55 protein-coding genes are annotated in these 56,658 nt (G+C 63.9%); 17 read left to right on the top strand and 38 right to left on the bottom strand.

Annotation, left to right across the window (positions count from 1 at the left end):
• Positions 1 to 202 precede the first annotated feature (202 nt).
• Together QCE73_RS07120 and QCE73_RS07115 are read left to right on the top strand one after the other, a co-directional pair.
• Positions 203 to 514 carry a zf-TFIIB domain-containing protein gene (locus tag QCE73_RS07120; protein ID WP_309880405.1) on the top strand — a complete coding sequence of 104 codons (312 nt, stop codon included), beginning with the start codon at positions 203 to 205 and terminating at the stop codon, positions 512 to 514.
• A gap of 68 nt (positions 515 to 582) precedes the next feature.
• Positions 583 to 1,089, top strand: a complete 507-nt coding sequence (locus QCE73_RS07115; protein ID WP_309880404.1) for a CBS domain-containing protein — start codon at positions 583 to 585, stop codon at positions 1,087 to 1,089.
• Between the two features lie 20 nt (positions 1,090 to 1,109).
• On the opposite strand, the gene QCE73_RS07110 is transcribed toward QCE73_RS07115, so the two are convergent.
• On the bottom strand, positions 1,110 to 2,495 hold the full coding sequence (locus QCE73_RS07110) for a glycosyltransferase family 9 protein (RefSeq protein WP_309880403.1): 1,386 nt from the start codon (positions 2,493 to 2,495) through the stop codon (positions 1,110 to 1,112).
• Positions 2,496 to 3,028: 533 nt separating this feature from the next.
• On the opposite strand from QCE73_RS07110, the gene QCE73_RS07105 reads away from it, so the two are divergent.
• Positions 3,029 to 3,421 (top strand): hypothetical protein, encoded by a 393-nt coding sequence (locus QCE73_RS07105; RefSeq protein ID WP_309880402.1) that lies wholly within the window; start codon positions 3,029 to 3,031, stop codon positions 3,419 to 3,421.
• A gap of 256 nt (positions 3,422 to 3,677) precedes the next feature.
• On the opposite strand, the gene QCE73_RS07100 is transcribed toward QCE73_RS07105, so the two are convergent.
• From QCE73_RS07100 to QCE73_RS07090, 3 genes are all read right to left on the bottom strand, one after another.
• Positions 3,678 to 4,982 (bottom strand): RNA polymerase sigma factor, encoded by a 1,305-nt coding sequence (locus tag QCE73_RS07100; RefSeq protein WP_309880400.1) that lies wholly within the window; start codon positions 4,980 to 4,982, stop codon positions 3,678 to 3,680.
• Positions 4,979 to 5,377, bottom strand: coding sequence for a VOC family protein (locus QCE73_RS07095; RefSeq protein ID WP_035498619.1), 399 nt, complete (start codon positions 5,375 to 5,377; stop codon positions 4,979 to 4,981). The genes QCE73_RS07100 and QCE73_RS07095 overlap by 4 nt, the downstream gene beginning before the upstream one ends.
• Positions 5,378 to 5,455: 78 nt before the next feature.
• Complete coding sequence (locus tag QCE73_RS07090) at positions 5,456 to 5,809, bottom strand: YciI family protein (RefSeq protein WP_035498620.1); 354 nt, start codon at positions 5,807 to 5,809, stop codon at positions 5,456 to 5,458.
• A gap of 335 nt (positions 5,810 to 6,144) precedes the next feature.
• Between QCE73_RS07090 and QCE73_RS07085 the strand changes: the two genes are divergently transcribed.
• Entirely contained in the window at positions 6,145 to 6,543 is a 399-nt protein-coding gene (locus QCE73_RS07085) for a DUF2917 domain-containing protein (RefSeq protein WP_035498623.1), read from the top strand.
• Positions 6,544 to 6,555: 12 nt separating this feature from the next.
• Here QCE73_RS07085 and QCE73_RS07080 read toward each other — a convergent pair whose 3' ends face one another.
• Positions 6,556 to 8,331 carry a tannase/feruloyl esterase family alpha/beta hydrolase gene (locus QCE73_RS07080; protein ID WP_309880397.1) on the bottom strand — a complete coding sequence of 592 codons (1,776 nt, stop codon included), beginning with the start codon at positions 8,329 to 8,331 and terminating at the stop codon, positions 6,556 to 6,558.
• Positions 8,332 to 8,459: 128 nt separating this feature from the next.
• Positions 8,460 to 9,320: a LysR family transcriptional regulator gene (locus QCE73_RS07075; RefSeq protein ID WP_035498626.1), complete on the bottom strand. Its 861-nt coding sequence runs from the start codon at positions 9,318 to 9,320 to the stop codon at positions 8,460 to 8,462.
• A 152-nt stretch (positions 9,321 to 9,472) separates the two neighbouring features.
• Here QCE73_RS07075 and QCE73_RS07070 point away from each other — a divergent pair, with 152 nt between their 5' ends.
• Together QCE73_RS07070 and QCE73_RS07065 are read left to right on the top strand one after the other, a co-directional pair.
• On the top strand, positions 9,473 to 10,858 hold the full coding sequence (locus QCE73_RS07070) for a DHA2 family efflux MFS transporter permease subunit (protein WP_309880394.1): 1,386 nt from the start codon (positions 9,473 to 9,475) through the stop codon (positions 10,856 to 10,858).
• 54 nt (positions 10,859 to 10,912) lie between these two features.
• Positions 10,913 to 11,908 (top strand): aldo/keto reductase, encoded by a 996-nt coding sequence (locus QCE73_RS07065; RefSeq protein WP_309880392.1) that lies wholly within the window; start codon positions 10,913 to 10,915, stop codon positions 11,906 to 11,908.
• 5 nt (positions 11,909 to 11,913) lie between these two features.
• On the opposite strand, the gene rarD is transcribed toward QCE73_RS07065, so the two are convergent.
• Entirely contained in the window at positions 11,914 to 12,789 is an 876-nt protein-coding gene (rarD, locus tag QCE73_RS07060) for an EamA family transporter RarD (RefSeq protein WP_309880390.1), read from the bottom strand.
• Positions 12,790 to 13,070: 281 nt separating this feature from the next.
• Here rarD and QCE73_RS07055 point away from each other — a divergent pair, with 281 nt between their 5' ends.
• A complete protein-coding gene (locus tag QCE73_RS07055; protein ID WP_035498629.1) occupies positions 13,071 to 14,126 on the top strand; it encodes an AI-2E family transporter in 1,056 nt (351 codons plus the stop codon).
• A gap of 47 nt (positions 14,127 to 14,173) precedes the next feature.
• On the opposite strand, the gene QCE73_RS07050 is transcribed toward QCE73_RS07055, so the two are convergent.
• The 11 genes from QCE73_RS07050 to QCE73_RS07000 form a co-directional block, all read right to left on the bottom strand.
• Positions 14,174 to 15,838 (bottom strand): SpoVR family protein, encoded by a 1,665-nt coding sequence (locus QCE73_RS07050; RefSeq protein ID WP_035498631.1) that lies wholly within the window; start codon positions 15,836 to 15,838, stop codon positions 14,174 to 14,176.
• The gene (locus QCE73_RS07045; protein WP_035498634.1) at positions 15,835 to 17,100 is read right to left on the bottom strand and encodes a YeaH/YhbH family protein; all 1,266 of its coding nucleotides are present in this window, start codon (positions 17,098 to 17,100) and stop codon (positions 15,835 to 15,837) included. Before QCE73_RS07045 ends, QCE73_RS07050 begins: the two co-directional genes overlap by 4 nt.
• A 217-nt stretch (positions 17,101 to 17,317) precedes the next feature.
• A complete protein-coding gene (locus QCE73_RS07040; RefSeq protein WP_035498636.1) occupies positions 17,318 to 19,240 on the bottom strand; it encodes a PrkA family serine protein kinase in 1,923 nt (640 codons plus the stop codon).
• A gap of 375 nt (positions 19,241 to 19,615) precedes the next feature.
• Positions 19,616 to 20,377 carry a hydratase gene (locus tag QCE73_RS07035; protein ID WP_309880385.1) on the bottom strand — a complete coding sequence of 254 codons (762 nt, stop codon included), beginning with the start codon at positions 20,375 to 20,377 and terminating at the stop codon, positions 19,616 to 19,618.
• Between the two features lie 129 nt (positions 20,378 to 20,506).
• Positions 20,507 to 22,225: a methyl-accepting chemotaxis protein gene (locus QCE73_RS07030; protein WP_309880383.1), complete on the bottom strand. Its 1,719-nt coding sequence runs from the start codon at positions 22,223 to 22,225 to the stop codon at positions 20,507 to 20,509.
• Between the two features lie 177 nt (positions 22,226 to 22,402).
• Entirely contained in the window at positions 22,403 to 23,353 is a 951-nt protein-coding gene (rbsK, locus tag QCE73_RS07025) for a ribokinase (protein WP_309880381.1), read from the bottom strand.
• 26 nt (positions 23,354 to 23,379) lie between these two features.
• Entirely contained in the window at positions 23,380 to 24,402 is a 1,023-nt protein-coding gene (locus tag QCE73_RS07020; protein ID WP_035498640.1) for a LacI family DNA-binding transcriptional regulator, read from the bottom strand.
• Between the two features lie 172 nt (positions 24,403 to 24,574).
• The gene (locus tag QCE73_RS07015; RefSeq protein ID WP_187604746.1) at positions 24,575 to 25,564 is read right to left on the bottom strand and encodes an ABC transporter permease; all 990 of its coding nucleotides are present in this window, start codon (positions 25,562 to 25,564) and stop codon (positions 24,575 to 24,577) included.
• Positions 25,565 to 27,154, bottom strand: coding sequence for a sugar ABC transporter ATP-binding protein (locus QCE73_RS07010; RefSeq protein ID WP_309880378.1), 1,590 nt, complete (start codon positions 27,152 to 27,154; stop codon positions 25,565 to 25,567).
• A gap of 190 nt (positions 27,155 to 27,344) precedes the next feature.
• Positions 27,345 to 28,307, bottom strand: a complete 963-nt coding sequence (locus QCE73_RS07005; RefSeq protein ID WP_035498643.1) for a sugar ABC transporter substrate-binding protein — start codon at positions 28,305 to 28,307, stop codon at positions 27,345 to 27,347.
• A gap of 325 nt (positions 28,308 to 28,632) precedes the next feature.
• The gene (locus QCE73_RS07000; protein ID WP_187604749.1) at positions 28,633 to 28,914 is read right to left on the bottom strand and encodes a hypothetical protein; all 282 of its coding nucleotides are present in this window, start codon (positions 28,912 to 28,914) and stop codon (positions 28,633 to 28,635) included.
• 232 nt (positions 28,915 to 29,146) lie between these two features.
• Between QCE73_RS07000 and QCE73_RS06995 the strand changes: the two genes are divergently transcribed.
• The 3 genes from QCE73_RS06995 to QCE73_RS06985 all read left to right on the top strand — a co-directional run bounded on the left by QCE73_RS06995 (position 29,147) and on the right by QCE73_RS06985 (position 31,122).
• The gene (locus QCE73_RS06995) at positions 29,147 to 29,443 is read left to right on the top strand and encodes a PsiF family protein (protein ID WP_035498646.1); all 297 of its coding nucleotides are present in this window, start codon (positions 29,147 to 29,149) and stop codon (positions 29,441 to 29,443) included.
• Positions 29,444 to 29,665: 222 nt separating this feature from the next.
• The gene (locus QCE73_RS06990; protein ID WP_309880373.1) at positions 29,666 to 30,133 is read left to right on the top strand and encodes a hypothetical protein; all 468 of its coding nucleotides are present in this window, start codon (positions 29,666 to 29,668) and stop codon (positions 30,131 to 30,133) included.
• 398 nt (positions 30,134 to 30,531) lie between these two features.
• On the top strand, positions 30,532 to 31,122 hold the full coding sequence (locus tag QCE73_RS06985; protein WP_035498938.1) for a YSC84-related protein: 591 nt from the start codon (positions 30,532 to 30,534) through the stop codon (positions 31,120 to 31,122).
• A 97-nt stretch (positions 31,123 to 31,219) separates the two neighbouring features.
• Here the strand turns inward: QCE73_RS06985 and QCE73_RS06980 are convergent, their stop codons facing one another.
• The 9 genes from QCE73_RS06980 to mltG form a co-directional block, all read right to left on the bottom strand.
• Positions 31,220 to 32,290, bottom strand: a complete 1,071-nt coding sequence (locus tag QCE73_RS06980) for a glycosyltransferase family 4 protein (protein WP_035498939.1) — start codon at positions 32,288 to 32,290, stop codon at positions 31,220 to 31,222.
• A gap of 269 nt (positions 32,291 to 32,559) precedes the next feature.
• Positions 32,560 to 33,945, bottom strand: a complete 1,386-nt coding sequence (gene otsA / locus QCE73_RS06975) for an alpha,alpha-trehalose-phosphate synthase (UDP-forming) (protein WP_035498648.1) — start codon at positions 33,943 to 33,945, stop codon at positions 32,560 to 32,562.
• 90 nt (positions 33,946 to 34,035) lie between these two features.
• Positions 34,036 to 35,259: a mechanosensitive ion channel family protein gene (locus QCE73_RS06970; RefSeq protein ID WP_035498940.1), complete on the bottom strand. Its 1,224-nt coding sequence runs from the start codon at positions 35,257 to 35,259 to the stop codon at positions 34,036 to 34,038.
• A gap of 135 nt (positions 35,260 to 35,394) precedes the next feature.
• Complete coding sequence (locus tag QCE73_RS06965; protein WP_008349679.1) at positions 35,395 to 35,751, bottom strand: Rap1a/Tai family immunity protein; 357 nt, start codon at positions 35,749 to 35,751, stop codon at positions 35,395 to 35,397.
• A 106-nt stretch (positions 35,752 to 35,857) separates the two neighbouring features.
• On the bottom strand, positions 35,858 to 36,637 hold the full coding sequence (locus QCE73_RS06960) for an ankyrin repeat domain-containing protein (RefSeq protein WP_309880369.1): 780 nt from the start codon (positions 36,635 to 36,637) through the stop codon (positions 35,858 to 35,860).
• 54 nt (positions 36,638 to 36,691) lie between these two features.
• Positions 36,692 to 37,477, bottom strand: a complete 786-nt coding sequence (locus tag QCE73_RS06955) for a TatD family hydrolase (protein WP_309880368.1) — start codon at positions 37,475 to 37,477, stop codon at positions 36,692 to 36,694.
• Positions 37,478 to 37,538: 61 nt separating this feature from the next.
• Positions 37,539 to 38,579 carry a DNA polymerase III subunit delta' gene (locus QCE73_RS06950; RefSeq protein WP_309880367.1) on the bottom strand — a complete coding sequence of 347 codons (1,041 nt, stop codon included), beginning with the start codon at positions 38,577 to 38,579 and terminating at the stop codon, positions 37,539 to 37,541.
• A 20-nt stretch (positions 38,580 to 38,599) separates the two neighbouring features.
• Positions 38,600 to 39,220, bottom strand: coding sequence for a dTMP kinase (tmk, locus tag QCE73_RS06945; RefSeq protein ID WP_035498653.1), 621 nt, complete (start codon positions 39,218 to 39,220; stop codon positions 38,600 to 38,602).
• Positions 39,221 to 40,231 (bottom strand): endolytic transglycosylase MltG, encoded by a 1,011-nt coding sequence (gene mltG, locus QCE73_RS06940; protein WP_035498654.1) that lies wholly within the window; start codon positions 40,229 to 40,231, stop codon positions 39,221 to 39,223.
• Positions 40,232 to 40,335: 104 nt separating this feature from the next.
• On the opposite strand from mltG, the gene QCE73_RS06935 reads away from it, so the two are divergent.
• Entirely contained in the window at positions 40,336 to 41,334 is a 999-nt protein-coding gene (locus QCE73_RS06935; RefSeq protein ID WP_309880364.1) for a folate-binding protein, read from the top strand.
• A gap of 12 nt (positions 41,335 to 41,346) precedes the next feature.
• Positions 41,347 to 42,165, top strand: a complete 819-nt coding sequence (locus QCE73_RS06930; protein ID WP_309880363.1) for an NRDE family protein — start codon at positions 41,347 to 41,349, stop codon at positions 42,163 to 42,165.
• Here QCE73_RS06930 and QCE73_RS06925 read toward each other — a convergent pair whose 3' ends face one another.
• From QCE73_RS06925 to QCE73_RS06880, 10 genes are all read right to left on the bottom strand, one after another.
• Positions 42,166 to 42,342 (bottom strand): hypothetical protein, encoded by a 177-nt coding sequence (locus QCE73_RS06925; RefSeq protein WP_309880362.1) that lies wholly within the window; start codon positions 42,340 to 42,342, stop codon positions 42,166 to 42,168.
• A 207-nt stretch (positions 42,343 to 42,549) separates the two neighbouring features.
• A complete protein-coding gene (locus QCE73_RS06920) occupies positions 42,550 to 43,509 on the bottom strand; it encodes an alpha/beta hydrolase (RefSeq protein WP_309881931.1) in 960 nt (319 codons plus the stop codon).
• Positions 43,510 to 43,557: 48 nt separating this feature from the next.
• A complete protein-coding gene (locus QCE73_RS06915; RefSeq protein WP_309880360.1) occupies positions 43,558 to 44,418 on the bottom strand; it encodes an SDR family oxidoreductase in 861 nt (286 codons plus the stop codon).
• Between the two features lie 16 nt (positions 44,419 to 44,434).
• Positions 44,435 to 45,439: an NADP-dependent oxidoreductase gene (locus QCE73_RS06910; protein WP_309880358.1), complete on the bottom strand. Its 1,005-nt coding sequence runs from the start codon at positions 45,437 to 45,439 to the stop codon at positions 44,435 to 44,437.
• Positions 45,440 to 45,467: 28 nt separating this feature from the next.
• Positions 45,468 to 45,953, bottom strand: a complete 486-nt coding sequence (locus tag QCE73_RS06905) for a PaaI family thioesterase (RefSeq protein WP_035498666.1) — start codon at positions 45,951 to 45,953, stop codon at positions 45,468 to 45,470.
• On the bottom strand, positions 45,950 to 46,252 hold the full coding sequence (locus tag QCE73_RS06900) for a Dabb family protein (RefSeq protein WP_035498667.1): 303 nt from the start codon (positions 46,250 to 46,252) through the stop codon (positions 45,950 to 45,952). Before QCE73_RS06900 ends, QCE73_RS06905 begins: the two co-directional genes overlap by 4 nt.
• A 70-nt stretch (positions 46,253 to 46,322) precedes the next feature.
• On the bottom strand, positions 46,323 to 47,501 hold the full coding sequence (locus tag QCE73_RS06895; protein ID WP_309880355.1) for an acetyl-CoA C-acyltransferase: 1,179 nt from the start codon (positions 47,499 to 47,501) through the stop codon (positions 46,323 to 46,325).
• Between the two features lie 15 nt (positions 47,502 to 47,516).
• Positions 47,517 to 48,143 carry a bifunctional nicotinamidase/pyrazinamidase gene (gene pncA / locus QCE73_RS06890; RefSeq protein WP_309881930.1) on the bottom strand — a complete coding sequence of 209 codons (627 nt, stop codon included), beginning with the start codon at positions 48,141 to 48,143 and terminating at the stop codon, positions 47,517 to 47,519.
• 1 nt (position 48,144) lies between these two features.
• On the bottom strand, positions 48,145 to 50,229 hold the full coding sequence (locus QCE73_RS06885) for a 3-hydroxyacyl-CoA dehydrogenase NAD-binding domain-containing protein (RefSeq protein ID WP_309880353.1): 2,085 nt from the start codon (positions 50,227 to 50,229) through the stop codon (positions 48,145 to 48,147).
• Positions 50,230 to 50,399: 170 nt separating this feature from the next.
• Positions 50,400 to 52,058 carry a 3-(methylthio)propionyl-CoA ligase gene (locus tag QCE73_RS06880; RefSeq protein ID WP_309880351.1) on the bottom strand — a complete coding sequence of 553 codons (1,659 nt, stop codon included), beginning with the start codon at positions 52,056 to 52,058 and terminating at the stop codon, positions 50,400 to 50,402.
• A gap of 172 nt (positions 52,059 to 52,230) precedes the next feature.
• Here QCE73_RS06880 and QCE73_RS06875 point away from each other — a divergent pair, with 172 nt between their 5' ends.
• The 5 genes from QCE73_RS06875 to QCE73_RS06855 all read left to right on the top strand — a co-directional run bounded on the left by QCE73_RS06875 (position 52,231) and on the right by QCE73_RS06855 (position 56,061).
• Positions 52,231 to 53,757, top strand: coding sequence for a protein adenylyltransferase SelO family protein (locus QCE73_RS06875; RefSeq protein WP_309880349.1), 1,527 nt, complete (start codon positions 52,231 to 52,233; stop codon positions 53,755 to 53,757).
• Between the two features lie 49 nt (positions 53,758 to 53,806).
• Positions 53,807 to 54,223, top strand: a complete 417-nt coding sequence (msrB, locus tag QCE73_RS06870; protein ID WP_035498674.1) for a peptide-methionine (R)-S-oxide reductase MsrB — start codon at positions 53,807 to 53,809, stop codon at positions 54,221 to 54,223.
• A 127-nt stretch (positions 54,224 to 54,350) separates the two neighbouring features.
• Entirely contained in the window at positions 54,351 to 54,887 is a 537-nt protein-coding gene (locus tag QCE73_RS06865; RefSeq protein WP_035498675.1) for a septation protein A, read from the top strand.
• Positions 54,884 to 55,198, top strand: coding sequence for a BolA family transcriptional regulator (locus QCE73_RS06860; RefSeq protein ID WP_187604777.1), 315 nt, complete (start codon positions 54,884 to 54,886; stop codon positions 55,196 to 55,198). The genes QCE73_RS06865 and QCE73_RS06860 overlap by 4 nt, the downstream gene beginning before the upstream one ends.
• An 80-nt stretch (positions 55,199 to 55,278) precedes the next feature.
• The gene (locus tag QCE73_RS06855; RefSeq protein WP_238215667.1) at positions 55,279 to 56,061 is read left to right on the top strand and encodes a peptidylprolyl isomerase; all 783 of its coding nucleotides are present in this window, start codon (positions 55,279 to 55,281) and stop codon (positions 56,059 to 56,061) included.
• 90 nt (positions 56,062 to 56,151) lie between these two features.
• Here QCE73_RS06855 and QCE73_RS06850 read toward each other — a convergent pair.
• The coding region (locus QCE73_RS06850; protein ID WP_309880346.1) for a phosphoribosylformylglycinamidine synthase subunit PurQ at positions 56,152 to 56,658 on the bottom strand (507 nt) is incomplete at its 5' end.

Below are 56,658 nucleotides of genomic sequence, written 5' to 3'. Positions count from 1 at the left end.
TTGAGATGGATCGCAAGTGTGTGTCGCCGCATCCCGCCTGAGCGTTCGCCTCGCTGCCGCGCAAACGCTCGTTCGTTTTTACGCACATATGCCGCCGCTTACTTCGGTTTTTCCGAACCGAAGCGCTCAAAATCTCGCATTTTTCGATCGACATCCTTCCGTTAGATTGTCTCTCATTGAAAGCAATCAGAAAGGAATCGACATGAAATGCCCCGTGTGTCCCGACACAGAACTGCTGATGACCGTGCGCGAGGGCATCGAGATCGACTATTGCCCGCGATGCCGCGGCGTGTGGCTCGATCGCGGCGAGCTCGATCAGATCATCCGGCGCGCGTCGCAGGTGTCGCTTGCCGAAGCGCAGGCGGGCGGGCGCGACGAGTGGCACGAGCGCGGCCACGATCGCGAGCACCGCACGCATCGCCACGACGGCTACCACTACGGCGATCAGCGCGGCAAGCGCGAACACGCGCGTCGCAAGAAATCGTTTCTCGGCGATCTCTTCGATTTCGATTGAAGGTGAAACGGGCGGGCGCATTGGCAAGCTTTTCAAACGCGACGGACAACAGCAACGGAGAACGGCAAATGGCAACGGTCAAGCAAGTGCTGAAGGCGAAAAGCGACGCGACGATTCACACCATCGACGCGGAAGCGAGCGTGTACGAAGCGGTCGCGCTGATGTCGAGGGCGGAAGTGGGCGCGCTCGTCGTCGTGGTGGGAGACGCGGTATGCGGCATCGTCACCGAGCGCGACTATGCGCGCAAGGTGATCCTGCAGGACAAGGTCTCACGCATGACCACGGTATGCGAAATCATGACCGCGCCCGTGCTGGCCGTGAGCCTCAGAACGAGCGCCGACGAATGCATGACCCTGATGACGCAGCAGCGCATCCGTCATCTGCCGGTGATCGAGGGCGGAAGGCTCGTCGGCATGATTTCGATCGGCGATATGGTGCGGCATCTGATCGAAGAACAGCAGTTCGCCATCGATCAACTGGAAAGTTACGTGCGCGGCCCGGGCCACGACATGCCGACTTGCGCGCTCACGCGGCGCAGCGCGATTCCGCAGACGCTCGCGGCGCGCTTTGCGTAGAGCCTCTGAGTGTCTGATCTTCAGGGCATGTCCGAGGCGAGATGCTGTTGCAGCTTGCGCACGACATCGCCCCAATCGCCGAGTCGGCGGGCGCGTACGAGCTGCATCGTCGGGTACCACGGCGTGCGATGCGGATCGCGCTCGTAGCGCCATTCGGCCACCCGATTGAGGAACAGATAGCAGCGCTTGCCGAGCGCACCCGCGATGTGCGACAAGCCGCCGTCGTTGCCGATGAACGCGTCGAGCCTGTCGATGATGGCGACGCTCTGCGCGAGGTTCATGTCGGGCAGCGTCGTGAAGCGTGCGGAATCGTTCGCGCGAGGATCGTTCAGCCAGCGCTTGCGCTCGAAGCCGCGCTGCATGATGACCCAGTGGATGTCGTTCGTGCCGTCGAAGAGTGGCGCGAGGTCGGGCAGGGCGAGGCTGCGGTTGGCGAAATTGTTCGCCGATTCGCACGAGGACCAGAAGATGCCGACGCAGCGTCGTCCGCCCGCGCGCCGGCGAATGTCATCGACGAAGGTATCGGCGATATCGTCATCGAGAGACTCGATGTAGCGCGTCGAGGACGCGTAGCCGAGTACCGGAAAGAGCGCGGTGAAGAGGGCGAAAGGATCGGTCCACTGCATGCCGTCGGGGGCGACGATGAAGCCCGCGGCGCGCATGGCATCGGCGTCTCTTTGCCGTTCGGCTGCGGGCATCGCGAAGCGATAGACGCGATCGGAGCCGTCGGCGTACGCGATCTGCACGCCCAGCGCCTGAAGCGCCCCGGCGTAGCGCACCCAGTTGACCTGATCTCCGTGGCCCGATGCGATCGATGTCAGCGTCATATGCGCGGGAAACACGCGTCCTCCGCACCAATAGTGCTCGATGTCGACATCCGGAAACTGCACGCGCCGCGCCTCCCGCGACGACCAGTAGCGGTGCATCAGTTCCACGCCGCCGGCGATGCCGTTCAGGCGCATCGCGCTGCGCCCCTGATGATGGCCGAGCACGTATGCCGAATGTTCGTCGATGCCTTCCGCGTCCAACTGGAGGACGCGCTCGTCTTCGCCGAGATAGTGCCAGCCGTAGACGCGCCACAAGAAGGCGCCGATCGGCGGTGTGGAAGCCTTGCGCGCGAAGTACTCGATCATGCCGAGCGCGACTTCCTTCAGGCCGAGGTGGGCGCATACATCGCTCAGACAATGGATCTGATATCCGAACAGGTCCGCTTCGCGTGTGAGCCAGCAGCAGATTTCCAGCGCCTCTTTGAATTGTCCGCCGCGCGCATGCGTGACCGCTCGCCAATGCCAGTATTCGGAGATGTGCTGATCCTCCGCGGCGCGTTCGTCGAGAAAACGGAAGCATTCGTCGATCTCGCCGGCGTAGAGTTTGGCGGAAAGCTGCGCGTCGTATTGGTCGAGCATGAGAGAGGTGTCGATTCACGGATGCCGGATTATTGCGCGCTCGAATGTGAGGACGCGTCGAGACCGTGCTGTTCTCGCAAAAATTTCATAATATCGATCAATGTTTTAATAAATCGACAATTTTCGAAATTATCGCGGCGAGATTGATTCGATTATAGGCGTCGGGAAAGGGCGTTTGGCTCGCAATGAATCGGTCGCGCTCACGGCGATGTGCCGCGGCGGACGATCGTGGCTTTGGCGTTTATCGACATCTCAGACTATCGTCAAGAAGAAGCGAAGAAAGACGCGCATTCGTTCCGAAAAGCAGTGACGTCAGATATTCTCGTATCCTAAATATATTGAGAGCGGGCGGGACAAATCTTGGAATGTCGAATATCGATCGGGTTCACTGAGTGCACCTTGTATTCCCGCAACGCGGCTCGGACTGTCAGCGACATCGAAGGGCGTCGCGCGATCGAAAATGCTTCATCGAATGACCTTTTCAGGCGGGACCAAGGCTGGCCGGTATCCATCTTTCCCCGTTGAGGCTTCACTTGACCAACATTCGCAAAACGCTTGAATCGTTCGATTTCTTTCACGATTGGCACGTAGACGCCATCGCGCTGCACAGCGACGAAGATGCGGACTGTCCTGACACGCTTATTCTGAAGCTGCGGCTCGTCAATCGTCGCGTGATCGTCACGTTCCACGGCATGACGCGTTTGGGTATCGATGGCGGTGGCACCGTCAACATCGTGCTGTCGCTTGAACCTGTGAAACCTGATACCGAGACAGAACGGCTGGCCGCGAAAATGTTCAAAAACTCGCTGAAGGGCGCACGGGTTGCCGACAATGCAGTCATCCTGTATCCGACTGCTGGTTTCGCGATCGCAGTGGAATTCGACACGCTCACTGTCGAACCCGACCGCGTGCTATCGCGAGAATGATTTTGTCTTTTAGTTGCGGGAGGTTTTGTGACGCTCCACACCGTTTGGCGATGGCGCGCCGATCAGTCCCGTGCTTGCCGCGAAACCTCGCCGCCGTGGAAACTCGCAGCGGTCAGCTTGCCACCGGTTAAAACCCGACATCTGTAAATAGCCAGAACACGACATTAGGATACGGCCGCTACAAGCAGGAAAATTGATAATTTATCTTATGTTAAATCAGCAACGCGAGCGAACCAATCCTCCAACCACCCACCCATTACCCCATCTCACCAGCCCGCTCCAACAAAAACTCCCGCTCCCGCGCATTCTTCGTCAGCGCCGCCGCGCGCTCGAACTCCACGCGCGCCTCATCCATACGCCCAAGCTTCGCCAGCAAATCCGCGCGCACACTCGGCAGCCAGTGATAGTTCTTCAAAGCAGCCGTCCCGGAAAGCGCATCGACGATCGGCAGCGCCGCATCCGGCCCATACGCCATGCTCACCGCGACCGCGCGATTCAGTTCGACCACCGGCGTCGGCGCTGTCTGCATCAGCGCATCGTAGAGCGCGACGATCATCGGCCAGTCGGTGTCCGCGGCGGTCGGCGCGCGCGCGTGGCACGCAGCCAGCGCCGCCTGCAGCGCATAGACGCCGCGCGCACCGCCCAGCGCTTCCGAGCGTTTCAGCGCCGCGAGCCCGCGCCGGATCAGAAGCGGATCCCAGCGGCTGCGATCCTGATCCGGCAAGAGCACCGGCCGACCTTCGCGATCGACACGCGCCTTCGTTCGCGACGCCTGAATCTCCATCAGCGCGACGAGCCCGTGGACCTCGCTCTCATCCGGTGTCAGTTCGGCGAGGATGCGCCCGAGCCTCAGCGCGTCTTCGCACAGTCCCGGACGCATCCAGTCGTCGCCGGCGGTCGCCGAATAGCCTTCGTTGAAAATCAGATAGATGACCTGGAGCACCGAGCCGAGCCGCGCGACGCGCGCGTCGGCCTTGGGCACCTCGAACGGCACGCGGGCCGCCGATAACGTGCGCTTCGCCCGCACGATGCGCTGCGCGATCGTCGGCTCCGGCAAGAGAAACGCGCGCGCGATCTCGTCGGTCGTGAGTCCGCCGATCAGGCGCAGCGTCAGCGCGGCGCGCGCATCGACGGACAATACCGGATGACACGCCGTGAAAATGAGCCGCAGCAGATCGTCGCCGATGTCGTTTTCGCGCGCGGCGTCGAGCGCATCGACGAAATCGGGGGTGATGTGCGCTTCCTGCGCATCGAGATCGCGTCCGTACTCCTCGTGCTTGCGCGCGTGCAGCGCATGCTGCCGCAGACGGTCGAGCGCCTTGTTCTTCGCTGTCGTCATGAGCCACGCTCCCGGCTTTTCGGGCACGCCCACGCCCGGTTGGCTCCAGTGCTCCAGCGCGGCGACGAACGCGTCCTGCGCCAGTTCCTCGGCGAGCGCGACATCGCGCACCACGCGCGCCACGCTCGCAATCACCTTCGCGGACTCGATGCGCCACACCGCGTCGATCGCGCGCCGGGCCGCATCGTCCGCCGCGCCTTGCTCGTTCCCGCGCCCGCTCACGCCGCTTCCGGATTCATGTGCACGAGTTCCCAGATATGGCCGTCGAGATCCTCGAAGCCGTGGCCGTACATGAAGCCGTGATCCTGCGGCTCGCGCGGCGCGCGTCCGCCCGCCGCGACCGCCTTCGCGACCAGTTCATCGACTTCCGCCCTGCTCTCGCACGACAGGCACACGAGCGCCTCGGTGCTCGCGTGGGCGTCGGCGATCGGCTTCTCCGTGAAGGTCTGGAAGAATCTTTCGACGAGCAGCATCGCGTAGATGTTTTCGCCGATGACGAGGCACGCGGCGTCGTCGTTCGTGAATGCCGGGTCGAAATTCAGGCCCAGTTCCTTGAAGAAGGTCATCGAGCGCTTGAGATCGCGAACCGGAAGGTTCACGAAGATCTGCTTGTGCATGGCGGAGGTCTCCAGGGTTCGAATCGTTACGCGAGATATATGCACGACGATCGGCGCGCATGAAAATCGACACGAACCTCACGCATAGCAAGGTCCGACCTTGCGGACTTCGATGGTGCACCACTTCGCCGCGGGGCATTCGGCAGCGATCGCCACGGCTTGCGCGTGTGTTTCGCAATCGATCAGGAAAAAGCCGCCGATCATTTCCTTGGCTTCGGCGAACGGTCCGTCGATAACACGCGTATCGCCCTGGGCGCTCGTCACGCGCGCCGCATCCTTCATCGACGTCAGCGATTCCACCGCGCGCAGCACCCCGCGCGTCTTCAGCGTATCGGCGAATTCCGCCATCTGCCGGTACGCCTCACGCCCCTCTTCCTCCGTGCGCTGGCCGCGCTGTTCGACCGGTTCCATCACGAGTAGCAGATAAGCCACGACGAGCCTCCGAAAGGTTTTTGATGGCGTTCAAGTTAAACCGTCGCGGGCGCGTCGGCAAGGGTCTGTCGGACAGCGTCCTTGCATCGAGCGCTTATCTCGATATTGACAAGCCCCATTGCGCCACACGATACTGCGACACATGCACGCATCTCTCATTGTCTCCATCGCCGCGATTAAAAACCGAGTGAACGCCATCCGTGGCGGGTCATCGGGACAGCGTGTGCGCTAGCGAGACAGCAAGCAAACAGATTCCGAAGGCCCCGCCGCAAGACGGGGCCTTCTTGTTTTTGCGTGCAAGGTTCCGTCTTCGGCTCACATCATGGAGAGCAGAGATGGAAGAGGTATCGCAGGTTTTCGCGGGTCATGGCGTCGGCCACGGCGCGGCATCGGGGCGCCTCGCTGCATCGGGCGCGCGCGTCGTGGTCCATATCGAAGTGCATCCGCATCAGATGGTGTCGTGGCGCCTCACGCGCGATGCCGAGCTGCGCATCGCCGGCGCATCCGCGTGTTCGCTCTGGCTCACGCGTCATCGCGATCCGTACGACTACTGGATGAAGCCCGGCGATGTCGTGCGCCTGTCGCGCGGCGAGCGCGTATGGCTCACGTCGGAGAGCGATCAGGCGATCGAAGTATCGCTCACGTCGTATCGCGTGGCTGCGCGCGGGTTCGTATCGCGCTGGCTCGCGAAGTGCTGGCCGCGCATCGCGGATCGGCACATGAACGCGCTTTGACGACGCAAGCGCTCAAGGCTCCACGCAGCGAAAGTTCGCGGCGACGTTGATGCTGCCCTTGCCGAGATAACGCGGATAGTCCGGATAACGGCAGATCGGTCGCGTGCGTCCGTTGGTGGCGGGTGCGATATCGCTGCCGACGAGCGTGTCCGGCGCGACGCCGCGGCTTACCCATTCGTCGAGCGCGCCGAGTTCGTCCCACGCGGGAATGAACACGCCGTTGCCGTGCTGAAACCCCGGCACCATGTAGAGCCGCATGAACGATTCGACGGTGTCCTGTCCGTAGCGATCGATGAGCCCGCGATAGAACGCGATCGTCTGGTTCGGGCTGATGACTTCGTCGGCGAGGCCGTGCATCGCGATGAGCTTGCCGCCGTGGGGGGGGGACCCGGCGGCCTCCCGGGGGGAAGCGCCCCCCGGGGGCGCCGCCGGCCCGCCGGCCCGCCCGCACCCGCCCCGGCGGGGGCGGTCCCCCGGCCGGCGCGGGCGGCCGGGCGCGAGCCCGGGGGCCCCGCGCGGCCCCCCCCCCCCGACGGTGTACGCGAGCGTCACGAGGCGCTGCCTGAAGCGGCCGGGATTGTCGAGATCGAAGGTGAGCCCGCTGAAGCCGAGATCGCGCGTGACGAAGTGACGAACATATGCGTCGCCTTGCGCGAAGAGATAGCCGTTCGCGGCGAACGTCGGCGGAGTCAGTAGCGTCGGCGAGTCGCCGAGCCCGAGCGTTCCGGAGAAATCGACGCCCTGAAACACGTTGTAGCCCGGATAGGTATCGACGCCGTACGCGAGCGGATACGGCAGCGTGACGCCGTCGCGCAGCGTCTCGAGCGTATCGATCTGCGCATCGGAGAGACAACTGTCGCGCAAGGAAGGACGTTGCCCGTTCGCGCAGCGCAGCGACGCGATGATCTGCGGCTCCAGCTTCCTGCACGCCTCCACGTTGCCGACGATGCCGTCCGCCGCGCCGTCGAGCCGGTCGCATTCGTGCACGACGGTCTCGAACACGCGCCGCTGCTGCGCGACGCCGACGAAACCGCCAGGCTTCGCATACGACGCCTGCCCGACTTTCACGCCCATCAGACGCACGCCCGAGAAGTTGATCGCGGGCGCGTTGGCGATCACGCCGTCGTAGTCGTTCGGAAAGCGCTCGATCACGGTGAAACCTTCGCGCCCGCCCGTCGAGCCGCCCGCGAAGTAGGTTTTCTCGGGCGTGCGCCCGTAGCCCATCTGAATCAGCGCGAGCGCGACGTCGCGGGTTTTCTTGAGATGCCCGAAGCCGAAATTGACGATGGCTTCGTCGTTCCCCGCGAAGTCGGCGCGGCCCGCATTGCCGACATGGCCCGAATCCGAGCCGAAGGTCGCGTAACCGCGTGCGAGCGGCGTCGAGTCGGGCGCGAAAGGCATCGGTTCGGTGCCGGAGACGATCGTGCCGTTGTAGCCGCCGCCGCCCATCTGCAACGCGCGGCCGTTCCAGCGGCTCGGCAGATTCACTTCGAAGCGGATGTCGGGCGTCGAGTCCTGCAGCGCCTTGATGAAGCCGGTGATGCGGCAGTACTCGCCGTTGCGGTTGCCGGGCGCGGCAGCCTTGACGACCCACGCGGAGACGATCGTCGCGCCGCGCGTCGGCAGGCCGATGATCGATGCAGGCACGTTCTTGCCTTCGAGGTCGTCGCAGTGCTTCGCCACGTACGAGGCCGCGTGGGCGTCCGAAAAAGCCGCGAGCGCGATCACCGCGACGAACGCACGGAATCGGAATACATCGGAGAAAAGTGAGAGGAAGAGGCGAAACACGTCTTGGAAGTGGCTACTTCAATCGCCGCACAATATATAAGAACCGATTTACGATAGCCATTCGGGTCTGCCGGTCGTTGCAGCGGTACAACCGGCGTCCCTGCCCTCGCCCGCGCTCGCTTTCGGTTTCATTCGCCGTCCCATTCGCCGCGCAGGTCGCTGTTTTCGAGAAGCTGTAGCAAGGTTTCGGCCGGACGGCTCAGATGTTTCGCGCCGAACGCGATGAACTCCACTTCGGGTAATTCCGGCAACTCCGCGCGATTCACAGGCGGAGCCAGTCCGCGTGCCGCGAGAAAATGCGAGCGCACGGTCAGGCCGAGTCCGCCACGCGCCGCGGCGATGCAGCCCGCGTGACTACTGCTCGTGCAGACCATCTGCCAGCTTGCACCGGTCTGCGCGAGCGAATCCAGCACGACGCCGCGCGTGACGCTCGGTTCGGAAACGAGGATGAGCGGCAGCGGCTCGCTCGTATCGACGATGGTGCCCGGCTTCGCCAGCCATTCGAGCCGTCCGGAGAAAAGCCGCATGCCGCGCGCATCGCCGAAACGCCGCTTGCCGACCGCGAGATCGATCTCGCCCGCATCGACCATCTGATAAAGCCGCCCCGTCATGCCGATCGTGATTTCCAGTTCGACGTCCGGATGCGTATCGCGAAACGCCGCCAGCACGCTCGGCAGCGGCCCGAGCGCGATATCGTCCGATGAGCCGAGCCGCACGCGTCCGCGCAACCGAGGCGAGCTGAATTGCGATTGCGCGTGCGCCATCGCTTCGAGGATCACGCGGGCGTGGACGAGCATCGCTTCGCCGTCGGCGGTGAGCGCGAGCGAATGCGTGTCGCGCACGAACAGGCGCCGGCCGACGCTCTCCTCCAGACGCCGGATATGCTCGGAGACGCTGGATTGCCGCAGGCCCAGTTGCCGCCCGGCATCGGTGAAACTGTGCGACGCGGCCACGGTCGCGAACGTGTTTAGCCACACTGGATTGAGCATGCGTCATTGTGATCGGATAACGCGATGACAGTCAATGCGGTTAGCGGTCTTCCCGATGACGCCGCAAGTCATTAACATTTCACATATCGCGCGATGGGCTTGTTTTCAAAAGGCTTTCTTCGTCGCGCGGCGACCGCAACCCCGCTTCCCACATGACCAAAAGTTCTTCGCACACGGCACTGCTCTCGATCGTCGCCGTGGGCTTTTTCATGCAGGCGCTCGACACGACCATCGTGAACACGGCGCTGCCTTCCATCGCGCGCAGCCTCGGCGCGGCGCCGCTCGCGATGCAGTCGATCGTCGTCGCCTACACGCTCACGATGGCGCTCCTCACGCCCGCCTCCGGCTGGCTCGCCGACCGCTTCGGCACGCGCCGCGTCTATCTCGTCGCGATCTCGCTTTTCGTCATCGGCTCGCTTGCCTGCGCGGGCGCGCATTCGTTGAATCAGCTCGTGCTCGCGCGCGTGCTGCAAGGCGTCGGCGGTTCGATGCTGCTGCCGATCGGACGTCTCGCCGTGCTGCGCGCCGTCTCGGGCGAAGCCTACGTGTCCGCGCTCGCGATGATTTCTGTCGCCGGCCAGGTCGGCCCGATTCTCGGCCCGACGCTCGGCGGCTGGTTCGTCGAGTCGTTTACGTGGCACTGGATCTTTCTCATCAACGTGCCGATCGGCGCGGTCGGGCTCTACGCGGTGCAGCGCTTCCTGCCGAACGACACGCTGCATGATGCGCCGCCCTTCGACTTCATAGGCTGCGGACTGCTGTCGATGTGCATGGTGTCGTTTTCGCTCGCGCTGGATAGTCCCGTGGAGACACATCGCGGCGCGGTCTCGGCGGCGCTCTTCGCGCTCGCGGCGGTGTCGGCCTTCGCGTATGTGCCTTACGCGCGGCACAAGCGCAATCCGATCTTTCATCTCGCGCTTTTTCACGAGCCGAACTTCAGCGTCGGGCTGATCGGCAATCTTCTGTGCCGCATCGGGTCGAGCGCGGTGCCCTTCCTGCTGCCGCTTCTGATGCAGCTCGAACTCGGCTACAGCCCGCTGCATTCGGGCCTGATGATGCTGCCGATCGCCATCGCCGGAACGGTCAGCAAGCGCTGGATCGCGCAGCTCGTGAAGCATTACGGCTACGACATGTTCCTGCTCGTGAACACGGCGCTCGTGGGCGCGTCGATCGTCGCGTTCGCGCTGTTTTCGCCGACCTTGCCGCTCGCCGTCGAAATCGCGATTCTCGTCGTGTTCGGCGCGTGCAACTCGATGCAGTTCGCCGCGATGAACAGCGTCACGCTGAAAGGCTTGTCGAGCAAGGACGCGGGCAGTGGCAACAGCCTGTTCTCGATGGTGCAGATGCTCGCGATCGGCCTGGGCGTGTCGATCGGCGGCTCGCTCGTGCAGTTGTTCCAGGGACCGTTCTCGACCGCGGCCGGCTTCAAGCTGAGCTTCGTGTGCATGGGCGTGGTCACGCTGCTGTCGGGCGTCGTGTTTCGCTATCTCGATTCCGCGCCGCAGGGCGCCGCACCCGCCCGCGCCGGCACGTCCTGATCGTTGCGGCTATTCTGTCGGTCCGATCGACTCGTTCTCTTATGGAGCGCAACCGTGCAATACCGCAAATTCGGCAATACCGGTCTCACCGTTTCGCGTCTCACGCTCGGCACGATGACGTTCGGCCTGCAGACCGAGGAAGACGTGTCGCGCAGCATCATGGACCGCGCGGCGGACGCGGGCGTCAATTTCATCGACACGGCGAACGTCTATCCGCTCGGCAGCGGACACGATCTCGCGGGCCGCACCGAGGAGATCGTCGGCCGCTGGCTGAAGGGCCGTCGCGACAACTTCATTCTCGCGACCAAGGCCGCGCATGAAATGGGGCCGCTCGCGTGGCACAAGGGTTTTTCGCGCAAGCATCTGCTCGATGCGATCGACGCGTCGCTCAAGCGGCTCGACACGGATTATGTCGACCTGTACCAGCTTCATACCGACGATCACGACACGCCGCTCGACGAGATGCTCGAAGCGCTCGACACCATCGTGCGGCAAGGCAAGGCGCGCTATATCGGCGTATCGAATTTTCTGGCGTACCGGCTCGCGCGCGCGCTCGGCCGCTCGGACGTGTTGCGCGCGGCGCGCTTCGTTTCCGTGCAGCCGCGCTATAACCTGCTGTTCCGCCAGATCGAGCGCGAATTGCTGCCGCTCGCGACCGAGGAGAATCTCGCCATGATTCCGTACAACCCGCTCGCGGGCGGATTGCTGACGGGCAAGCACAGCTTCAGTGCAGGCCCGAGCGAAGGCCGTTTCACCGGCGCGGTCGGCAAGGCGGGCGCGACGTACACCGAGCGTTACTGGCACGAGCGCGAGTTTCATACGATCGAGCGGATCAACGAGATCGTCGCGCCGACGGGACGTTCGCTCGCGAGTACGGCGCTCGCGTGGGTGCTGGCGAATCCGGCGGTGACTTCGGCGATCATCGGCGCGAGCCGGCCCGATCAACTGAACGAGACGCTCGCCGCTGTCGATCAGCCCATCGATCCGGAAGTCAAAGCGAAGCTCGACGAAGCGACGGTCGAATATCGTTTCGGCGACGCGTTGCGCTGATCTTTTCAGACGCGGGCCGCGCGCGCGCGATAAACGCCTTCGAGCGAGTAAATCGCGAGCGCGGCCCAGATCGCGCCATAGCCGAGCAGCTGATCGTGCCCGAAGAATTCCTGATAGATCACGACGCCGATCAGCAATTGCAGCGTCGGCGTGATGTACTGGATGAGCCCGAGCATCGATAGCGGAATGCGCCGCGCGCCCGCCGCGAACAACAAGAGCGGCACCGCGGTCACCGGCCCGGCCGCCGCGAGCAGCAGTTTCACGCCGGGCGACGCGTGCGCGAAGCCGCTGCCGCCGTGCGAGCTCAGGAAGAAGAGATAGAGCAGCGCGACGGGACACAGCAGCATCGTTTCGAGCGTGAGCCCTTCGAGCGCGCCGAGCGACGCGGTCTTGCGCAGGAGCCCGTAGCCGCCGAACGTCAGCGCGAGCGCTAAGCTGATCCACGGCGGCGCGCCGTTCACCCACGTCAGCCACAGCACGCCGAGCGCGGCGATCGTCACCGCGATCCATTGCACCGGCCGCAGCCGCTCGTGCAGGAACGCCATCCCGAACAGCACGTTGACGAGCGGATTGATGAAGTAGCCGAGGCTCGCCTCGACGATACGGCCATCGTTCACCGCCCAGATATAGATGCCCCAGTTCGCCGACAGCAGCACCGCGCTCGCGGCGAAGCGCGCAAGCAGGCGCCGGTCGCTCAAAACGAGGCCGAGCCACTTCCACTGGCGGCGCACGGTCATGACGATCAACAGGAAGAGCATCGACCACGCCATGCGGTGCGCGAGCATCTCGACCGCGCCGATCGAATGCAGGGCCTTGAAGTAGATCGGGAAAAGGCCCCAGATGGCGAAGGCCGAGAATGCGTAGATGACGCCTGGATTCATTGTTCGATGCGTAGAGCGGAGTGGCCGCGCACGAACGATCGTCTCGTTCGCCCGCGTTCGCCTGGCTGTTTGGCAGGAAAGCGATCCGCAAGGATTGGAAGCCGGATTTTAGTCGAAGCACGGGGTTCGACTCCAGCGACAACCGAACATGACAGATTCATGGCGAACCCTTGGCCTAATTCCTGCTCGAACCCTGAGCGCGAAAGCCGTCCGAAGGGCCGTGCTAGCATGGCCGCCCGCGCGATTGCCGTTCGCCCTCCTGCCCGCACTACTGGTCGCTAATGAACAACCAATCTGTCCATCAAAATTTTTTCCATATCCTGCTGTGCGCCGTAACGCTCGCGCTCGCGTGGGTGCTGCTGCCGTTTTTCGGCGCGATCTTCTGGGGTGCGATTCTCGCGATCCTGTTCCAGCCGATGCAGCGCTATCTCGCCGCGCGCTTCGGCAAGCGCCGCAATCTCGCCGCGCTGACGACGCTGGCCGCCGCGATCCTCATCGTCATCATTCCGCTGGCGGTCGTCGCGGTGACGCTCGTTCAGGAAGTCGGCCTCGTCTATGCGCGGATCAAGAGCGGCGACCTGAACTTCGGACTGTATTTCCAGCATGTGCTGCATGCATTGCCCGTATCGGCGCAGCAACTGCTCGGGCGTTTCGGGCTCGACGACATCGTCGGCGTGCAGCATAAGCTGATGGAAGGCGCGTCGCAGATCAGTCAGTTCGCCGCGGCGCAGGCGCTCTCGATCGGGCAGAACACGTTCCAGTTCGTCGTGAGCTTCGGCGTGATGCTGTATCTCGTGTTCTTTCTGCTGCGCGACGGCGGCGAGATCGGCCGTCGCATCCGGCGCGCGATTCCGCTGGACCCGGAGCCCAAGCAGCATCTGATCGCGAAGTTCACGACGGTCGTGCGCGCGACGGTCAAGGGCAATATCGCGGTCGCGGCCGTGCAAGGCTTGCTCGGCGGGCTGATCTTCTGGATCCTGGGCATCAGCGGCTCGCTGCTGTGGGGCGTGCTGATGGCGTTCCTTTCACTGTTGCCCGCGGTAGGCGCTGCGATCATCTGGGTGCCCGCCGCGCTCTACTTCTTCATGACGGGGCAGATCATCAAGGGACTGATTCTCGTCGTGTTCTGCGTCGTGGTGATCGGGCTCGTGGATAACGTGCTGCGCCCGATTCTCGTCGGCAAGGATACGAAGATGCCCGACTGGGTCGTGCTGATCTCGACGCTCGGCGGGATGGCGCTCTTCGGCATCAACGGCTTCGTGATCGGGCCGCTGGTGGCGGCGCTGTTCATGGCGAGCTGGGATCTGTTTTCGCAGGACGAGGCGAGCAAGCAGTAGTCGCAACGAAAAACCGGCGCTATCGAGCGCCGGTTTTTTTGCGGGGTTCAACGCGTATTCGGCGGCACGTACCGGCAGTCGAAGCGCTTTCTCACCGTCCCGTTCTCGTCGACGCTTTCCAGATAGACATCGAACTGCCACAAGCGCGCCATGTGCTTGAGCACTTCGTCGCTGTCGTTCGAGAGATGGCGGTTGTCGGTCATGAAGTGACGCAGCGTCAGACTGCGATCGCCGCGCGTATTCACCGAATACACCTGAATGTTCGGCTCGCGATGATGAATATCGTACTGCCGCGACAACGCCTGACGCACGTAGCGATACCCGCTGTCGTCATGGATCGCCGACACTTCGAGCGCATCGCGCATGTCGTCGTCGAGAATCGAGAACAGACGCATCTCACGAATCAGATGCGGCGACAAATATTGCGCGATAAAGCTTTCGTCCTTGAAATTGCGCATCGCGTAATGCAAGGAGTCCAGCCAGTTGCTGCCCGCGAGTTCGGGGAACCACTCGCGATCTTCGTCCGTCGGGTTCTCGCAGATGCGGCGGATATCGCTCATCATCGAAAAGCCGAGCGCGTACGGATTGATGCCGCTGTAATACGGCTTCGTCACCGGCGGCTGATATACGACGTTCGAATGCGAATGCAGAAACTCCATCATGAAGCTGTCTTCGAGACGGCCTTCGTTATAGAGCGTGTTCAGCAGCGTGTAGTGCCAGAAGGTCGCCCAGCCTTCGTTCATGACCTGCGTCTGCCGCTGCGGATAAAAATACTGGCCGATCTTGCGCACGATGCGAATGACTTCGCGCTCCCACGGCTCCAGCAACGGTGCGTTCTTCTCCGCGAAGTACAGCAGATTCTCCTGCGGCTCCGGCGGATAGCGGCTCTCGATTTCCTCCGGCGATGGGTCCTTTCCCTTCGGCAGCGTGCGCCACAATTCGTTGACCTGCGATTGCAGATACGCTTCACGCTCGCGCCGCATCGCCGCTTCCTTCGCGAGCGAAAGTTTCTGCGGTCGCTTGTAGCGATCGACGCCGTAGTTCATCAGCGCGTGGCACGAATCGAGCAATTCCTCGACGCGATCCAGTCCATGCCGCTCCTCGCATTCGGCGATGTAGTTCTTCGCGTAGACGAGGTAATCGATGATCGCGTGCGCGTCCGTCCAGAGACGGAAGAGATAGTTGCCCTTGAAAAACGAGTTGTGCCCGTATGCCGCGTGAGCGATCACGAGCGCCTGCATCGTCATGGTGTTTTCTTCCATGAGATACGCGATGCAGGGATTCGAATTGATGACGATTTCGTACGCGAGACCCATTTGCCCGCGCCGATAGCCCTTCTCCGTCGCGAGAAAGTGCTTGCCGAACGACCAGTGCCGATAGTTCACGGGCATGCCAACGGACGCATACGCATCCATCATCTGCTCGGAGCTGATGATCTCGAGCTGAATGGGATAGGTGTCGAGACCGTAACCGTTCGCGACGCGCGAAATCTCGGCGTCGTACTCCTCAATCAGCTCGACGCTCCAGTCCGACGGGCACGGCAGCGGTCGCCGCTTCTCCGATACATTCATTCTGCCTTCCTCGTGCGCCTCGTCTGTCTCTGCGGACGCCTTGCGTTGCTCTGCCTCGGGTCCAAGCCTGGAAGCCGCACGATCGTCCGTGCTGTCCAGTTGATACCCGCGCGTCTCGTTATGCCAATGCCGCGTCGTCATGCGGCCGCCTGCTGTTTTTCGAACAGCTCGCGGAACACCGGATAGATGTCCGCGGCCGAATCGACTTTTTTCATGGCCAGTTCGGGCGCGCCCATCGCAAGCTGAGCATACTCCAACCAGAGGTTCTGCTCCTCCGGCGCAACTTGAATATAGGCAAAATACCGGACCTTCGGCAGGATGTCTTCCGCCAGCAGCCTGCGGCACTTCGGGGAATCGTCGGTCCAGTTGTCGCCGTCCGATGCCTGCGCGCCGTAAATGTTCCATTCAGTCGGCGAATAACGCTCGTCCATGATCTTCTTCATGAGTTCAAGCGCGCTCGACACGACGGTGCCGCCGCTTTCGGTCGAATGGAAGAACGTGTCTTCGTCCACTTCCTCGGCACGCGTATGGTGCCGGATGAACACGACTTCGATCTTCTCGTAGTTCCTTTGCAGAAACAGATACAGCAGGATGAAGAAGCGCTTGGACAAATCCTTGCGCTGTTCGTCCATGGAGCCGGAGACGTCCATCAGGCAGAACATCACGGCCTTGCTCGATGGCGTCGGCTGCTTCACGCGATTGATATAGCGCAGATCGAACGGATCGATAAACGGAATGCGCGTGATCCGGCCCTGCATGACGACGATATCCGCTTCGAGGCGCGCGATCTCTTCCTCGTCCGCGTTGTCTTCCTTCAACTGTTCGAGCTGGCGCTCCATCTCGCGTAGTTGCGATGCGAGCGGCCAGCCGAGCGCGATACGCCGTCCGAGCGCGCTGCGCAGCGACCTGACCACATCGATGTTATTCGGGGTGCCTTCCGCCGCCCAGCCCGCGCGCACATTCTTCCAGGTCGGCACGGCGAGCAGTTGAGTCTTGACGAGGCGCGGCAGTTCGAGGTCGTCGAAGAAGTACTGCATGAATTCTTCGCGGGACAGTTCGAAGACGAAATCGTCCTGCCCTTCGCCCTCGTTGCTGGCGCTCTTGCCGCCGCCGCCCGAGCCGCCCGGCGGACGCGGAATCTTGTCGCCGCGAATGTAGTCGGCGTTGCCCGGATGGACGTACTCGCGCTTGCCGCCCGGTCCGTGACGGAACGAGGGCTCGGAGATGTCCTTCTTGGGAATGGTGATGCTCTGGGTGCTTTGAATGTCTTTGATACTGCGATCGCGCACCGCGTCGGACACCGCGCGGCGAATGTAACTCTTGACGCGTCGCAGGAAGCGTTCGCGGTTGGCGATGCTCTTGTTCTTGCCGGCTAACCTGCGGTCGATGATTTGGTGCAGCACATCCAGTCTCCCGCGTTATTGGCGAGCTTTCGAGGCGTCACGTGCAGCTTCGACTGATCGCGGCGTCTTTCGTCTCGCAAACTGTCCACTGTGCGGTCGGGACGCAATCCACGCGCCCGGGCCGCAGGGGACATCCTGACTATCGCTTTGCGCGGGACCGGAGTAAGGCGCGATGGCGCCCACTCCCGTCGATTCCCCCATACCCATCCACTCTACATCACGACGACTTGCGCACGCGCAGATACCAGTCGCACAGGAGCCGGACCTGCTTGGGCGTGTAACCCTTCGCGACCATGCGATTGACGAAGTCCTCGTGCTTGCGCTGCTCTTCGGCCGAACCTTTCGCGTTGAACGAAATAACCGGCAGAAGTTCTTCCGTGTTGGAGAACATCTTCTTTTCGATCACCACGCGCAGCTTCTCGTAGCTGATCCACGCAGGATTCTTGCCGCCGTTGGCCGCACGCGCACGCAACACGAAGTTCACGATCTCGTTGCGGAAATCCTTCGGGTTGCTGATGCCCGCGGGCTTCTCGATCTTCTCCAGTTCGGCATTCAACGATGCGCGGTCGAAGCTCTCGCCGGTATCGTGATCGCGGAACTCCTGGTCCTGAATCCAGAAGTCGGCATAGGTGACATAGCGATCGAAGATATTCTGACCATACTCCGAGTACGACTCCAGATAAGCGGTCTGAATTTCCTTCCCGATGAACTCCGCGTAGCGCGAAGCCAGCACGTCCTTGATGAACGACAGGTACTTCTGCTCCGTCTCCGGCGGGAACTGCTCGCGCTCGATCTGCTGTTCGAGCACGTACATCAGATGCACCGGGTTCGCCGCCACTTCGCTCGAATCGAAGTTGAAGACGCGCGACAGGATCTTGAACGCGAAGCGCGTGGACACGCCCGTCATGCCTTCGTCGACGCCCGCGTAATCGCGATACTCCTGATACGACTTCGCCTTCGGGTCCGTGTCCTTCAGGTTCTCTCCGTCATATACCTGCATCTTCGAGAAGAGACTCGAATTTTCCGGTTCGTGCAGACGCGTGAGCACGGCCATCTGCGCCATCATCTTGAGCGTGCCCGGTGCGCAAACCGCCTCGGCGAGGGACGAGTTGCGCAGCAGCTTCTCGTAGATCTTGATCTCTTCGCCGTAGCGCAGGCAGTACGGCACCTTCACGACGAAGATACGATCGAGCAGTGCTTCGTTGTTCTTGTTGTTGCGGAACGCCTTCCACTCCGACTCGTTCGAGTGCGCGAGGATGACGCCGTCGAACGGAATCGCACCGAAGCCTTCCGTGCCCTTGAAGTTGCCTTCCTGGGTCGCGGTGAGCAGCGGGTGCAGCACCTTGATCGGCGCCTTGAACATTTCGACGAATTCCAGCAGGCCCTGATTGGCGAGGCACAGGCCACCGGAATAGCTATAAGCGTCAGCGTCGTCCTGCGAATAGGTTTCGAGCTTGCGGATATCCACCTTGCCGACGAGCGACGAGATGTCCTGGTTGTTCTCGTCACCAGGCTCGGTCTTCGCGATGCCGATCTGGCGAAGGATCGAAGGATAGCGGCGCACCACGCGGAACTTGCGGATGTCGCCGTTGTACTCGTGCAGGCGCTTCACGGCCCACGGCGAGAGAATGCTCTTGAGATAGCGGCGCGGAATGCCGTACTGCTCTTCGAGCACCGGGCCGTCTTCGTCGTAATCGAAGAGACCGAGCGGCGATTCGTTGACGGGCGAGCCCTTCAGCGAATAGAACGGAACGCGCTCCATGAGTTGCTTCAGCCGTTCGGCGATCGACGACTTGCCGCCGCCCACCGGACCCAGCAGATACAGGATCTGCTTCTTTTCTTCGAGACCCTGTGCCGCGTGCCGGAAGTACGACACGACGTTCTCGATCACCTCCTCCATTCCGTAGAATTCACGGAACGCGGGGTACACCTTGATGACCTTGTTCGCAAACGTACGCGACAGCCGCGGATCGAGTCGCGTATCGACGAATTCGGGTTCCCCGATGGCCGTCAACATGCGTTCGCCCGCTGTTGCATATGTGGCAGGATCTTCTTTGCAGAGCGCGAGATACTCTTCGAGCGAGAATTCCTCCTCGCGGGTTTTTTCGAAGCGGGTCGCGAAACTGCTGTAGATATCCATGCTACCTCCTCGCCGAAGTCAGAAAGCTATGTCGTGCGCAACGCGCGTAATCGAAACGACATCGCTTGAAATCATCCTAAACCCTTTCGAATTTTTTTTCACGCACTTGCGTTGTTCATTTGCTTCGAAGAATTCCTATCTTGGTGAGTTATTTTCGTTCACCTACAATCCTCATCCCAATGTCTCTATCCTCTTGCTGGACATCGTCGCTGCCTGTTCGCTTCCGCGCGCACTTCGCTACTTATCCACTGCTTCTGTCCGCCAATGCGACGTGCGCCGCACATGCGCACATGCATGCATCACGTCATGACGGATACGTGCGCGCGCGCTCATGAGATGCAAGGTATCGATTCAATCGATGCGCATGTTCACGCTTCATGCGAGCACCAATTCCAGTTCGCCGATGCGGTCGATCGCGCCATGGAGCATGCCAGGTCCATCGACGCGATATGCGCCTGTATATGAGCCCGTGGTGATGGTCCAGAACGGTTCGACGGTCAAACCCATACGGCAACAATGGTTGACGAGCCAGGGCAGCAGTTCGCGGGGATCGCCCGCCGGATTGCCGAGTGCGGCCGGCGCAATGGATACGCCATCCAGTGTCAATTCGAGGCGCGGCTGGAGAAAGTCGAAGCCCGGCGCGACGACGTCGTAAGGCTCCATGCCCGACACCACGAGTGCGCCGTTGTTCTGCGAGTCGGCGAGCTGGGCGAGCGGATCGACATTGGGCCACTGCGCGAAACGGCTGTCGACCACTTCGAGTGCGACTGCAATACCGCCGATCGCATCGAATACTTCCTCGCGCGTGTAAGGGTCATGTCGCGCGGGCAGCGCATAGGCGAAGCGGAACGCGACTTCGAGTTCCACCAGTACGCGGAAAAACGATTCGAAGGGCACGCGCGCGGGCGAAACGTGAACAAGCGCGGCGTCGATGGGCGCGCCGGTGGCGAGCGCATCGGGCGCGCGCGCGCCGATCTTCCACGCGCCGATGCGCGCATCCGACTCTCTCAGCATCTCGTGCTGGATCGCGTAGGCGGTGGGCGCGTCGGCCGGAATGTCGGCGGGCTCCAGCGTTTCGATCAGCTGATGCCGGCGGCGGGCGTCCGCGAACTTCGCGGCGAGTGTCGATCCGGTCATGTCGATATCCTCGTGTGAGCGGTGACGCACACCCATCAGTGTACGGGTTACCGGATCGACGTTGGTCGCGCGCGTGTGCCTTCGCGCGCATTCACCGCCCGTTTGCCGCTACGCGCCGCATGCCGTCGCTCAGAACGTCTCCCAGTCGCCGCCCGTGTCCGCGGTCGCCGGAGCCTTGGGCGCTGCCGGCGCGGTTGCGGGGCGCTTGGCGGGCGAAACGCGCGGTGTGGCGCGCGGCGTCATCGTTGCACGCGGTGCAACTTTCGCGGCCGGCGCGGATACGGACATTGTCACCGCGACCGGCGCGCCGTCCGCCACTTGAAACACCGCAACCGCCTGCCGCAGACGCGCGGCCTGATCTTCGAGCGACTGCGCCGCCGCCGCCGCTTCCTCGACGAGCGCCGCGTTCTGCTGCGTCACCTCGTCCATCTGCGTGACGGCGCGCGAGACTTGGTCGATGCCGCTGCTTTGCTCCTCCGACGCCGCCGCGATCTCGCCCATGATGTCGGTCACGCGCTGCACCGCGCCGATGATCTCGTTCATCGTGCGGCCGGCTTCATCGACGAGCGTCGTGCCGGTGCGCACGCGCGCCACCGAGGTGTCGATCAGTTCCTTGATTTCCTTCGCCGCCGCCGACGAACGCTGCGCGAGGCTGCGCACCTCGCCCGCGACGACCGCGAAGCCGCGCCCTTCCTCGCCCGCCCGCGCCGCTTCGACGGCCGCGTTGAGCGCCAGGATGTTGGTCTGGAACGCGATGCCCTCGATGATCGTGATGATGTCCGCGATCTTCGACGAACTGCCGTTGATCTCGCGCATCGTGTCGACGACCTGCGTGACCACCGCGCTGCCCTTGCCCGCGATGTCCGACGCATTCGCCGCGAGCGCGCTCGCCTGCCGCGCGTTGTCGGCGTTCTGGCGGACGGTGCCGGTCAGCTCTTCCATGCTCGACGCCGTTTCCTGCAGCGCGGACGCCTGTTCCTCGGTGCGCGAGGACAGATCCGTATTGCCGGCGGCGATCTGCTGCGTCGCCGATGCGATCGATTCGCTGCCCGAGCGCACGGTGCGCACGGTCGTGAGCAGGCTCGTGCGCATCCTGGCGAGCCCTTCGAGCAACTGCCCCATTTCGTCGCGCGACGTGACGACGACCTCGCGGCGCAGATCGCCCGCGGCGATCGCGTCGAAATGACCGAGCGCCGCTTCGAGCGGACGCGCGATCGCACGCCGCAGCGATACCCACGCGAACACGGCAGCCGCCATGCCGAGCGCGATCGCGCCGAGACTCAGCGCGCGGAACCACAGGAAGCGGTTCTGCGTCTCTTCGTAGCTCTGCTTCGACGCTTCGGTCAGATACTTGCGCAGCGCGTCGTCCGCGTTGGCGAGCTCGTTGTACATCGACTGCATCGCCTTGGCATTCGCGATGATGCCGTCGTGGTCGTTCTCCATGACCGCGGCGATGCCCTTGTCGACGATGCCCTGCAGCGCGAGGCGCTTGTCCTGCGCGGCGTCGGCGAGGCGCTTTTCGCCGGGCGCCTGCGGCAAGGACATGTATTCCTTCCAGTAGCCGTCCGCCCGATCGCGCATCATGCGCGCGCGCTCGACGGTGGACGCCACTTCCGGCGTGCCGGCGAGGAGCGCCGCGCGGTCGAACACGAGCCGTTCACGCGCGGCGTACATTTCCGCATTGCCGACGGCGATCGCCGCAGGCATCTGCACCGAGTAGGTTTCCTGAAACGCGCCGTTCGAATGGCTCATGCCGGTGAGTCCCAGCGCGCCGATCGCGATGAGCAGCCCACCCAGAAACGCCATCGAGATGCCGAGGCGCGCCTTGATCGTCAAAGCCTTTTTCATTGAGTTTTCCCTGATGCCGCCCGCGAGCGGAGTCGTCGTTTCGTGTCTGCGCGCGCGAAGGATCACGCGACCGCTATCGATGTAAACGGCGCGAAAGCGTAAGCACTTGAGGGAATTATTTCGTCTGAAAAGAAAACGGCGCGTCAGGCGCGCCGTTTTTCAGCGATCATTGAAAAGTTATGCGGAAATTTCGCTGCGGTGCGGAATCGACGGCTGGGCACCTTCGCGCGTCACCGCGACCGCCGCCGCGCGCTGGCCGAATGCGATCGCATCGATCGGAGCGGCGCCGCGTGCGAGTTCCGCCGCGAAGCCGCCGATGAACGTGTCGCCGGCGGCGGTCGTGTCGACTGCTTCGACTATCGGCGAAGGCAGATGAACGCCGTCGCCGTCCGCGCCATCCAGCAGCGCGAGCACGCCTTGTCCGCCGAGCGTCACGATCACGTTGCGCGCGCCCTTCGCCTTGAGCGCCTGCGCCGCGCGGCGCGCGTCGTCGGGCGTGTCGATCGCCACGCCCGAGAGCGTCGCGGCTTCGAGTTCGTTCGGAATCAGATAATCGACGAGCGGGAACCAGTCCGGCGGCAACTTGCGCGCGGCGGGCGCGGGATTGAGGATCGTCGTGCGCGCAAGACGCCGGCCGGCGGCGAGTGCGGCGCGCACGGTATCAGGCGGCGTTTCGAGCTGGCACACGATGACGTCGGCCTGCGCGATCAGCGCTTCCTGCGCCTCGATGCGCGCGGGCGTCACTTCGGCGTTGCTGCCCGCGACGATGACGATCGCGTTCTGGCTCGCATCGTCGACGACGATGAGCGCGACGCCCGTCGGCGCATTCTCGCTGGTCGCGAGCGCCGTGCAGTCGATGCCTTCCGCCTCCAGACTGCCCTTGAGCGTCGCACCGTTCGAATCGTTGCCGACGCAGCCGATCATCGCGACTCGTGCGCCCAGGCGCGCCGCGGCGACCGCCTGATTGCCGCCCTTGCCGCCCGGCACCTGCGCGAACGCATGTCCGGCGAGCGTTTCGCCCGGCCTCGGCAGACGCGGCGCGCGCGCGACGAGGTCCATGTTGAGGCTGCCGACCACGGTTACGCTGCCGGTCTTGCCTGCGTCGCCTGAATTGGCGTTGTCGCCCATCTCGCTTCCTTTTTGAACAGCCTTCGTTATGCTCTCGCGCTGCGCGATTCGGGCACCACGGCGGTCGATTCGCGGCGCACGAGGCGCGGCGCCACCACGCGCCGGCGTGTCGTGCCGGTCAGCTTGCCGGTGATGCGGTCGATCAGCGTCTGCGCGGCCATTTCGCCGAGCGCGCGCACCGATTGTCCCACCGTCGACAAGGCCGGATATGTGTAGCGCGACAGCTCGACATCGTCGAAACCGATGATCGAGCATTCCGTCGGCACGTTGATGTGGCGCTCGGCCGCCGCACGCAGCGCGCCGATGCCCATCATGTCGTTGCACGCGAAGATCGCGGTCGGCCTCATGTTGTCGAGCAATTGCGAGGCCGCGGCGTAACCGCCCGTCGCGGAGAAGTCGCTCTGGACTATCGCGTTCGGCTCGATCTCGATGCCGCGCTCGGCCATCGCGCGGATGAAGCCGTGCAGGCGCATCGCGGAAACGGCTGTCGCGACCGGCCCAGTGATGCAGCCGATCTGCGAGTGCCCGAGTTGGAGCAGATGCCGCGTCGCGAGATACGCGCCCTTTTCGTGGTCGATCTGCACGAGGTCGGATTGCAGCCCTTCGATATTGCGATCGACGATCACGAGCGGCTCACGCGCGCCCGCGAGGCACTGCGCGAGCACCGAATCCTCGCCCGCCGACGCGATCACCAGTCCGTCGATGCGCTTTTCCTGCAGCACGCGCAGATAGCTGCGCTGCTTGGCGGGATCGTCGTCGGAGTTGCAGAAGAACACGCAATAGCCGTTTTTCGCGCAGCCGTCCTCGACGCCGCGCGCCAGTTCGGCGAAATACGGGTTTGTCGCGTTCGGCACGAGCAGGCCGATGGTCGCCGTCGAGCGCGCCTTCAGCGAGCGCGCGACCGCCGACGGCACGTAGTCGAGTTCGAGGATCGCCCGCTCGACTTTCGCACGCACGTCGGCCGACACCGGCCGCGAATTGTTCACTACGTGGGATACCGTCGTAAACGACACCCCGGCAATGGCTGCCACGTCTTTGATCGTCGCCATACATCGTCCTTCTCTATGCTTTGGTCCAACTGCTCTTATTGGTCGTAAGGCGTCCGGCGCGTACTTCTCATCGCGCGCGCCCTGCTTGCCGCTCTTGCTTCAACCACCGTCGCCGGCCGCTTTTCCGCCCCGTGCGGTGCGCGCCGTCGCCGTCCATCGGTCAGACAAACGATTACACACGCTTCCTTCTGCTGCGGTATGTGTCCAGCACCACCGCCACCACGATCACCGCGCCGGTAATGATGCGCTTGGTCGGCTCGTTCGCGCCGATCTGCGCCAGTCCCGCCGCCAGCACGGAAATGATCAACACCCCGAAAAACGTGCTGATGACCGAGCCGCGCCCGCCCATCAGACTCGTGCCGCCGATCACGACGGCCGCGATCACCTGCAGTTCCACCCCCGCGCCGGCGTTCGGATCGGCGGCTTCGAGCCGAGAGATCTGGAACAGCGCAGCGAGCCCCGAAAGCGCGCCCATCAGCGCGAAAACGATCACCTTGTACGGCCGCGGATTCACGCCCGCGAGCCGCACCGCTTCCTCGTTCGTGCCGATCCCTACGAGATATCGGCCGAAAACCGTCCGGGTCAAGACCAGATGCGCGATTATCATCACCGCGACCGCGATCAGGAACGCGGGCGAGATGCCGAACGCGATCGGATTCGACAGAAAATCGAACGCATCGCCGATATACGCCGTGCGCGAGTTCGTCATCTGGTACGCGAGCCCGCGCGCGCCTTCCAGCACGCCGAGCGACACGATGAACGACGGAATCCGCCACGCCACCGTGACGAGGCCCGTCACCGTGCCGGTCAGCGCGGCCGCCGCGAGACCGATCAGCGCGGCGGGAAACGCCGGCCAGTGCCACTTGAGCGCGGCCACGCTCACGACCGACGCCCCGAGCGCCAGCACCGAGCCCACCGAAAGATCGATGCTCGCGATGATCAGCACGAAGGTCATGCCGACCGACATCACGACGAGATCGGGAATCTGGTTCGCGATCGTGCTGAACGTGTCGTACGTCAGGAAGTGCGTGCTCAGCACCGAAAACAGCGCGATCATCGCGGCGAGCGCACCCGCGAGACCCAGGTAATTCGAAATGCCGAGACGCGTGCCGACGCCTTTCGTGCTCTTCGGTGCATCGGCGGGCAGGTTCGCTTCGCTCATTCAGTGCTCCAGGTTGTCTTCGGGCGCTTTCGCATCGGGCACGATCGGATCGTGCAGGATCGCCTCGCGCTTCGCGTAACCCGAGAACGCCGCCGCGAGCAGCGCGTCCTGCGTCCAGCTCGCGCGCTCGAACACGCCCGTCATGCGCCCGGCCGACATCACGCCGATCCGGTCGCAGATCAGCATCAGCTCGCGCAGATCGCTCGACACGACGACGAGCGCGCGTCCTTCGCGAGCCAGCGCGCCCATCAGCCCGTAGATGTCGAACTTCGCGCCGACGTCGATGCCGCGCGTCGGTTCGTCGAACAGCAGCACCGTGCAGTCGCGCGCGAGCCAGCGGCCGATCACGACCTTTTGCTGGTTGCCGCCCGACAGCTCCGACACCGCCTGCGCAGGCCCGGACGTGCGGATGCGCATCGCGTCGATCTGGCGCTGCGCGAGCGCGGATTCCCGGCGCGTATCGACGACGCCATGCCGCGCCACCGCGCCCAGATTGCCCAGTGAAACGTTCGCGGCGATGGGCAGACTCAACAAAAGGCCCTCGCCCTTGCGATCCTCCGTGATCAGCGCGATGCCTTCGTCGACCGCATCCGACGGCGAGCGCACCGACACGCGCCGCAGCGGCTCGCCGTTGCGCGCGATCGACACCGTGCCCGCGTCCGCGCGATCCGCGCCGTAAATGAGGCGCATGAGTTCGGTCCGGCCCGCGCCGATCAGCCCGCTCACGCCGAAAATCTCGCCCGCGCGGACCTCGAACGACACGTCGCGCACCACGCTCGCGCGCGTCATGCCTTCCACCTTCAGCGCGACGCCGCCGATGCGCCGCTCGCCCAGATCGATGCGCTCGCCGATCTCGCGTCCGACCATCAGCGTGACGAGACGATCGCTCGTGAGTTCGTCCATCGGACCGATATGCACGAGGCGTCCGTCGCGCAGCACGGCCGCGCGCTCGGCGATGCGCTGCAATTCCTCCAGCCGGTGCGAGATGTAGACGAGCGCGACGCCGCGCGCCTTCAGCCGCTCGACCTGCTCGAACAGCAGATCGACTTCGCGCGCGGTGAGCATCGCGGTCGGCTCGTCGAGGATCAGGACGCGGCAATCGTCGATCAGATTGCGCGCGATCTCGACCATCTGCTGATGCCCGATGCCGAGTCCGCCGACGAGCGTGTCCGGATCGATCGCGTCGAGCCCGACCTGCGCCATCGCGTGACGCGCGTCTTGCGCGAGCCGCTTCCGGTCGATCCAGCCGAAGCCCTTGCGCGGCAGGCGGTTCAGAAACAGATTCTCCGCCACCGACAAAGTGGGCAGCAGGTTCAGCTCCTGCATCACCATGCGCACGCCGAGCGCTTCGGCGTCCGAGCGGCTCTTCGGCAAATAGGGCTGGCCTGCGAGCGTCATCGTGCCCGTGGTCGGGTCCGTAAGTCCGCCGATGATCTTCGACAGCGTGCTTTTGCCCGCGCCGTTCTCGCCCGTGAGCGCGAGCACTTCGCCGGGAACGAGCGCCAGCGAGACGTCCGCCAGCACCGGCTCGACATAGGTCTTGCCGATGCCCGTCACGGTCAGCACGTTCGCATCGTTCGATCCGGTCATGGGGCGCTTCAAGGCTTCGCTGTGCATCCTCGTGGTGGTCCCGCGCGGAAAAGCGTCCGGATGGCCGCGGACAATGCCCGCGCCGTCTGCCTTCCGCGCTCGTCAGTGTGTTATCGGCACGCTGGCCGCGAACTTTAGGCTTTTCGCGCGAAGCGGCGCCCGACGCCGCCGCCGCCGCCGCGCGCCGGGCTTACTTCGTCACGAGATCGACCGGCGTTTCCACGACCTGCGAAAGCTCCGACTGCTTCTTGTGGCCGGCGATCGCCTTCAGCGCCACGTCGATGCCGAACACGGCCTGCTTCGCCGCGTACTGGTCGGCGGTCGCGAGCACGCGGCCGTCTTTCAGCATCGGCTTGATCGCGCCGATATTGTCGAAGCCGACGACCTGCACCTTGCCCGCCTTGCCCGCCGCGCGAATCGCCGACACGGCGCCAATCGCCATGTTGTCGTTATCGCACAGGAGCGCCTTCACGTTCGGGTTCGCGTTCAGGATCTGCCCTGCGACCGCGTTGCCCTTGTCGATTTCCCATTCGCCGGACTGGAGCGCGACGACCTTCATGCCGGCCGCGTCCATCGCTTCCTTGAAGCCCGCGCTGCGCGCCTGCGAGTTCGTGGTGGTCGTCACGCCCTCGATGATCGCGACTTCATCGCCCTTCTTGAGTTTCGGGGCGAGATAATCGCCGACCTTTCGCGCGCCCTTCTTGTTGTCCGGTCCGACGAACGGCACGTTCAGATCCTTGGACTTGAGCACGTCCGGATCGAGCCGGTTGTCGATATTCACGACGATGATGCCCGCGTCCGCCGCCTTCTTGATCACCGGCACGAGCGCCTTCGAATCGGCCGGCGCGATGACGAGCGCATCGACCTTCGACACGATCATCTGCTCGACGATGCGAATCTGCGCCGCGGTGTCGGTTTCATCCTTGATGCCGTTGGTGATCAGGTCGAACTGGCTGGGGTTGTGCGCCTGATAGTCTTTCGCGCCGTTTTCCATCGTCAGGAAGAACTCGTTGGCGAGCGACTTCATGACGAGCGCGACCTTCGGCTTGCCCGCCGTTTGCGCGAATGCGGATGACGAGGCGAATGGCAATGCGGTGCAGGCGGCGAGCGCGACGGCGGCCGACAGGACGCGTCGGCGGATGGTTCGGTTCATGCGGATCTCCAGTGCTTTGTTCTGGTTTGTCTGGTCTTTCGAGATGCAGCGAACGCGAGCAACGCGTGTCGATCCGCGCAGGGCAACGAAGGGAAGCGATCGCGGGCGCCCTGTCGCGCCCTCGCTTCGTGTTGCGCGCCAAAGCCCTTCGGTCGTTCTGTCCGGACGCGGTGTCAACGTTTGCTCGTCGTCGATTCTCGTTGGACAGACGCCCGAGGTCAATCGGGCTAACGTGTAGTTCACACGCGACAATGCCGTCGATCAAAGGATCGGCGGCATTGTCGGCGTAATGTGGTTGCCAGCGTGCAGCGGCTTGCTGTGGGCGTCAGAGATCTTCAACCGATTGCCCGTCCACCTTCTTGTCGATGATGTCGCGCGCGTAGTCGATGCCCGCGCGCGTCGCGTCGATCGGGCTGTCGAAAGGCTCCTGTTCGGGCACGCCGAACATCACCGCACGGCCGCTCTCGCCGTGCGCGCTCTTCGCGATCGTCACGACGATGTCGAAGTGGCGCGGACCGTCGTCCGGTTCGTCGCGTTCTTTCGCGCGCCGCAATGCCTGCACCTTGATCTCGAAGCCCTTGTAATGGTCGGACAGCGGTGTGGACATGAAGCGTCTCCTTTGCGTTGAGATGCATCGCACGATCATACGTCGGCTGCATGCTTCGCGTGATTCGTGGATGAATGAAAGGCGCCTGCAAGCCTCGTTCCCGCGCCCGCCTCCCGATTTCACCTTATCCCACACACCGTTCATATTGGGTTTGCCATAATGCGCGGGCGGCATGCCGCTCAAGACAGGCGCCGCCGAAGAAGAAACCGTCACTCAAATCAGGGAGCGTCACATGACTATTCGAGCTACCGCCCTCATCGCCGTGTTGAGCCTCGCGCTCGGCGCGAACGTCGCCATCGCCGCCAACAGTCAGCAAAGCAAGATGACCGACTGCAACAAGCAGGCGGGCGACAAAAAAGGCGACGACCGCAAGGCCTTCATGAAGAGCTGTCTGTCCGCCGCGCCCGCCGCTGCTTCCGCGCCGATGACGCAGCAGCAGAAGATGACCGCGTGCAATCAGCAGGCAACCGACAAGAAAGGCGACGACCGCAAGGCGTTCATGAAGAGCTGCCTCAGCAACAAGGGCTGATCCCGCTCACGCGCATGTTCACGCCGCGCCGTTCGCGCGCGGCGACCCTTTCGTATTTACGAAGCCTACCGGCCGATATTGCACTGCACCCAAGCAATTGATTCGCACCGTCGTCTTTTTCTCATAAGATGGCGCGAAGGCGGCCCCTCACGAATACAAGAAACACGCCATCGGCCGCCGCCGTTTCGAGCGAGGCGAAAAGCCGCGCATGGAGGCATCCGGATGGCATGGAGACATAAAAACCGCTGGTTCAGGCGGTGGCTCGTGATAATCACGTTCTGGTTCGTGCCGGTGCTGATCGTCGCGGTGAACGAGGTGCGCGAGGAGATGGCGTATAACAACGTCGATCTTCAAAAGGCGCTCTCGACGTGGGAGCTGACCGACGCACAACGCGCGGCAGGCGTCGCCGCGCGCTGCCACGGCGCGCCCGACGAGGCCCGCGCCGCCGGCTGCCCCGCCGATGTCATTGCGGCCAACGCGGCAAAGCATCAGGAAGCGCTCGACGAATACGCGCATCGCAAGGCGACGCTCGCGGATTATCTGTGGCATGCGTTCGTCGGCTACTGGATCGTGCCTGCCGCCTTCCTGCTCGTGCTCGGCATGCTCGTCGGCGGCGTGAGGCGCGCGTTGCGCCGCCCGCAGCACACGAGCACCTCTGCCGCCGAGGTAAAAACGACGACCCATCCGTGAGCGAGGGTCGGGTACGGTCGTTGCTACTCCTGCTTGCGGTTTTCTCGTACGACCTTAAGAAAGCTTCACGAAAATTATGCTTGTCTTGAGGACGCACTTCGGGCGAAAACGCCGGTTCCATTTCGTTTGGTCGAAGCTTCGTCTACCCTAATAGCAGGCGAAGTGTCGATCGAAAGTCGGATGTAATTTAGCGTGCTGCATGTCGCTTATGGGGCCGGATTCGGAGTAAGCTAGCTCCGAGCGTTTGCCCAGAATGTTGCGTAGCCTGAGAACCCAAGCGTGACAAGGCTTTGGGCGCATGGATCGGGGCTCGTGTTTTCAGGTTGCTGTGCTATAACTTGGCGTGCCTCACCCTCCCGCTCTATGGGGTTTCCTAAATTCCACGATGGAGAACAATGATGCAAAGACGAAACTTCATGCTCAAGTCGACCGCCGTTCTGGCGCTGGGAGGCCTCGCGCTTGCCGGCTGCACGGCAAACAGAAACGCCGGCAGTGAAGCGGCTGCGGGCGCTGCCGATGACCGGCGCTCCATCGACGCCGACGTCGACAGCACCATCCAGCGTCTCTACGCCACGGTGGGCGGCTCGCGTGAACTGGTGGCGAAAGCGCGCGGCGTGCTGGTGTTCCCGTCAGTGCTTCAGGCCGGCTTCATCGTCGGCGCGCAATACGGCAAGGGTGCGCTGCGTGTCGGCGGCAGCTCGGTCGGTTACTACAGCACGACGTCCGGCTCGTTCGGCCTGCAGGCAGGCGCGCAATCGAAGGCGCTGATCTTCCTGTTCATGACGCAGGACGCACTCGACAAATTCCGCAACTCCGACGGCTGGTCGGCGGGTGCGGATGCATCGGTGGCGCTGGTGAAGATGGGCGCGAACGGCGTGATCGATACCACCACGGCCACGAAGCCTGTCGAGGCGATCGTGCTGACCAACGCCGGCCTGATGGCGGATGTCTCGCTGCAAGGCACGAAGGTATCGCGCATCAAGTACTGAGCGCGCTGCTCTTCCCGCGCGGCGAATGCAGAACCGCCGTGTGGTGCGACCTTCGGGCCGCGCCACACGGCGGTTTTTTTCTCCGAAGCTCGACCGGTCAGGTCGTCGTCGCGCGATCGATCAGCTTGAAGCGCGTGCGCTTTTGCGCGCGCACGACGGCCTGATAGGCCTCCAGATATTGCCGCGCCATGCGATGCGATGTGAAGCGCTCTTCGAAGCGCGCGCGCACGCGCTCGCGCGACAAGGTGTGCAGACGATTCACCGCGGCCACCGCGCCGATTTCATCTTCCACGATAAAGCCCGACACCCCTTCGTCCAGCACTTCCGGCACCGAGCCGCGATTGAACGCGATGACAGGCGTGCCGCACGCCATCGCTTCGATCATCACGAGCCCGAACGGCTCCGGCCAGTCGATGGGGAACATGAGCGCATGCGCGCCCGAGAGAAATTCGGCCTTCTGACTGTCGTTGATCTCGCCGACATACTCGACATACGGCAACTTCAGCAGCGGCGCGATTTCGCGCTCGAAATACTCGTGATCGGCGAAATCGACCTTGGCCGCGATCTTGATCGGCAAGCCGCAACGGCCCGCGATGCGAATCGCGGTATCGACACGCTTCTCCGGCGAGATGCGCCCGAGGAACGCCAGGTACTTCTGTTCCACCGGCTGCGGCGTGTAGAGCGTCTCCGGCAGGCCGTGATACACCGTGCTCACCCACTTCGCCTGCGGCAGCGGATGACGCTGCGCATCGGAAATGGAGATCACGGGCGCCGTATTGAACGTATCGAAGACCGGCTGCTGCTCGGGAAGATCGAGACGGCCGTGCATCGTCGTCACGAACGGCGTGTCCTGGCGCTTGAAGAGCGAGAACGAGTAATAGTCCATGTGGAAGTGCAGGACGTCGAACTCTTCGGCGCGACGGCGCACCAGTTCCATCAGCAGCATGTGAGGCGCGATGCGGTCGCGGATCGCCGGGTCGAGCCGCAACGCGCGCGGCCATACCGCTTCCAGGTTGGCGCTGGTTTGCGAGTCGCCGGTCGCGAAGAGCGTCACGTCATGACCGAGCTCGACGAGCGCCTCGGTGAGGTACGACACGACGCGCTCGGTTCCGCCATACAGTTTCGGCGGCACCGACTCGGTCAGCGGAGCAATCTGGGCAATTCTCATCGTTCTCGTCTCCATGCGGATATCGACGTGCGGCGCAGACTTCATGTACCGGCCGCGACGCGCATCGAGTATGACAGCGGGCCGTAAGCCGGGCCAACAAGGTTTGCCCTTACGCGTAATTCCGTCTCGCGCGGTTCGCCCATGCCTGTCGTGCGCCGGCAATCGCCGGCGTGCTGAACCCATTATCGAGCGCGAAATCGCCCGCCGTGGGCGTCTCTTGCACTTTCATCGCTCTGTTACAGGGGCGAAACACTCGTTTCGGGAGACCGTTACGCTTGAGCGTCGCCGCGCAGGTCCGCGAGGAAGTCGTCGCGCCACACGCCCAGGTCGTGCTTGCGCAGCGCGGTCATGTTGGTTTCGTAGCGCTCCTTGCGCTCGGCGAGGGGCATCGCGAGCGCGCGCCCGATCGCCTCGCTCGTGCCGACGATATCGTGCGGATTGACCATCACCGCGCCGGTCATCTCATCGGCCGCGCCCGCGAACTGCGAGAGCACGAGCACGCCGGGATCGTCGGGATTCTGCGCGGCGACGTATTCCTTCGCGACGAGATTCATGCCGTCACGCAGCGGTGTGACGAGCCCGATCTGCGATTCGCGAAAGAGCGACATCAGCTTCCATCGGTCGTAGCGCTGGTTGAGATAGCGGATCGGCGTGTAATCGAGTCCGGAGTAGCGTCCGTTGATGCGCCCCGCTTCGTACTCCAGGTTTTGGCGAATCTGCTGATAGGTCTCGACATCCGCGCGCGTCGGCGGCGCGATCTGCACGAGCGTGACGTTGCCGCGCCATTCGGGCGACTTCTCCAGAAAATGCTCGAACGCGCGAAAACGCTCGACGAGTCCTTTCGAGTAATCTAGCCGGTCCACGCTCATGATGAGCTTGCGGCCTTCGAGGCTCTGCTTCAGATCCATCACATCCTGACGCGCTTCGCCGCGTTCGGCCTGTTCGGCGATTTCGTCCGGAAACACGCCGATGCGATACACGTTCGTCCTGAGCTTCCTGCCGAACGCTTCGACGTGGCCGTCGGGCGTTGCGGTGCCATGCGCGTGCCGGACGATGTAGTCATGAAACGCGACGCGATCCCGTTCGGTCTGAAAGCCGACCACGTCGTAGCAGCACAGCGACTTGACCAGTTCCTCGTGCGGTGGAATGTTCAAGAGAATTTGCGGCGACGGAAATGGGATATGCAGAAAGAAGCCGATGCGATTCGTGATGCCCGCCGAGCGCAGCGCCTCGGCGAACGGGATCAGATGATAGTCGTGGACCCAGATGATGTCGTCGGGTTCGAGCAGCTTGATGAGCTTGTGCGCGAGCCACGCGTTCACGCGCCGGTAGCCGGCGTATTCGTCGCGGTCGTAGACGGCGAGATCGTTGCGATAGTGAAAGACCGGCCACAGCATCGCGTTGGAGAAGCCACGGTAATACTGGTCGTAGTCCTTCTTCGGCAGGCCGACGGTCGCGAAAGTCACCGCGCCGTCCTGTTCGAGCTTCGGCCCCTGATTCGCGACGGTTTCGCTCACCACGTCCCCGCTCCAGCCGAACCAGACGCCGCCGCTGTCCTTGAGCGCGCCGAAGACGCCGACGGCGAGGCCGCCCGCGGAGCCCTTGGTTTCGGTCGGCGTGGCGACCCGGTTGGATACGACGACGAGACGGCTCATATGCTTTCCTTTTCCTCTTCGAACTCTTCTTTTTAGAATAAACCCGAAATTTTCGACTGGAAAATCCCGCGCGGGTTTCCGTCGATGCCCTCAGTTCTTCCCGGTCGATGCCGCCGCGTGCGCCCGTGGATCCGGCCCGCCCGGCTCGCCGCGGCTCGCGACCGGATCGGCGGGCGTATTCGCCGTGCTGGCGGCATGCGTCGCGCCCTCGCGTTCGAGCGGCGGCGCGAAATCGACATGACGGTCCTTATCCGTCGACAAATCCGCGCGCGCACGCGGCAGATACTGCGGATACGCGGCCTGCACGAAGTTCACGAGCCCTTCGCGCACGCGGCAGCGCAGATCCCAGTTGAGCGCCGAATCGAACGAACTGACGAGCACGCGAAGCTGCATCGCGCGGTCGGTGGCGTCGGTGACCTGCAGCACCTGCACGCGGCCGTCCCATTCCGGCGCATGCGCGAGAATGCGCTCCAGTTCTTCGCGCAGCGGCGCGATCGGCATCCGGTAATCGACGTACAAAAACACCGTGCCGATGATCTGCGAGCTGTTGCGCGTCCAGTTCGTGAACGGATTCTCGATGAACCACTGCAAAGGCACGATGAGGCGCCGCTGATCCCAGATTCGAATCGATACATACGTGCCGGTGATTTCCTCGACGCGTCCCCACTCGCCCTGAATCACGACGACATCGTCGAGGCGAATCGGCTGCGACAGCGCGATCTGCAATCCGGCGATCAGATTGCCGAGCACCGGCCGCGCCGCGATACCGGCGACGAGCCCCGCGACGCCCGCCGATGCCAAAAGGCTCGCGCCGATCTGCCGCACGCTCGGAAACGCCATCAGCGCCGCGCCGAAACCGATGATCACGATCACCACCATCACCGAACGCGCGAGCACGCGCGCCTGGGTGTGGATGCGGCGGGCGTTGAGGTTGTCGTCGGTGTCGAGCGGATGCGCCTGCACGATCGCCTCGCCCACCGCGCCCGCCGAGCGCATCGCGAGAAACGTGAGCGCGCCGATCAGCGCGACGGTTTCGACATCGCGCAGCACGCCGATGAGCGGCAGCGTATCGGGCGCCTCGAAAATCACGAAGCCTATTCCGAGGATGATGAGCAGGACGAGCGCGGGCTTGTCGACATAGCGCAGGACGACGCTCATCAGCGGATACGGCCGCGCGATGCGCACGAGAATGCGCGCGCCGATGCGATGCACGCCGATTGCGAATATCACCGCGATGGCGGCCACGACGAGCGCGCCCGGCCAGGTGCCGAGCGGCCGTTCAGCGAGATTCAGGAAGTGATCGAGTGGGAGCATGAGCGTCGCGAAGATCAGCTTCGTGAAAGTGGAGGCGGCGAAGTGAATACGCCGGCCGCATCGCACGGATGCGGATCGCCGCGCAATGCAGCGCGACGCCAGGACGCCCGATGGCGCCCCGGCGTCAAACGACGTTCAGCGCTCCGCCTTGCAGGGGAACGCCTTGCCGAGGCCGAGCGAAACCATCGTGGTCGCGTTGAAATCGGCCTTGTCGGGATTATTGGCGATGTACTTGCGCACCGCGTCCGTGAGTTGCTGCGGCTTCACGTCCGCCGGCAGACAGAAATACTGGCCGACCTGCGGCCCGGAGGTTCCACCGATCGCCTCGATCGTGTTGTAGATGCCGTCCGCCGCGCCTTCGATATAGGCCGCGCAGGCAGTCCGCGAATTGGGATCCGTTTTGGTGCAGAGCTTGTTCAGATCGTTGCCGGTAAACGCAAACGCGCAGACGGGCGTCGCGAGAGCACAGGCGAGGACGAATTCCCGCAGCATGGTCTTCCTTTTATGTTGAGCGGCGGCTTGAATGGGGCAACGGGTTCGGGGCGATGCGCGGCCGCGCCTGACCGCGCGTGCCCCGGAGCTTGAATGTCGCGCAGCGCTATTTTGCACCGTTTGAGCCGCTTTGCGGAGCGCCGCCGCTCTGCGGCATCGAATCCAGACGCGCCTGCAGGCCTTCCGCGACGTCCTTCTCGTTGTACTTGCGGGCGAAGTCCACCGCCGTCATGCCGAGCTGATTCTTCACACGCAGATCCGCGCCTTCGTCGAGCAGCAGCTTGCAGGTCGAAAGATGGCCGCCGCGCGCCGCCATCATGAGCGGCGTCGTGCCGTTGGGCGAACCGGCGTCGATATAGGCCGAATGATCGACCAGGATCTTCACGATATCGTCATGGCCGTTGGTCGCCGCGTAGTGCAACGGCGTCCAGCCCTTCTTGTTCACTTCGGCATCCTTTGCGATCAGGAGATTCACGAAGGTCGCGTCGCCGTTGAGCGCGGCGAGCATCATCGCGTTTTCGCCGGCGGGGTCGAGTTTCTCCAGATCGGTCTTCGAATTGTCGGCGAGCAACTGGCCGACCTTGTCGGACTTCTCGCGCGCGGCGATCACGATGATCGGCGTGCCCGTGTTGTCGACCGTATTCGGGTCCGCGCCCTGCGCGAGCTGTTTCTTGACGGCGGAGACGTCGTCGAACTTGACCGCCTTGATGAGCGAGTCCACGGATGCGGCCCAGGCCGGCTGCGCGATCGCACAGGCCGCCAGCAGCGCGCCCGCGACGAGGCCGCGCACGGCCGCGCCTGCTCGTGCATTGCGGACATCGCGTGCACGGGAAACGTTTGGCACGCGCGCCACGGACAGGGTGGAAACCATCGGGGAATTGTTCATAGTGACCTTCGATTGCCTTGAAACAGGTTTTTTTCGCGCGCGGGCCGGCTGCCCTCAGACTGGCCGCGCGATCTTGAAGAGCCGGAAGAAGTTCTCGGTGGTCGCCGCTGCGACGGCCTCGTCCGGCTGCTCGCGCAACTGCGCGATAAAACGTCCGACATAACTCACGTACGCAGGTTCGTTCGACTTGCCGCGATACGGCACCGGCGCGAGATACGGCGAATCGGTTTCGATCAGCAAACGCTCGATCGGCACGCGCCGCGCGACGTCCTGCACCTCTTTCGCATTCTTGAACGTGACGATGCCCGAGATCGAAATATGGAAGTTCTGCGCGAGCGCGCGTTCCGCGATCTCCCACGGCTCCGTGAAGCAATGCATCACGCCGCCCGGCACGCCGGCGCGCTCTTCCTCCATGATGCGCAGCGTGTCGTCCGACGACGAGCGCGTATGGATGATGAGCGCCTTGCCCGTCTTGTGCGCGGCCCGGATATGCGTGCGAAAGCGCTCGCGCTGCCATTCCATGTCGGCGATGCTGCGCCCTTCCAGACGATAGTAGTCGAGCCCGGTCTCGCCGATCGCGCAAACCTTCGGATGCGCGGCCAGTTCGACGAGTTCCGCGACGCTCGGCTCTTTCGCATCTTCGTGATCCGGATGCACGCCGACGGATGCATACACGTTCTCGTGCTTTTCGGCGATGTCGAGCACCGACGGCAGCGTTTCCAGATCGACCGACACGCACAGCGCGTGGGTCACGGCGTGCGCGCGCATCTTGTCGAGCACGTCGGGCAGACGGTCGGCGAGTCCTTCGAAGTTGATGTGGCAGTGTGAATCGACGAACATCCGGTGCTCCTTAATGCATGTGCTGCTGCGCGCGGGGCGCAAGTCGCGGTCAGGCCATTTGTCAGGCCGTATAGATGCCGCGATAGCCGATGAACAGTTCCTCGAACACGAGGCGCGCATTGAGCGGGTGATTTTCCACCGCGCGCTGCCGCGTGACGGTCTTCATGTAGCGTGCGAGCGCGGCGGGATCGGCGCTCTGGGCGCAACGGGCGAGCGCTTTCGCCGCGCCGGGAAAGTAGCGCGGCCGGCCCGCCGTGCGCTCGGCGAGCAGATCGTAGAGCCAGCGCTGCAGCCAGCCGAGCACGAGCGGCACCGGCAGCTTCTGCAGGTTTTCTCCGCAGGCGAAGGCGTCGCAATTCGGTCCGGCGCCGAGTTGCGCGAGCGTGAAGTCACGCAGGGCGCGGTTCTCGTCGTTCGCCAGCGCAAGCGCAGCAAGCGGCGCGCCGCCTGCCTGCGCGAGCAGTCCCGCCGGATCGTCGACGCCCTGCGACGCGAGCCACGCGCTCGCTTCTTTCGACGGCGGCACGTTCATCGGCCACTGGCGGCATCGGCTGATGATGGTGGGCAACAGACGATCGACACGCGCCGACACCAGCAAGAACACGACGCCCGATGGCGGCTCTTCGAGCGTCTTCAGCAACGCATTCGCCGCCGCGACGTTGAGCGCTTCCGCCGGATACAGCACGACGACGCGCAGACCGCCCCGATGCGAGCCGACGCCGCAGAAGTCCAGCAGCGCGCGCACCTGCTCGATCTTGATTTCCTTGCTGGGCGTGCGGGTCTTCTTGCCTTCGTCGCCATCGGCTTTGTCGGCGGATGCGTCGGCGGCGTCGGCGTTGCCGGCCGCGAGGCCCGCGAGCGCTTCAGGCAGCACCGCGCGGTAATCGGGATGATTGCCCTGGGAAAACCACAGACATGCCCGGCAAGTCCCGCACGGCTCGCCGTTCGGCGCGGCCATCTCGCACAGCAGTCCCTGCGCGAGATGCTGCGCGAACTGAAGCTTGCCGATGCCCGCCTCGCCATGCAGTAAAAGCGCATGCGGCCAGTGCGCGCGCAGTTGCTGGAGACGCTGCCAGTCGTCGGTTTGCCAAGGGTAGATCATCGATATGTTTCTATGTTGAATCAGAGGCTTGCGATTACTTCTTCAAGCTTTTCACGAATGTCTTCGATAGACCGCGTCGAATCGACGATGAAGAACCGCTGCGGCGATTCCTCCGCGCGACGCAGATACTCGTTGCGCGTGCGCTCGAAAAACGCTTCCGACTCGCTCTCGAACTTGTCCGGCGCGCGCGCGGCCGAGCGGCGCTCGCTGGCGGTGTCGGTCGGCACGTCGAAAAGCACGGTCAGATCGGGCTGGAAACCGCCCTGCACCCAGCGCTCCAGCGCTTCCAGCTTGTCGCGCGGCAGGCCGCGCCCGCCGCCCTGATACGCGAAAGTCGCGTCGGTGAAACGGTCCGACAACACCCAGTCGCCGCGCGAAAGCGCCGGTTCGATCACCTGCGCGAGATGCTCGCGGCGCGCGGCGAACATCAGCAGCGCTTCGGTTTCGAGGTCCATCGGCTGATTCAGCAGGATGCCGCGCAGCGTTTCACCGAGCGGCGTGCCGCCCGGTTCTCGCGTCATCGCGACCTGATGTCCGCCCGACGCCAGTTTCGCTTCGAGGCGCTGGCGGAACCAGTCCAGATGCGTGGTCTTGCCCGCGCCGTCGATGCCTTCGAACGTGATGAACTTGCCGCGCGCCATTCATTGACCCCGGATGTATTTGTCGACGGCCTTGTTGTGGTCGCCCAGATTGTCGGAAAAGATGCTGCTGCCGTCGCCGCGCGACACGAAATACAGCGCGTTGCTCGCGGCGGGGTTGAGCGTGGCGTTCAATGCGGCCACGCCGGGCAGCGCGATCGGAGTCGGCGGCAGGCCCATGCGCGTGTAGGTATTGTACGGAGTGTCCGTCTGCAGGTCTTTTTTCCTCAGCTTTCCGCCGTAAGCCGGCCCGAGGCCGTAGATCACGGTCGGGTCGGTCTGCAGCGGCATGCCGATACGCAGCCGGTTCGCGAACACCGCCGCGACGAGCGGACGGTCCGACGCGCGCCCCGTCTCTTTCTCGACGATCGACGCCATGATGAGCGCGTCATACGGCGTCTTGTAAGGCAGATTCTGTGCGCGCGTGTTCCACGCTTCGGTGAGGCGCGCCTGCATCAGCCGATACGCGCGCTTGTAGACGGCGAGATCGCTCGTGCCCTTGTCGAAGAGATACGTGTCCGGGAAGAACAGACCCTCGGCCGATGCCTTGTCGACTTCGGCCGCGCCGATCGCCCGCAGCAGGTCGGTGTCGGTCATGCCCGCCGTGTCGTGCGTGAGCGCGGGATTGCCGTCGAGCTCGCCGCGCATCTTTTGCAGCGTCCAGCCTTCGATGACAGTCGCGACGTATTCGTTCACGTCGCCGCGCGCGATCTTCTCCAGCACTTCGTAAGGCGTAATGCCGCTCTTGAAAGCGTAATTGCCGGACTTCAACTGCGCGGACAGGCCGAGCACGCGCGTCATCAGCACGAACAGCTCGGGTTCGACGGGCACGCCGCCACGGTTCAACTGGGCGCTCACGCTGCGCAGGCTGCTGTGCGGTTTGATGGTGACGTCGAGTTCGGGCGTCGACAGGGTCATCGGCCGGTTGGCCCACCAGTACATGCCGCCTGCGACGGCCGCCGCGAGCATCGCGACGAACACCGCCGCCACGACGCATTTCTTGAAAAAGGACATGCGAAACACGCTTGAGATAAGACCAATATAATAACTTGCCGCCTGCGTCAGAGCCGCTTTCTGCGGCTTGCGCCCAAACGATAGGATTGACAGCCCGCCCGCTCATGAATTCCCAGACCATCGCCCTCGCCCCTTCAGACTTCGAATCCGTCAAGACCGCCGGCGCATATATGCCGCTCACCCAGTTCGGCGTGATCGACGTCAAGGGCGAGGACGCCGCCTCGTTCCTGCACAACCAGGTCACGAACGACGTCCAGCATTTGGATGCGTCCACCGCGCGTCTCGCGGGCTATTGCTCGCCGAAGGGCCGCCTGCTCGGTTCGTTCCTGATGTGGCGCACGGCCGACGTGGTGCGCCTCTTGATCGCGCACGACGTGCAGGCCGCCGTGCAGAAACGCCTGTCGATGTTCGTGCTGCGTTCGAAGGCGAAGCTCACCGACGCGACTTCCGAAGTGGCGGCGGTCGGGTTCGCGGGCGACGTGCGCGCGGCGCTCTCCGGCATTTTCGACGCATTGCCTGACGGCGTGCACGTGAAGGTCGAAGGCCCGCACGGCGCGCTGATCCGCGTGCCGGATGCGGCGCATCGTCCGCGCTTTCTGTGGGTCGGACCGAAAGCCGATGTCGAAGCGCACATCGCCAAGCTCGACGAAAAACTGACGCGCGTGCCCGAGCAAATGTGGGACTGGCTCGATATCCACGCCGGCGAGCCGCGCATCACGCACGCGACGGTCGAGCAGTTCGTTCCGCAAATGGTGAACTTCGACGTGCTCGGCGCGGTGAACTTCAAGAAAGGCTGCTATCCGGGACAGGAGATCGTCGCGCGCAGCCAGTATCGCGGCACGATCAAGCGGCGCACGGCGCTCGCACACGTCGATACCGGCGCCGATTCCGTCTCGCCCGGCGTCGAGCTCTTTCATTCCGATGATCCCGGCCAGCCGTGCGGACTCGTCGTCAACGTGGCGCCCGGAGAGCACGGCGGCGCGGACTGTCTCGTGGAGATCAAGCTCGCCGCGCTCGAAAGCGGCTCGGTCCATGTCGGTGCAGCCGATGGCCCCGCGCTCGGCTTCGTGCCGCTGCCCTACGCTTTTCCCGCCGACGCCTGAGGTCGCGCGCGCATGTGTCTGATCGTCTTCGACTGGCAGCCCGCGGCTTCCGAGGAAAGCGGCCGCGCATTGCTGACGCTCTCGGCCAACCGCGACGAATTCCTGCGCCGCGACGCCGAGCCGATGCACTGGTGGAGCGATGCGCCCGGCGTGCTCGCGGGCCGCGATCTGACGGGCGGCGGAACGTGGCTCGGTGTCTCGCGCGATGGCCGTTTCGCGGCGCTCACCAACTATCGCGCGCCGGGCGACATGAAGCCGAACGCGCCGACGCGCGGCACGCTCGTGAGCAATTTTCTCGCGGGCGAGCGGGAAGCGCCCCTGGATTATTTACAGAACGTGGCGCGGGAAGGTCATCGATATAACGGCTTCAACCTGCTGTGCGGAGACTTCACGCGACGCGAACTCGGCTGGTACGGCAATCGCGCCGACGCGCCGCCCGCGTTGCTCGACGCAGGCGTGCATGGCTTGTCCAACAGTCTGTTGAACACGCCCTGGCCGAAGCTCGTCGCGCAACGCGAAGCGCTGTGCGATCTGATTCACGCCGATGAACGCCCGTCGCTCGATGTGCTCATCGACACATTGCGCGATCCGCGTATCGCGAACGACGAGCATCTGCCATCGACGGGTATTTCGATCGAGCGGGAGCGCGTGCTGTCGGCGGCGTTTATCGAAACGCCTGACTACGCAACGCGCAGCACGACGGCGTTGCGCGTGAAGCCGTTTGCGCGGGGGCTATCGCTGGAAATCAAGGAACGTAGCGACGATGACGGGTCGCATCGCATCGTGCGGCCGGGGGCTTTCGAGCGGGCGTTTGCGTTCGAAATTACTTGATCAGCGAAAACGTCGCGCCACATACGCGACTGAGGCGATGAGCAGGACAGTCACGGCGTCAATCGCTGCGAGCGCAGGTCGCGGATCGGTCCACTTATCCATGTTCATCGTGCGTGCGTAGTACGGCGGACCGTCGCTATAGGCTTCGTTCAGATTGACCACATTGAATGCGCCCACGAAAAGCACGCCGCAATAAAGCAAAACGCGAAATCTTTGCTTGGCCATTGCTTTAGTAGCGAACCGTCAACGGTTCATAGAAGTCTTGCGAGTCCGATCTGACATGTTTTCGATTTCGTTCTGCGTCGAGCCGATCCTAACACTTCGGAATCCAGATTAATCCCTCCCGCAAGGAAATTCGGAATTTATCCATTTTCCTTCCGGTCGCTAGGAAGCGTCGAACGCCGCCCGCAACGCCCTCACCGCCTCCGCATGAGCATCGGCGACTTCCGGCACGAATCCGCCCATCTTGAAAAACTCGTGGATCATGCCTTCATACCGCGCGAGCGTCACCACTACGCCCGCCTTTTCGAGCGTGGCGGCAAATGCGATGTCCTCGTCATAAAGCGGATGGTGATCCGCCGCCGCGATCCACGCCGGCGCAACGCCTTTGAAGTCCGGCACGCCGCCCGCCGCATCGAGCGGTGCGAAGCGCCAGTCGTCGCGGTCGCGATCGTCGCGCAGATATTGCGCAAAGAACCACTGGATCGTCTCACCGGAAAGCAGATAGCCCTCCGCGAGCCGCGCGTGCGACGCACTCTTCTGCCACGCGCTCGTGCCCGGATAGATCAGCAATTGCAGCCGCAGATCGATGCCCGCATCGCGCGCGAGCACCGCGCACACGATCGCGAGCGTGCCGCCCGCACTATCTCCGCCGATCGCGAGCCGCGCCGGATCGATGCCGAGCGTCGGCGCTTCCCGAACGAGCCATTGCAGCGCGTCGAACGCATCGTTCACCGCGACGGGAAACTTGTGCTCGGGCGCAAGGCGGTAATCGACCGATACGACCGCGCAGCCCGCGTCGTGCGCGAGCTTGCGGCATAGCGCGTCATGCGTCGATATGCTGCCGACCGTAAAGCCGCCGCCGTGCAGATACATGAGCGCCGCGACAGGCTCGGCCCAGCCCGGCTCGACCGGATGATAGATGCGCACGCCGATCGTTTCGCCATCGCGCGCGGGAATGCGCAGGTCCTCGATGGCGAACATCGGCAGCGGCGCGATGTCGAGAATTTGCGCGCTCATCGCGTACGCGGCGCGCGCCTGTTGCGGCGTGAGCGTGTGATACGGCGGTCGATTCGCGCGCGCGACCATCTCCAGGATTTGCGCGATCTTCGGATTGAGCGGCATCGGCGAAGTGAATGTCAAAGGGACACGATGATGCCACGAACCACGCGGTCAGCGCGGCCGTTTCAGCGACATCGGATCGGTCGGATTGCGCAGTTGCGCGATGTCGTCGAGCCGCAGTTGCACCGACGCCATGATGTTCGGATGCGTGATGACATAGAAGCGCCCTTCGCGCACCGCATCGAACGTCAACAGGGCCACGTCGCGCGCCGTGAGCTTGCCGCCCTCCACCGCTCGCGTGAGTTGCCGGGCCGCGAGCTTCTGCGACGCGGTGTAAGGCGCCTCGTTGGCGAGCGCCTCGGGCCGCGAGCGTTCGGCGTCGGCAATGCCGGTCGGCACGAACGCGGGACACAGCAGCGACACGCCGATCAGCGACGCACCCGCGAGCCGCAAGTCGTGATGAAGCGTCTCGGTCAGCGCGACGACCGCGTGCTTCGATGCGTTGTAGACGCCCATCGCGGGCGCGGCGAGCAGGCCCGCCACGGACGCCGTATTGACGATATGCGCCGGCTCGTTCTGTTCGAGCATGATCGGCACGAACGCGCGCAGTCCGTTCGCGACGCCCATCACGTTCACGCCGAACACCCATTGCCAGTCGTTCGCGCTGTTCTCCCACACGAAGCCGCCCGCGCCGACGCCCGCGTTGTTGAAGAGCAGATGCGCGCCGCCGTACGTTTCGAGCGACGCGCGCGCGAGCGCTTCGACCTGAGCGGCGTCCGACACGTCCGTCGTGACGCCGATCGCATCGCCGCCCTCCGCGCGCACTGCTTCGACAGTTGCGGCGAGCGCGGCGGTGTCGAGATCGGCGAGCACGAGCTTCATGCCGAGCGCCGCGCCCAGTGTCGCGAACTCGCGCCCGAATCCGCTGCCCGAGCCGGTGATGACGGCGACCTTGCCTTCGAAGCGATCCACGTGCGCTCCTTCGCGACTAAACGAGCTTCACGAGTTGCTTGCCGAAGTTCTTGCCGCGCAAGAGGCCGAGGAACGCCTCGGGCGCATTCTCCAGCCCCTCCGCGATGCTCTCGCGAAAATGCAGTTTCTTCGTCGCGACGCGCTCGCCGAGTTCCTTCAGCGCCTGCGGCCAGATATCCAGATGTTCGGAGACGATGAAGCCCTGCAGCTTGAGCCGCTGCGTCAGGATGAGTCGGGGCGCGTCCAGCGGCAAAGGCTTGCCGTCGTAGCCGGAGATCATGCCGCACACGGCGACGCGTCCGAACGCATTCATGCGCGCGAGCACCGCATTGAGCGTGGCGCCACCGACGTTCTCGAAGTAGCCATCGACGCCGTTGGGCGTCGCCGCCTTCAGATCCTCGTAGAGCTTGCCCGCCTTGTAGTCGACGCAGGCATCGAAGCCGAGCGTCTCGACGACATAGCGGCACTTGTCCGGTCCGCCCGCGATGCCCACCGCGCGGCATCCGGCCGCCTTCGCCAGTTGCCCGACGACGCTGCCTACCGCGCCGCTCGCCGCCGACACGACGACCGTCTCGCCGGCCTTCGGCTCGATGATGCGATTGAGCCCGTACCACGCCGTGACGCCCGGCATGCCGACCGCGCCGAGATACGCGGACAGCGGCACGCGCGACGCATCGACCTTGTTCAGGCCGCGGCCGTCGGACGTACCGAACTCCTGCCAGCCGAGCACGCCGACGACGCTATCGCCCACCGCGAACGCCGGGTTGCGCGATTCGCTCACGACGCCCACGGTGCCGCCGATCATCACTTCGTCGAGCGGCTGCGGCGCGGCGTACGATTTCGCGTCGTCCATGCGGCCGCGCATGTACGGATCGAGCGACAGGTAGTGATTGCGCACGCGCACTTCGCCGTCCTGCAGCGGCGCGAGCGGCGTTTCGACCAGCTTGAAGTTCGACACCGACGCCTCGCCTTGCGGGCGCGACACGAGCAAAATTTGGCGGTTGATCTGTGTCTCAGCCATGCGGATTCTCCTTCGCGGATTGTTTGGATCAGGCGTCGCTCGGACCGGGCGTCGCCTTCGGATCGGAACGCATCTTCTGCCTGACGATGTCGCGCCCGACCGCGAGCCGCTTCATGTATTTGAACGTGCCGAGCGCCTTCGCGACGAAGTGGCCTTCGCTGTCGCGGATCTCGCCTTCGCAATAGGCCATCGTCGTCGAGCGATGCAGCACGCGGCCATAGCCGCGCAGTTCGCCGCGGCCCGGCTGCATGAAGTTGACTTTCATCTCGACGGTGACGACGCCTATTCCATCGCCCGCGACGCTGCGCGCGGCGAGCGCAAGCGCTGCGTCGAGAAGCGTCATCGTGACGCCGCCGTGCGCGATGCCCCACGTGTTCAGGTGCGCGTCCTGAAGCGGCATGCGCACTTCGCTCTCGCCGTCGGCGGCTTTGACGAGCTGCACGCCGAGCGCGTCGATGAACGGGCTTTCGATCGAAACGTTGCTCGAGGAATCTGAAGAAGACATCGCGCTCACACTTCGTAATCGACGCACTGCCGGTCTTCGCGGATCGCCGCGACGAAGTCCTTCAGCGCCTGATGCTTCGGATGAACCTGATAGGCTTCGAGCGCGGCGTGGTCGTCGAAGTCGGAGACCAGCACGACGTCATACGTGCACGCGAAACCGGGCTGCGCGGTGCCGACTTCGAAATGTCCCTGCCCCTTGACGATGCTGCGGCAGGTTTCGAGCTTCGCCTTCAGCTTTTCGGCGTTCTCGGCGCGGCTCGCGCCCTCGGCGTTTTCCTTCAGCTTCCACATGACGATGTGACGTAGCACGGCGACTCCTGTTGTCGAACGAGAACTGAAGCGTAGCAAAAATCGCCGTGCGGCGAGAAACGCGCAACCGTCACACGATTTCGAACAGCCCCGCAGCCCCTTGCCCGCCGCCGATGCACATCGTGACCACGACGAACTTCGCGCCGCGCCGCTTGCCTTCGATGAGCGCATGGCCCGTCAGCCGCGCGCCCGAGACGCCGTACGGATGCCCGACCGCGATCGCGCCGCCGTTCACGTTCAGGCGATCGTCGGGAATGCCCAGCGTGTCGCGGCAATAGAGCACCTGCACGGCGAAGGCTTCGTTCAGCTCCCACAGGCCGATATCGTCGACGGACAAGCCCGCGCGCTTCAAGAGCTTCGGCACGGCGAACACCGGACCGATGCCCATTTCGTCAGGCTCGCAGCCCGCGACCGCGAAGCCGCGGAAGATGCCGAGCGGCTGAAGTCCTTCTTTCTCGGCGAGCGTCGCGTTCATCACGACGCACGCCGATGCGCCGTCGGAAAACTGGCTTGCGTTGCCCGCCGTGACGACCCCGCCGGGCAGCGCGGTCCGAATGTTCGACACGCCTTCGAGCGTCGTGTCGGCGCGGATGCCTTCGTCGGCGGCGAGCGTCACTTCCTTCGTGAACATGCGGCCCGTCGCCTTGTCGGCGATGCCGGCGAGCACGGTGATCGGCACGATTTCATCGTCGAACCTGCCCGCGGCCTGAGCCGCCGCCGCGCGCTGCTGCGAGCGCACGCCGTATTCGTCCTGCCGCGCCTTCGATATCTCGTAGCGCTTCGCGACATTCTCGGCGGTCTGCAACATCGACCAGTAGATCTCCGGCTTGTTCTGGTTCAGCCAGCCATCGGTGAGCATGTGGCGGTTCATTTCGTTCTGCACGCACGAGATCGATTCGACGCCGCCCGCGACGTACACATCGCCCTCGCCCGCGATCACGCGCTGCGCGGCGAGCGCGATCGTCTGCAAGCCCGACGAGCAGAACCGATTCACCGTCATGCCGGCCACGGAAACGGGCAGACCCGCGCGCAATGCGATCTGCCGCGCGATGTTCATGCCCGTCGCGCCTTCGGGATTCGCGCAGCCCATGATGATGTCTTCGACGCGCGCCGGATCGATGCCCGCGCGTTCGACGACGGCCTTCGTCACGTGGCCGCCGAGCGTCGCGCCGTGGGTCATGTTGAGCGCGCCGCGCCACGATTTGGCGAGCGCGGTGCGCGCCGTCGATACGATGACTGCATCGGTCATGTTGTCTCCCTTGCCTTAATTGAGTATGTCTGCTGACTTCACGTGCCGCACGCCGGCGTCGCGCATCTCCTGCCACGCGCGCTTGAGCGAGCCGTCGAGATCGATCGCGCGGCACGCGTCCTCGATCATGGTCACGTCGAAGCCCGCCGCGCGCGCATCGAGCGCGGACCACGCGACGCAATAGTCGGTCGCGAGTCCCGCGAGCCAGATGTGCTTCGCGCCGACGTTGCGCAGATAGCCTTCGAGGCCGGTCGGTGTGACGCGATCGCCTTCGATGAACGCCGAGTAGCTGTCGACCTGCTCGTGATGTCCCTTGCGGATCACGAGCCGGGCGTGCGGCACATGCAGATCGCGATGCAGCGCCGCGCCCTCGGTGTCCTGCACGCAATGAACCGGCCACAGCACCTGTTCGCCGTACGGCAGCGTCATCGTCTCAAACGGCTTTCGGCCTGCGTGATTCGCCGCGAACGACACATGCGAGCGCGGATGCCAGTCCTGCGTCAGCACGACATGCGAGAACGCGCGGGCAAGCCGGTTGACGATGGGCACGACTTCATCGCCGCGGGCGACGGCAAGCGCCCCGCCCGGCATGAAGTCGTACTGCACATCCACGACGAGCAACACGTCTTCGACGGGTTTCATCTCAGTCATTGAAGCGTCCATTCGACTGCGCGAGCCGGGTCACGAGCGCGGCGGGCTGCCACGCTTCGCCGTTGGCCTGCTTTGCGTACTTGCGCATCGCGCGCTCCACGTTGTAGAGGCCGATGGTGTCCGCATAGAGCATCGGGCCGCCGCGCCAGAGCGGAAAGCCGTAGCCCGTCAGATAGACCATGTCGATATCCGACGCCTTGCTGGCGATGCCTTCCGCGAGAATCTTCGCGCCTTCGTTCACGAGCGAGAGCACGAGGCGCTCGACGATCTCTTCGTCGCCGATCTTGCGCCGCCCGACGCCGCGCTCGTTCGAATACGCGACGATCATGTCGTTGACGAGTTTCGACGGCGCCGCGTCGCGCCTGCCCGGCTGATAGTCGTACCAGCCTGCGCCGGTTTTCTGCCCGAAGCGTCCCGTCTCGCACAGGCGATCCGCGACGCGCGAATAGTGCAGATCGGGCTGCTCCCGATAGCGGCGCTTTCTGATCGCCCAGCCGATGTCGTTGCCCGCGAGATCGCTCATGCGGAACGGGCCCATCGCGAAGCCGAATTTTTCGATCGCGCGATCGATCTGCGCGGGCAACGCACCTTCCTCCAGCATGAAAAGCGCTTGCCGGATGTACTGCTCGATCATCCGGTTGCCGATGAAACCGTCGCACACGCCCGACACCACCGCCGTCTTCTTGATCTTCTTCGCGAGCTGCATGATGGTGGCGAGCACGTCCTTGTCCGTCTTCTCGCCGCGCACGACTTCGAGCAGCTTCATCACGTTAGCGGGGCTGAAGAAGTGCATGCCGATGACATCGCCGGGGCGCTTCGTGAACGCGGCGATCCGGTTCAGATCGAGCGTCGATGTGTTCGATGCGAGGATCGCGCCGGGCTTCGCGATTTCATCGAGCTGGCGGAACACCTGCTCCTTCACGCCCAGTTCCTCGAACACGGCTTCGATGATCAGATCCGCGTTCGCCAGATCGGAGAACGACAGCGTCGGCCGAATCAGCGCCATGCGCTCTTCGACCTTCTCCTGCGTGAGCTTGCCCTTTTTGACCTGGGCTTCGTAGTTGCGTCGGATCGTGGCGAGCCCGCGATCGATCGCGTCCTGCTTCGTTTCGAGCAGCACGACGGGCAAGCCCGCGTTGAGGAAGTTCATCGCGATGCCGCCGCCCATCGTGCCCGCGCCGATCACGCCGATTTGCGCGATGGTCCTGGCAGGCGTATTCGACGGCACATCGGCGATCTTGGCGGCCGCCCGCTCGCCGAAAAACGCATGCCGCAGCGCGCGGCTCTCGGGCGTCTGCACGAGCGCGAGAAAGCATTCGCGTTCGAATGCGAGACCGCGCTCGAAGCCTTCCTTCACGCCCTTCTCGACCGCATCGATGCACTTGTGCGGCGCCGGGAATTGCTTCGCGACCGCCGCGACGCCGTTCCTCGCGAACTGGATGAAACCTTCGGCGTTCGGGTGCTCGATCTTGCGGTCGCGCACTTTCGGATGCGGACCGCCCCAGTCCGCCGCCTTGCTCGCGAACGACAGCGCGCGGGTCAGCAGTTCGCCTTCGACGAGTTCGTCGAAGAGCTCGGTCTGCGCGAGCGTCTCCGACGGAACCGGCGCACCCGACACGATCATGTTCAGCGCCGTCTCCAGCCCGACCACGCGCGGCAGGCGCTGCGTGCCGCCCGCGCCGGGCAGCAGGCCGAGCTTCACTTCCGGCAGCGCGATCTGCGCGCCAGGCGCGGCGATGCGGTAGTGCGCGCCGAGCGCGAGTTCGAGACCGCCGCCCATCGCGACCGCGTGGATCGCCGCGACCACCGGCTTCGCGCTCTCTTCCAGCGCCTTGATCACGGTCATGAGCGTGGGCTCTTGCGTGGCTTTCGGCGTGTTGAATTCGGTGATGTCCGCGCCGCCTGAAAATGCCTTGCCCGCGCCGATGATGACGATGGCGCGCACGTCGTCGTCATCGTTCGCGCGTTCGATGCCTTCTACGATGCCCGCGCGCGTCGAATGGCCGAGCCCGTTGACCGGCGGGTTATCGAGGGTAATGACCGCGATGCCGCCGCGGTTCGTGTAGTCCACTGCCATGAGTGTCTCCTGTCGACCGGATATCGGATTAATTGTGGGCGATGGGTGCAGAATACACAAAAAAGCACGACCGTTCAATTAATATGATTGCCTAGTGTCATGCAGACGCCGAATACGACAAAGCCCCGGTTCCGCGCGAGCGGACCGGGGCTTTGACGGGCGTGACTGCGTTAGACGGAGTTTTCCGTCGCGTGCGGCAGCACGTGATCGCGATACTGCTCGCGCAGACGCAGCTTCTGCAGCTTGCCGGTCGCGGTATGCGGCAAAGACTCGGCGAACACGACATCGTCCGGAATCCACCACTTCACGACCTTGCCCTCGAAATGCGCGAGCAGTTCCTCGCGCGTGACGGTGGCGTCGGGCTTGAGCACCGCCACGATCAACGGCCGCTCCGTCCACTTCGGATGCGAACACGCGATGCACGCGGCCTCCGCCACTTGCGGATGCGACACCGCGATATTTTCCAGCTCGATCGAGCTGATCCATTCGCCGCCGGACTTGATGACGTCCTTGCTGCGATCGGTGATCTGCATGAATCCGTCCGGATCGATGGTCGCGACATCGCCCGTCGGGAACCAGCCGTCGACGAGCGGCGAGTCGTCGCGACGGAAATACCGGTCGATGACCCACGGCCCGCGCACGTACAGATCGCCGAAGGACTTTCCGTCCCACGGCAGCTCGGAGCCGTCGTCGCCGACGACTTTCATATCGACGCCGAAGAGCGTGTGCCCCTGCTTCTCCAGCGAGCGGCGCTGCTCTTCGAGCGGGCGCTGCTTCTGCCTGAAGTTCAGACGTGCGAGCGTGCCGAGCGGCGACATCTCCGTCATGCCCCACGCGTGGATCACCTGCACGCCGTACTCTTCCTCGAAGATGCGCAGCATCGCGGGCGGACACGCGGAGCCGCCGATCACCGTGCGCTTCAACGTCGAAAAGCGCACGTTCTGCTGCTTCATGTACGTGAGCAGCGCCATCCAGACGGTCGGCACGCCCGCCGAATACGTGACGCCTTCCGCCTCCATCAGCTCGTAGAGCGATTTGCCGTCGAGGTCCTTGCCGGGGAACACGAGTTTCGCGCCGACGAGCGGCCCCGCATGCGGAATGCCCCACGCGTTGACGTGGAACATGGGCACGACAGGCAGAATCGCATCGCTCGACGACGCGCCCATCGCATCGGGCAGCGACGCGCCGTACGCGTGCAGCACCGTCGATCGATGCGAGTACAGCGCGCCCTTCGGATTGCCGGTCGTGCCCGACGTGTAGCAGAGAAACGAGGCCTGGCGCTCGTCGAGCATCGGCCATTCGTAGTCGCCGTCGTGTTCGCCGATGAGGCTCTCGTAGCTCATCACCGGCACGCTCATGTCCGACAGATGCTCGCCGATGCACGCGGCGTCGCCGAGCGCGATCCAGCCTTTCACGTTCGGACACTGCGGCGCGATAAGTTCGACGAGCGGGCCGAACGTCATGTCGAAGCAGACATAGGAATCGTCGGCGTGATCGATGATGAACGCGATCTGATCGGGAAAGAGACGCGGATTGATCGTGTGGCACACGGCGCCCATGCCGCTCACGCCGTAGTAGCACTCCAGATGTCTGTAGCCGTTCCATGCGAGCGTGCCGATGCGCTCGCCCTGCTCGACCCCGAGCGCGGTCAGCGCCTGCGCAAGCTGCTTCGCGCGCTTCTCGCAATCGCGGTACGTGTAGCGGTGGATGTCGCCTTCGATGCGGCGCGACACGATCTCGTTATCGCCGAAGTGGCGCGAGGCATGGGACAGCAGGGACGACGCGAGCAGCGGTACTTCCATCATCTGGCCGTAGAGCGGCGACGTCATAGGCGGGGTCCTCGATTCTGTCGGATGATGATCGGATGGCCGGGCCACGCTCCTGCAGGCCCGCGGGCGCGGAATTACAATATCGTTTAACTCAGAGGCGCTCAATATGTCGTTTTCCCCAAGCAATGCCGTACGCGCGACGCGCGACGAGACGCCCGCCGACGCGCGTTCCATGAGCGAAATCGCCGGCGCGATTCGCGTCGGCGAGCCCGGTTCGTTCGCCGCGCTCGGCAGCGCTTTTCTCACGCGTCTTCCCGCCGCGCCGGTGCCCGATCCGTATCTCGTCGGGCTTTCGCGCGAGATGGCCGAATCGCTCGGTTTCGATCCGCAAGTCGCCACCGGCCCCGAAAAGGATGCATTCGCCGCGTACTTCGCCGGCAATCCGACGCGCGACTGGGCGAGCGAATCGCTGCCCTATGCGGCCGTGTATTCGGGGCATCAATTCGGCGTGTGGGCGGGTCAACTGGGCGATGGCCGCGCGCTCACGCTCGGCGAGGTTGAACACGATGGCGCGCGCCTCGAAGTGCAACTGAAGGGCGCGGGACGCACGCCCTACTCGCGCATGGGCGACGGCCGCGCGGTGCTGCGCTCGTCGATCCGCGAGTTCCTGTGCTCGGAAGCGATGCACCATCTCGGCATTCCGACGACGCGCGCGCTCGCGGTCATCGGCTCGGATCTGCCGGTGCGCCGCGAGACCATCGAAACGGCGGCGATCGTCACGCGCGTGTCGCCGAGCTTCGTGCGTTTCGGCCACTTCGAGCATTTCTATGCGAACGACCGCATAGACGATCTGCGCACCCTCGCCGATCACGTGATCGACCGCTTTTATCCGCATTGCCGCGACGCCGACGATCCCTATATCGCGCTGCTCGACGAAGCCGTGCGCTCCACGGCCGATCTGATGGCGCAATGGCAAGGCGTAGGCTTCTGCCACGGCGTGATGAACACCGACAACATGTCGATTCTCGGCCTCACGATCGACTACGGTCCGTTCGGCTTCATGGACGCCTTCAACGCGCATCACGTCTGCAATCACTCGGATACGCAGGGACGCTATTCCTATGGCCGCCAGCCGCAGGTCGGGTACTGGAACCTCTTCTGTCTCGCGCAGGCGCTCGTGCCGCTCTTCGGCGGGAATCTGCCCGAGGAAGGACGCGCCGAGCGCGTGGTCGAAGAGGCGCAGAAGGTGATGGAGCGATACAAGGATCGCTTCGGGCCCGCGCTCGTCGCGACGATGCGCGCGAAGCTCGGCCTCGAAGTCGAGCGCGACGGCGACGACAAGCTCGCCAACGGTCTCTTCGAAATCATGCATGCGAATCGCGCGGACTTCACGCTCACGTTCCGGAACTTGTCGAAGCTCTCGAAATCCGACGCGAGCCAGGATGCGCCGGTGCGCGATCTGTTCCTCGACCGCGCCGCCTTCGATGCGTGGGCCGTGCAGTATCGCGAGCGCCTGGCGCACGAGCCGCGCGACGACGCCGCCCGCGCCACGGCGATGAATCGCGTGAATCCGAAATACGTGCTGCGCAATCATCTGGCGGAACAGGCGATCCGCCGGGCGGCCGAGAAGGACTTTTCAGAAGTGGAGCGCCTCCTGGACGTGCTGCGCCATCCGTACGACGAACAGCCGCAATACGAGGCCTATGCCGGCCTGCCGCCCAACTGGGCGAGCGACCTCGAAGTCAGTTGTTCTTCGTAGGATCGCCCTCATATACAAGGCCTTCCCGGCCAGACCAAAGGAACGAGAGATGAGCAGAGAAGACACCCCGACGAACTATCCGCTGCAGAAAGACGACGCCACCTACCGCCGTGAACTGGACGACATGCAGTATCAGGTCACGCGTCATGCCGTGACCGAGCGCCCGTTCACCGGCAAATACTGGGATCACGACGAGCGCGGCATCTACGATTGCGTGTGCTGCGGCACGCCGCTTTTCGAATCCGCCACGAAATTCGATGCCGGTTGCGGCTGGCCCAGCTACTTCAAGCCGATCAACGGCGAAGTGATCCAGGAGAAAACCGACCGCACGCACGGCATGCTGCGCATCGAAGTGCTGTGCAAGAACTGCGGCGCGCATCTCGGCCATGTATTCGAGGACGGCCCCGCGCCGACCGGCCTGCGGTATTGCATCAACTCGGCTGCGCTACAATTCGAACCCAAGTAAGCGCGAGCCCGGCACCCTCGCTCGGGAAGCGACCGTGCCACGCCGTACCGACGCCCGCTCCGTTCGAGCGGGCGTTCTTCCCTCGCGCGCCTCGCATCCATCCGATGCCCATCACGTCCGGACGCCAATGAAATTTCTGTTCGATCTGTTTCCGATCATTCTCTTTTTCGTCGCTTTCAAGGTCTGGGGCATCTATACCGCGACGGCGGTTGCGATCGCGGCGACGCTCGTGCAGATCGCCTGGGTCGCGTTCCGTCATCGCAAGGTCGATCCGATGCTGTGGGTGAGCCTCGGCGTCGTCGTCGTGTTTGGCGGCGCGACGCTCGTGCTGCATAACGACACCTTCATCAAATGGAAGCCGACGGCGCTCTACTGGCTGTTCGCGTTCGCGCTGATCGTCGCGCAGATCGGTTTCAGAAAAAATCTGATCGAAGCGATGATGGGCAAGCAGATCGTGCTGCCGCATCGCGTGTGGGGACAATTGAACGTCGCGTGGGCCGTGTTCTTCGCGCTGCTCGGCATCGTGAACCTCTTCGTCGCGTATAACTACACGACGGATCAGTGGGTCAACTTCAAGCTCTTCGGCGCGACGGGCTGTCTCGTCCTGTTCATCGTCGCGCAGAGCTTCTGGCTCGCGAAACACATGAAGGAGGACGGACAATGAACGCATCGTTCGATTTCATGAGCGCGTCGGCGGCGGACAAGATCGCGCATCTCGAAGCGCGCCTGAACGAGACGCTGCAACCGCAATCGGTGCATATCGACGACGACAGCGCCGCGCACGCGGGCCATGCGGGCGCGGCGGCCGGCAGCCACTACACGGTGACGATCGTCGCGGCGTGCTTCGCTGGCAAGGCGCGCGTGGCGCGGCATCGGCTGGTGTATGATGCGCTGGCCGAGGAAATGCGGCGCGGCGTGCACGCGCTCGCGATCCGGGCTTACACGCCGCAGGAGTTCGCAGAACAATTCGAATAGACGCGCGCGCGCTTCATCACAAAGCTTTGCCTCTTAAATTCGCCTCTGAAGGCGTCTGTTTGCTCAGTTAGGAACCTCCGATGACTTTGAAAAAAACCCGCGTCTGGGTGTTGCTGGCTGCGTTCGCGGCTGCGCCCGCCTTTGCGCAAAACGTCGCCGTCGTCAACGGCACGCCGATTCCCACGTCGCGCGCCGATGCGCTCGTGAAGCAGCTCGTCGCGCAGGGTCAGCAGGACTCGCCGCAACTTCAGCAGGCCGTGCGCGAGGAACTCATCAACCGCGAAATCCTGATGCAGGAAGCCGCGCGTGAAGGCATCGCGACGCGTCCCGACGTGAAGGCGCAGGTCGCCGTGGCGCAGCAGACCGTCGTGCTGCGCGCGCTGATCGAAGACTTCGTGAAGAAGAACACGCCGACCGACGCCGAGATCAAGGCGCGCTACGACCAGCTCGTCAAGCAGAACGGTGGCGGCAAGGAACTGCATCTGCATCACATTCTCGTCGCGGACGAAGCGCAGGCGAAGGATCTGATCGCGAAGATCAAGGCCGGCGCGAGCTTCGAGGATCTCGCCAAGCAATATTCGAAAGACCCGGGATCGGGCAAGAACGGCGGCGATCTGGACTGGTCGTCGCCTTCGGCTTACGTGCCGGAATTCGGCGCGGCCGCGGAGAAGCTGAAGAAGGGCGAAGTCACGCCGGAGCCGGTGAAGACGCAGTTCGGCTGGCACGTGATCCGTCTGGACGATTCGCGTGAAATCGCCCCGCCGCCGCTCGATCAGGTCAAGACGCAGATCGCACAGCAGATTCAGCAGGAGAAGCTGCAGGCATTCGAAGAAGGTCTGCGAAGCAAGGCGGTGATCAAGTAAGCGTGCTTGCCTGATCGTTCCGTTCGCGCCTCCGCGATCCATGACAAAGCCGCCCTCGGGCGGCTTTGTCGTTTCTGACGCAAAGCGCGATCAGCCGAGGAAGCGTCGCGCGTTCTGGAACACGCGCAGCCACGGGCTGCCGTCGGTGGTCCAGTCGTCGGGCGTCCAGCTCATCTGCACGTTACGATGCACGCGCTCCATGTGCGGCATCAGCACGGTGAAGCGGCCATCGGGCGTCGTGACGGACGTGATGCCCTGCGGCGAGCCATTCGGGTTGAACGGATACTGCTCCGTCGCATTGCCGCGATGATCGACATAGCGCATCGCGACGAGCGCCTGCGCCTGATCGCCCTGCTGCGAGAAGTCGGCGAAACCTTCGCCGTGCGCGACCGCCACCGGAATGCGCGAGCCTTCCATGCCGGCGAAGAAGATCGACGGCGAGCTTTGCACCTCGACGAGCGAGAAGCGCGCCTCGAACTGCTCCGACTTGTTGCGCGTGAACTTCGGCCAGTTTTCCGCGCCGGCCTTGATCTTCGCGATCAGATCCTTCGCCTGCGCTTCGTCCGCGACGAGAATGTGATGCAGATGCAGTTCCTT

The sequence above is a fragment of the Caballeronia sp. LZ029 genome, assembly GCF_031451275.1.
GTDB lineage: Bacteria > Pseudomonadota > Gammaproteobacteria > Burkholderiales > Burkholderiaceae > Caballeronia > Caballeronia jiangsuensis.
This window is presented reverse-complemented; position numbering and strand designations above follow the sequence as displayed.

Coding starts and splice junctions, on each gene's coding strand:
- QCE73_RS07120 (WP_309880405.1), top strand. CDS start 203: ATGAAATGCCCCGTGTGTCCCGACACAGAACTGCTGATGACCGTGCGC.
- QCE73_RS07115 (WP_309880404.1), top strand. CDS start 583: ATGGCAACGGTCAAGCAAGTGCTGAAGGCGAAAAGCGACGCGACGATT.
- QCE73_RS07110 (WP_309880403.1), bottom strand. CDS start 2,495: ATGCTCGACCAATACGACGCGCAGCTTTCCGCCAAACTCTACGCCGGC.
- QCE73_RS07095 (WP_035498619.1), bottom strand. CDS start 5,377: ATGCACAAGCAGATCTTCGTGAACCTTCCGGTTCGCGATCTCAAGCGC.
- QCE73_RS07085 (WP_035498623.1), top strand. CDS start 6,145: ATGGAAGAGGTATCGCAGGTTTTCGCGGGTCATGGCGTCGGCCACGGC.
- QCE73_RS07075 (WP_035498626.1), bottom strand. CDS start 9,320: ATGCTCAATCCAGTGTGGCTAAACACGTTCGCGACCGTGGCCGCGTCG.
- QCE73_RS07070 (WP_309880394.1), top strand. CDS start 9,473: ATGACCAAAAGTTCTTCGCACACGGCACTGCTCTCGATCGTCGCCGTG.
- rarD (WP_309880390.1), bottom strand. CDS start 12,789: ATGAATCCAGGCGTCATCTACGCATTCTCGGCCTTCGCCATCTGGGGC.
- QCE73_RS07055 (WP_035498629.1), top strand. CDS start 13,071: ATGAACAACCAATCTGTCCATCAAAATTTTTTCCATATCCTGCTGTGC.
- QCE73_RS07050 (WP_035498631.1), bottom strand. CDS start 15,838: ATGACGACGCGGCATTGGCATAACGAGACGCGCGGGTATCAACTGGAC.
- QCE73_RS07040 (WP_035498636.1), bottom strand. CDS start 19,240: ATGGATATCTACAGCAGTTTCGCGACCCGCTTCGAAAAAACCCGCGAG.
- QCE73_RS07035 (WP_309880385.1), bottom strand. CDS start 20,377: ATGACCGGATCGACACTCGCCGCGAAGTTCGCGGACGCCCGCCGCCGG.
- QCE73_RS07030 (WP_309880383.1), bottom strand. CDS start 22,225: ATGAAAAAGGCTTTGACGATCAAGGCGCGCCTCGGCATCTCGATGGCG.
- rbsK (WP_309880381.1), bottom strand. CDS start 23,353: ATGGGCGACAACGCCAATTCAGGCGACGCAGGCAAGACCGGCAGCGTA.
- QCE73_RS07020 (WP_035498640.1), bottom strand. CDS start 24,402: ATGGCGACGATCAAAGACGTGGCAGCCATTGCCGGGGTGTCGTTTACG.
- QCE73_RS07015 (WP_187604746.1), bottom strand. CDS start 25,564: ATGAGCGAAGCGAACCTGCCCGCCGATGCACCGAAGAGCACGAAAGGC.
- QCE73_RS07010 (WP_309880378.1), bottom strand. CDS start 27,154: ATGACCGGATCGAACGATGCGAACGTGCTGACCGTGACGGGCATCGGC.
- QCE73_RS07005 (WP_035498643.1), bottom strand. CDS start 28,307: ATGAACCGAACCATCCGCCGACGCGTCCTGTCGGCCGCCGTCGCGCTC.
- QCE73_RS07000 (WP_187604749.1), bottom strand. CDS start 28,914: ATGTCCACACCGCTGTCCGACCATTACAAGGGCTTCGAGATCAAGGTG.
- QCE73_RS06995 (WP_035498646.1), top strand. CDS start 29,147: ATGACTATTCGAGCTACCGCCCTCATCGCCGTGTTGAGCCTCGCGCTC.
- QCE73_RS06990 (WP_309880373.1), top strand. CDS start 29,666: ATGGCATGGAGACATAAAAACCGCTGGTTCAGGCGGTGGCTCGTGATA.
- QCE73_RS06985 (WP_035498938.1), top strand. CDS start 30,532: ATGCAAAGACGAAACTTCATGCTCAAGTCGACCGCCGTTCTGGCGCTG.
- QCE73_RS06980 (WP_035498939.1), bottom strand. CDS start 32,290: ATGAGAATTGCCCAGATTGCTCCGCTGACCGAGTCGGTGCCGCCGAAA.
- otsA (WP_035498648.1), bottom strand. CDS start 33,945: ATGAGCCGTCTCGTCGTCGTATCCAACCGGGTCGCCACGCCGACCGAA.
- QCE73_RS06970 (WP_035498940.1), bottom strand. CDS start 35,259: ATGCTCCCACTCGATCACTTCCTGAATCTCGCTGAACGGCCGCTCGGC.
- QCE73_RS06965 (WP_008349679.1), bottom strand. CDS start 35,751: ATGCTGCGGGAATTCGTCCTCGCCTGTGCTCTCGCGACGCCCGTCTGC.
- QCE73_RS06960 (WP_309880369.1), bottom strand. CDS start 36,637: ATGAACAATTCCCCGATGGTTTCCACCCTGTCCGTGGCGCGCGTGCCA.
- QCE73_RS06955 (WP_309880368.1), bottom strand. CDS start 37,477: ATGTTCGTCGATTCACACTGCCACATCAACTTCGAAGGACTCGCCGAC.
- QCE73_RS06950 (WP_309880367.1), bottom strand. CDS start 38,579: ATGATCTACCCTTGGCAAACCGACGACTGGCAGCGTCTCCAGCAACTG.
- tmk (WP_035498653.1), bottom strand. CDS start 39,220: ATGGCGCGCGGCAAGTTCATCACGTTCGAAGGCATCGACGGCGCGGGC.
- mltG (WP_035498654.1), bottom strand. CDS start 40,231: ATGTCCTTTTTCAAGAAATGCGTCGTGGCGGCGGTGTTCGTCGCGATG.
- QCE73_RS06935 (WP_309880364.1), top strand. CDS start 40,336: ATGAATTCCCAGACCATCGCCCTCGCCCCTTCAGACTTCGAATCCGTC.
- QCE73_RS06930 (WP_309880363.1), top strand. CDS start 41,347: ATGTGTCTGATCGTCTTCGACTGGCAGCCCGCGGCTTCCGAGGAAAGC.
- QCE73_RS06920 (WP_309881931.1), bottom strand. CDS start 43,509: ATGCCGCTCAATCCGAAGATCGCGCAAATCCTGGAGATGGTCGCGCGC.
- QCE73_RS06910 (WP_309880358.1), bottom strand. CDS start 45,439: ATGGCTGAGACACAGATCAACCGCCAAATTTTGCTCGTGTCGCGCCCG.
- QCE73_RS06895 (WP_309880355.1), bottom strand. CDS start 47,501: ATGACCGATGCAGTCATCGTATCGACGGCGCGCACCGCGCTCGCCAAA.
- pncA (WP_309881930.1), bottom strand. CDS start 48,143: ATGAAACCCGTCGAAGACGTGTTGCTCGTCGTGGATGTGCAGTACGAC.
- QCE73_RS06885 (WP_309880353.1), bottom strand. CDS start 50,229: ATGGCAGTGGACTACACGAACCGCGGCGGCATCGCGGTCATTACCCTC.
- QCE73_RS06880 (WP_309880351.1), bottom strand. CDS start 52,058: ATGACGTCGCCGCTCTACGGCCAGATGATGGAAGTACCGCTGCTCGCG.
- QCE73_RS06875 (WP_309880349.1), top strand. CDS start 52,231: ATGAGCGAAATCGCCGGCGCGATTCGCGTCGGCGAGCCCGGTTCGTTC.
- msrB (WP_035498674.1), top strand. CDS start 53,807: ATGAGCAGAGAAGACACCCCGACGAACTATCCGCTGCAGAAAGACGAC.
- QCE73_RS06865 (WP_035498675.1), top strand. CDS start 54,351: ATGAAATTTCTGTTCGATCTGTTTCCGATCATTCTCTTTTTCGTCGCT.
- QCE73_RS06860 (WP_187604777.1), top strand. CDS start 54,884: ATGAACGCATCGTTCGATTTCATGAGCGCGTCGGCGGCGGACAAGATC.
- QCE73_RS06855 (WP_238215667.1), top strand. CDS start 55,279: ATGACTTTGAAAAAAACCCGCGTCTGGGTGTTGCTGGCTGCGTTCGCG.